General features: G+C 71.8%; 47 protein-coding genes and 3 pseudogenes (2 of these 50 running past the window's edge). 33 read left to right on the top strand and 17 right to left on the bottom strand.

The window, feature by feature from the left end; all coding sequences use genetic code 11:
• Positions 1-929, top strand: the 3' portion of a protein-coding gene (locus tag IF83_RS0107420) for a LacI family DNA-binding transcriptional regulator (protein ID WP_030543252.1). The gene continues 85 nt to the left of window position 1, outside the view; 929 of the gene's 1014 nt are visible here — the last part of the coding sequence; its start codon lies off the left edge, out of view; it ends in the stop codon at positions 927-929.
• An 861-nt stretch (positions 930-1790) separates the two neighbouring features.
• Positions 1791-10031 (top strand): type I polyketide synthase, encoded by an 8241-nt coding sequence (locus IF83_RS0107425; protein ID WP_244176915.1) that lies wholly within the window; start codon positions 1791-1793, stop codon positions 10029-10031.
• 178 nt (positions 10032-10209) lie between these two features.
• Here the strand turns inward: IF83_RS0107425 and IF83_RS0107430 are convergent, their stop codons facing one another.
• Positions 10210-11349, bottom strand: a complete 1140-nt coding sequence (locus tag IF83_RS0107430) for a PucR family transcriptional regulator (RefSeq protein ID WP_030543254.1) — start codon at positions 11347-11349, stop codon at positions 10210-10212.
• 86 nt (positions 11350-11435) lie between these two features.
• Here IF83_RS0107430 and IF83_RS0107435 point away from each other — a divergent pair, with 86 nt between their 5' ends.
• From IF83_RS0107435 to IF83_RS0107450, 4 genes are all read left to right on the top strand, one after another.
• Positions 11436-12497 carry a ferredoxin reductase gene (locus tag IF83_RS0107435; protein ID WP_030543255.1) on the top strand — a complete coding sequence of 354 codons (1062 nt, stop codon included), beginning with the start codon at positions 11436-11438 and terminating at the stop codon, positions 12495-12497.
• A 7-nt stretch (positions 12498-12504) separates the two neighbouring features.
• On the top strand, positions 12505-13623 hold the full coding sequence (locus IF83_RS0107440; protein ID WP_030543256.1) for a fatty acid desaturase family protein: 1119 nt from the start codon (positions 12505-12507) through the stop codon (positions 13621-13623).
• Positions 13624-13728: 105 nt separating this feature from the next.
• The gene (locus tag IF83_RS0107445; protein ID WP_051722529.1) at positions 13729-14130 is read left to right on the top strand and encodes a hypothetical protein; all 402 of its coding nucleotides are present in this window, start codon (positions 13729-13731) and stop codon (positions 14128-14130) included.
• A 425-nt stretch (positions 14131-14555) separates the two neighbouring features.
• On the top strand, positions 14556-14993 hold the full coding sequence (locus IF83_RS0107450; RefSeq protein ID WP_078843252.1) for a DUF3995 domain-containing protein: 438 nt from the start codon (positions 14556-14558) through the stop codon (positions 14991-14993).
• Between the two features lie 237 nt (positions 14994-15230).
• Here the strand turns inward: IF83_RS0107450 and IF83_RS0107455 are convergent, their stop codons facing one another.
• The gene (locus IF83_RS0107455; RefSeq protein WP_037679004.1) at positions 15231-15656 is read right to left on the bottom strand and encodes a hypothetical protein; all 426 of its coding nucleotides are present in this window, start codon (positions 15654-15656) and stop codon (positions 15231-15233) included.
• A gap of 715 nt (positions 15657-16371) precedes the next feature.
• Between IF83_RS0107455 and IF83_RS29960 the strand changes: the two are divergent.
• A pseudogene (locus tag IF83_RS29960) lies at positions 16372-17048 on the top strand (DUF429 domain-containing protein).
• A 392-nt stretch (positions 17049-17440) separates the two neighbouring features.
• On the opposite strand, the gene IF83_RS0107465 reads toward IF83_RS29960, so the two are convergent.
• Entirely contained in the window at positions 17441-17995 is a 555-nt protein-coding gene (locus IF83_RS0107465; protein ID WP_030543260.1) for an SUKH-4 family immunity protein, read from the bottom strand.
• 254 nt (positions 17996-18249) lie between these two features.
• Here IF83_RS0107465 and IF83_RS0107470 point away from each other — a divergent pair, with 254 nt between their 5' ends.
• The 3 genes from IF83_RS0107470 to IF83_RS0107480 all read left to right on the top strand — a co-directional run bounded on the left by IF83_RS0107470 (position 18250) and on the right by IF83_RS0107480 (position 21357).
• A complete protein-coding gene (locus tag IF83_RS0107470) occupies positions 18250-18756 on the top strand; it encodes a hypothetical protein (RefSeq protein WP_158711009.1) in 507 nt (168 codons plus the stop codon).
• A 175-nt stretch (positions 18757-18931) separates the two neighbouring features.
• Positions 18932-20083, top strand: a complete 1152-nt coding sequence (locus tag IF83_RS0107475) for a PLP-dependent cysteine synthase family protein (protein ID WP_030543262.1) — start codon at positions 18932-18934, stop codon at positions 20081-20083.
• Positions 20080-21357 carry an MFS transporter gene (locus IF83_RS0107480; RefSeq protein ID WP_037679007.1) on the top strand — a complete coding sequence of 426 codons (1278 nt, stop codon included), beginning with the start codon at positions 20080-20082 and terminating at the stop codon, positions 21355-21357. The genes IF83_RS0107475 and IF83_RS0107480 overlap by 4 nt, the downstream gene beginning before the upstream one ends.
• A 37-nt stretch (positions 21358-21394) precedes the next feature.
• Here IF83_RS0107480 and IF83_RS0107485 read toward each other — a convergent pair whose 3' ends face one another.
• Both IF83_RS0107485 and tnpA read right to left on the bottom strand, forming a co-directional pair.
• Positions 21395-22723: an MFS transporter gene (locus IF83_RS0107485; protein ID WP_030543264.1), complete on the bottom strand. Its 1329-nt coding sequence runs from the start codon at positions 22721-22723 to the stop codon at positions 21395-21397.
• Positions 22724-23541: 818 nt separating this feature from the next.
• Positions 23542-23958, bottom strand: coding sequence for an IS200/IS605 family transposase (gene tnpA / locus IF83_RS0107495; protein ID WP_030543266.1), 417 nt, complete (start codon positions 23956-23958; stop codon positions 23542-23544).
• Between the two features lie 25 nt (positions 23959-23983).
• Between tnpA and IF83_RS0107500 the strand changes: the two genes are divergently transcribed.
• The 5 genes from IF83_RS0107500 (at position 23984) to IF83_RS0107525 (ending at position 31356) form a co-directional block, all read left to right on the top strand.
• On the top strand, positions 23984-25192 hold the full coding sequence (locus IF83_RS0107500; protein WP_037679010.1) for an RNA-guided endonuclease InsQ/TnpB family protein: 1209 nt from the start codon (positions 23984-23986) through the stop codon (positions 25190-25192).
• A 167-nt stretch (positions 25193-25359) separates the two neighbouring features.
• Positions 25360-27303 (top strand): hypothetical protein, encoded by a 1944-nt coding sequence (locus IF83_RS34240; RefSeq protein WP_051722531.1) that lies wholly within the window; start codon positions 25360-25362, stop codon positions 27301-27303.
• A complete protein-coding gene (locus tag IF83_RS0107510; protein ID WP_030543269.1) occupies positions 27300-28163 on the top strand; it encodes an immunity 49 family protein in 864 nt (287 codons plus the stop codon). The genes IF83_RS34240 and IF83_RS0107510 overlap by 4 nt, the downstream gene beginning before the upstream one ends.
• A 178-nt stretch (positions 28164-28341) precedes the next feature.
• Positions 28342-29754 carry a DUF6177 family protein gene (locus IF83_RS0107520; RefSeq protein WP_030543270.1) on the top strand — a complete coding sequence of 471 codons (1413 nt, stop codon included), beginning with the start codon at positions 28342-28344 and terminating at the stop codon, positions 29752-29754.
• Positions 29755-29850: 96 nt separating this feature from the next.
• Positions 29851-31356: a P-loop NTPase family protein gene (locus IF83_RS0107525; RefSeq protein WP_030543271.1), complete on the top strand. Its 1506-nt coding sequence runs from the start codon at positions 29851-29853 to the stop codon at positions 31354-31356.
• Positions 31357-31552: 196 nt separating this feature from the next.
• On the opposite strand, the gene IF83_RS0107530 is transcribed toward IF83_RS0107525, so the two are convergent.
• The 3 genes and pseudogenes from IF83_RS0107530 to IF83_RS32985 all read right to left on the bottom strand — a co-directional run.
• Positions 31553-31762: an ATP-binding cassette domain-containing protein gene (locus IF83_RS0107530; RefSeq protein ID WP_051722532.1), complete on the bottom strand. Its 210-nt coding sequence runs from the start codon at positions 31760-31762 to the stop codon at positions 31553-31555.
• A 230-nt stretch (positions 31763-31992) separates the two neighbouring features.
• Positions 31993-32595 carry a hypothetical protein gene (locus IF83_RS31075; protein WP_051722533.1) on the bottom strand — a complete coding sequence of 201 codons (603 nt, stop codon included), beginning with the start codon at positions 32593-32595 and terminating at the stop codon, positions 31993-31995.
• Positions 32595-32822, bottom strand: a pseudogene (locus IF83_RS32985) (M23 family metallopeptidase); the annotation flags it as partial. The gene IF83_RS31075 and the pseudogene IF83_RS32985, both read right to left, overlap by 1 nt.
• A 550-nt stretch (positions 32823-33372) precedes the next feature.
• Here IF83_RS32985 and IF83_RS31085 point away from each other — a divergent pair.
• The 6 genes from IF83_RS31085 to IF83_RS0107570 all read left to right on the top strand — a co-directional run bounded on the left by IF83_RS31085 (position 33373) and on the right by IF83_RS0107570 (position 38321).
• Complete coding sequence (locus IF83_RS31085; RefSeq protein ID WP_244176922.1) at positions 33373-34215, top strand: hypothetical protein; 843 nt, start codon at positions 33373-33375, stop codon at positions 34213-34215.
• A gap of 296 nt (positions 34216-34511) precedes the next feature.
• Positions 34512-35084, top strand: a complete 573-nt coding sequence (locus tag IF83_RS0107550) for a GNAT family N-acetyltransferase (protein WP_037679014.1) — start codon at positions 34512-34514, stop codon at positions 35082-35084.
• A gap of 335 nt (positions 35085-35419) precedes the next feature.
• On the top strand, positions 35420-35728 hold the full coding sequence (locus IF83_RS0107555) for an IS3 family transposase (RefSeq protein ID WP_037679105.1): 309 nt from the start codon (positions 35420-35422) through the stop codon (positions 35726-35728).
• Positions 35725-36660, top strand: a complete 936-nt coding sequence (locus tag IF83_RS32990) for an IS3 family transposase (RefSeq protein ID WP_107046717.1) — start codon at positions 35725-35727, stop codon at positions 36658-36660. Before IF83_RS0107555 ends, IF83_RS32990 begins: the two co-directional genes overlap by 4 nt.
• 99 nt (positions 36661-36759) lie before the next feature.
• Entirely contained in the window at positions 36760-37416 is a 657-nt protein-coding gene (locus IF83_RS0107565; protein WP_030543279.1) for a CatB-related O-acetyltransferase, read from the top strand.
• Complete coding sequence (locus IF83_RS0107570) at positions 37413-38321, top strand: Vgb family protein (protein WP_030543280.1); 909 nt, start codon at positions 37413-37415, stop codon at positions 38319-38321. The genes IF83_RS0107565 and IF83_RS0107570 overlap by 4 nt, the downstream gene beginning before the upstream one ends.
• A gap of 699 nt (positions 38322-39020) precedes the next feature.
• Here the strand turns inward: IF83_RS0107570 and IF83_RS0107575 are convergent.
• Both IF83_RS0107575 and IF83_RS0107580 read right to left on the bottom strand, forming a co-directional pair.
• A complete protein-coding gene (locus tag IF83_RS0107575) occupies positions 39021-39713 on the bottom strand; it encodes a restriction endonuclease (RefSeq protein ID WP_051722549.1) in 693 nt (230 codons plus the stop codon).
• Positions 39714-39797: 84 nt separating this feature from the next.
• Positions 39798-40490 (bottom strand): annotated as a pseudogene (locus tag IF83_RS0107580) (helix-turn-helix domain-containing protein); the annotation flags it as partial.
• Here IF83_RS0107580 and IF83_RS0107585 point away from each other — a divergent pair.
• Positions 40480-41025 carry a maleylpyruvate isomerase N-terminal domain-containing protein gene (locus tag IF83_RS0107585; RefSeq protein ID WP_051722534.1) on the top strand — a complete coding sequence of 182 codons (546 nt, stop codon included), beginning with the start codon at positions 40480-40482 and terminating at the stop codon, positions 41023-41025. The pseudogene IF83_RS0107580 and the gene IF83_RS0107585 overlap by 11 nt on opposite strands.
• A gap of 272 nt (positions 41026-41297) precedes the next feature.
• Here the strand turns inward: IF83_RS0107585 and IF83_RS0107590 are convergent, their stop codons facing one another.
• Positions 41298-41777: a diadenosine tetraphosphate hydrolase gene (locus IF83_RS0107590; protein WP_030543283.1), complete on the bottom strand. Its 480-nt coding sequence runs from the start codon at positions 41775-41777 to the stop codon at positions 41298-41300.
• A 388-nt stretch (positions 41778-42165) separates the two neighbouring features.
• Here IF83_RS0107590 and IF83_RS0107595 point away from each other — a divergent pair, with 388 nt between their 5' ends.
• Both IF83_RS0107595 and IF83_RS0107600 read left to right on the top strand, forming a co-directional pair.
• A complete protein-coding gene (locus IF83_RS0107595) occupies positions 42166-42678 on the top strand; it encodes a DUF6232 family protein (RefSeq protein ID WP_030543284.1) in 513 nt (170 codons plus the stop codon).
• On the top strand, positions 42675-43025 hold the full coding sequence (locus tag IF83_RS0107600; RefSeq protein ID WP_030543285.1) for a hypothetical protein: 351 nt from the start codon (positions 42675-42677) through the stop codon (positions 43023-43025). Before IF83_RS0107595 ends, IF83_RS0107600 begins: the two co-directional genes overlap by 4 nt.
• 30 nt (positions 43026-43055) lie before the next feature.
• Here IF83_RS0107600 and IF83_RS35615 read toward each other — a convergent pair whose 3' ends face one another.
• Positions 43056-43703, bottom strand: coding sequence for a DUF5959 family protein (locus IF83_RS35615; RefSeq protein WP_394297303.1), 648 nt, complete (start codon positions 43701-43703; stop codon positions 43056-43058).
• A 391-nt stretch (positions 43704-44094) separates the two neighbouring features.
• On the opposite strand from IF83_RS35615, the gene IF83_RS0107610 reads away from it, so the two are divergent.
• The 3 genes from IF83_RS0107610 to IF83_RS0107620 are packed head-to-tail and all read left to right on the top strand — an operon-like array spanning position 44095 to position 46956.
• Positions 44095-45000 (top strand): CPBP family intramembrane glutamic endopeptidase, encoded by a 906-nt coding sequence (locus IF83_RS0107610; RefSeq protein WP_030543287.1) that lies wholly within the window; start codon positions 44095-44097, stop codon positions 44998-45000.
• Between the two features lie 29 nt (positions 45001-45029).
• A complete protein-coding gene (locus tag IF83_RS0107615) occupies positions 45030-46259 on the top strand; it encodes a sensor histidine kinase (protein WP_030543288.1) in 1230 nt (409 codons plus the stop codon).
• Between the two features lie 4 nt (positions 46260-46263).
• Positions 46264-46956 carry a response regulator gene (locus IF83_RS0107620; protein ID WP_030543289.1) on the top strand — a complete coding sequence of 231 codons (693 nt, stop codon included), beginning with the start codon at positions 46264-46266 and terminating at the stop codon, positions 46954-46956.
• 138 nt (positions 46957-47094) lie between these two features.
• Here IF83_RS0107620 and IF83_RS0107625 read toward each other — a convergent pair whose 3' ends face one another.
• The 3 genes from IF83_RS0107625 to IF83_RS0107635 form a co-directional block, all read right to left on the bottom strand.
• Positions 47095-47544 carry a hypothetical protein gene (locus tag IF83_RS0107625; RefSeq protein WP_051722535.1) on the bottom strand — a complete coding sequence of 150 codons (450 nt, stop codon included), beginning with the start codon at positions 47542-47544 and terminating at the stop codon, positions 47095-47097.
• 2 nt (positions 47545-47546) lie between these two features.
• Positions 47547-48068 carry an HAD domain-containing protein gene (locus IF83_RS0107630; RefSeq protein WP_030543291.1) on the bottom strand — a complete coding sequence of 174 codons (522 nt, stop codon included), beginning with the start codon at positions 48066-48068 and terminating at the stop codon, positions 47547-47549.
• A gap of 301 nt (positions 48069-48369) precedes the next feature.
• A complete protein-coding gene (locus IF83_RS0107635) occupies positions 48370-48771 on the bottom strand; it encodes a hypothetical protein (protein WP_030543292.1) in 402 nt (133 codons plus the stop codon).
• On the opposite strand from IF83_RS0107635, the gene IF83_RS35620 reads away from it, so the two are divergent.
• On the top strand, positions 48770-49150 hold the full coding sequence (locus IF83_RS35620) for a hypothetical protein (protein ID WP_030543293.1): 381 nt from the start codon (positions 48770-48772) through the stop codon (positions 49148-49150). The genes IF83_RS0107635 and IF83_RS35620 overlap by 2 nt on opposite strands.
• A 50-nt stretch (positions 49151-49200) precedes the next feature.
• On the opposite strand, the gene IF83_RS0107645 is transcribed toward IF83_RS35620, so the two are convergent.
• Positions 49201-50109: an alpha/beta fold hydrolase gene (locus IF83_RS0107645; protein ID WP_030543294.1), complete on the bottom strand. Its 909-nt coding sequence runs from the start codon at positions 50107-50109 to the stop codon at positions 49201-49203.
• Between the two features lie 418 nt (positions 50110-50527).
• Here IF83_RS0107645 and IF83_RS31785 point away from each other — a divergent pair, with 418 nt between their 5' ends.
• Positions 50528-50926, top strand: coding sequence for a hypothetical protein (locus tag IF83_RS31785; RefSeq protein ID WP_078843256.1), 399 nt, complete (start codon positions 50528-50530; stop codon positions 50924-50926).
• Between the two features lie 824 nt (positions 50927-51750).
• Here the strand turns inward: IF83_RS31785 and IF83_RS0107655 are convergent.
• The gene (locus tag IF83_RS0107655; RefSeq protein ID WP_051722536.1) at positions 51751-52419 is read right to left on the bottom strand and encodes a TVP38/TMEM64 family protein; all 669 of its coding nucleotides are present in this window, start codon (positions 52417-52419) and stop codon (positions 51751-51753) included.
• A 267-nt stretch (positions 52420-52686) separates the two neighbouring features.
• Here IF83_RS0107655 and IF83_RS0107660 point away from each other — a divergent pair, with 267 nt between their 5' ends.
• The 4 genes from IF83_RS0107660 to IF83_RS0107675 form a co-directional block, all read left to right on the top strand.
• On the top strand, positions 52687-55200 hold the full coding sequence (locus IF83_RS0107660) for a SpoIIE family protein phosphatase (RefSeq protein WP_051722537.1): 2514 nt from the start codon (positions 52687-52689) through the stop codon (positions 55198-55200).
• Positions 55201-55277: 77 nt separating this feature from the next.
• Positions 55278-56414, top strand: a complete 1137-nt coding sequence (locus IF83_RS0107665; protein WP_030543297.1) for a substrate-binding domain-containing protein — start codon at positions 55278-55280, stop codon at positions 56412-56414.
• A gap of 45 nt (positions 56415-56459) precedes the next feature.
• Complete coding sequence (locus IF83_RS0107670; protein ID WP_030543298.1) at positions 56460-57233, top strand: ATP-binding cassette domain-containing protein; 774 nt, start codon at positions 56460-56462, stop codon at positions 57231-57233.
• Positions 57230-57671, top strand: the start of a protein-coding gene (locus IF83_RS0107675; protein WP_394297304.1) for a sugar ABC transporter permease. Its footprint extends 833 nt past the window's final position; only the first 442 of its 1275 coding nucleotides appear in the window; the start codon lies at positions 57230-57232; its stop codon lies beyond the right edge, outside the window. The genes IF83_RS0107670 and IF83_RS0107675 overlap by 4 nt, the downstream gene beginning before the upstream one ends.

Here is a 57671-nt window from a genome sequence, read left to right on the forward strand (position 1 = left end):
ACGGCCGCGGTGACGTGGCGCCGCACACCCGCGCCCGGGTGCAGGAACTGCTCCACCAGCACGACTACCTCGCGCCCGTGTTCCGTCACACCGAGGCCGTCGAGAGCCCGACCATCGAGGTGCAGTTCCAGGGGGGCCTCAAGTCGTACGTGGCCGAGACCCTGGAGGGCATCGTCGACGCCGCGGCCGAACTGGGGGCCTCGGTGGTGGTCAGCAAGGCGTCCAGCGCCCCGCACTGGGCCCGGGACCTGGTCTCCGCCGGGCGCCGCGCCGTTATCGCGGTCACCAGCGTGTACACCGCGGCGCATCTGAACGAACTGGCCCGGTCCGGGCTGCCGCTGGTCGTGCTCGACCCGCTGCACCTGCCGGACAGCCGGGTCCACAGCGTCGGGGCGACCAACTTCGCGGGCGGCCTGGCCGCGACCCGGTACCTGCTCTCCCTCGGCCACCGCCGCATCGCCTATCTCGGCGGACCCGCCATGGCCGTGTGCAACCAGGCACGCATGCACGGCTACCGCGCCGCGCTGGAGGCGGAAGGCGCACAGGTGCCCGAGGCCTACGTCCGGCCCGGAGAATTCACCTACGAGACCGGGTTGCTCGGCGCCACGGAGCTCCTGGGCCTGGACGAGCGGCCGACGGCGATCTTCGCGGGCAACGACGAGATCGCCCTGGGCGTGATCGAGACCGCCCGCGCCCGGGGCCTGCGCATCCCCGAGGACCTGAGCGTGGTCGGCTTCGACGACACCAGCCTCGCCCGGATGGCCTCACCACCGCTGACCACCGTGCGCCAGCCGCTGCGGGAAATGGGCGGTGCCGCCCTGCGCACGGCCCTCCGGCTGGCAGGCGGTGAGAAGGCCGAGTCCCACCACGTCGAACTCGCCACCGAACTCGTGGTACGCGCCTCCACGGCGCCGCCCCGGGGGCGGTAGCGGGCCGGCTGCGGAACGCGCGGTGTGACCGGCCGTCCCTGATGTGTCGACGCGGCCCGGATACGTTGATGTCCCTCGGGCGCAGGCGCAGGCCAGCCCGCCCCATGCCGGGGGAACTGTCTCAAGCCTGCACACAGCACCGGGAGAAGTCGAGAGCGTTCGGTGCCACTGCCCGGCCCCTTGCCCGAAGAGGCCCGACCGGCTGTCGGCGGTCGGCAGTCGCGGCGGGACCGCCTCCGGTGTGCGGCGTGACGGGTGCAGTGCACTGTCGTTGGGGCTGTTGGTGGAACGGCCGATCGGGTTGCGGGGGCACCGCTGCAACAGAGGGCCGGATGAGGCGGCACCGAAGCTCCCGCAACTGCCCTTGACGGCGTAGTCGGTCCTGCCGTGGCCGGGAGCACCGGCACCGCTCCCCATACGACAGGGACCACCGTGCTCCCCGCCGACGCCCCGTCCCGGGATCTGCGCAGGCCAGGAGGGGGACGGAGCGCTGGACTCGCGCTGGTGAACCGGGTCGGGGACGGGTGATGCCCCTTGGCGTTTGGCCGCAGGCGGGGCACTCCCACAAGGTCCGCGCCATACGCGGCCGTTCAGCGCTCTGCCCAGCACTCACCGTTAGGCCCTCCAGAGGTTCTTCAAGGGCGGAGCGGGGTGAACTTTCTGGCTCCATGAGGCCGCGGCCGCTGATCGTGATGGCGCCGTCGGGGAGTTGGCCGGCCTCGTTCCGGTGAGTGAGCCACGTCATGTGTGTCACAACGTCCCGCGCCACTCGCTCGGGACGGCGATCGCGGAACCCGTCGGTCCGTCCCGGCATCCTCAACCACGAGTTCACAAGGGCGAGTTGAACGGGTGGGTATGGACATGGACATCATCAGGCCGTTACCGGTGTCGCTCCGGGAGCATGCCCGGCGGCTCGGGGACAAGGTCGCCTTCGCGGACCGCCGAAGGAAGCTCACCTACCGGAACCTGGACGTCAGGACCGGGCGGCTGGCCGGTCACCTGGCGGGGCTCGGCGTGGCGCGGGGCGAGCGGGTGGCGATCCTGCTCGGCAACCGGGTCGAGACGGTCGAGAGCCTGCTCGCCGTCGTCCGGGCGAGCGGGGTGGGCGTGCCGCTGGATCCCGGCGTCTCCGGGCCGGAGCTGATCCGTCTGCTGGACGACTGCGGTGCGCGCGTACTCGTCACCGACGAGGCGCGGCTCGCCCGTCGGCGGGAGCTGCTGTCCCGTCCCGGTCTGACCGTGGTGGTGGCCGGCGGCGGCGAGGAGCACGGGGACTCCGGCACGCCGTCGGGCCGGGTCGGGACGGCGGACGGTGCAGTGCGCTACGAGGAGCTGGCGGGCACCGGGCCGGGGCTGCCGGCCCGGGACGACCTCGGGCTGGACGAGGTGGCCTGGCTGCTGTACACATCGGGGTCCTCCGGCACGCCCAAGGGAGTCCTGTCCACCCAGCGCAACCGCCTCGCGCCGGTCGCCTCCGGTCTCGTCGGCGTCCTCGGTCTGTCGCAACGGGACCGGCTCCTGTGGCCGTTGCCGCTCCACCACGCCATGAGCCAGGTGATCTGCGTCCTCGGTGTGACGGCGACCGGGGCGAGCGCCCTGCTCCTGCCCCGGTTCTCGGTGGCCGGGGTGATCGGTGAACTGCGCCGCACCGAGGATCCCTTCACGCTCCTCGGCGGGGTGCCGACGACGTACTCGGCACTGCTCGACACGGTCCGCGGTGAACGGGAGCGGGGCGGGGACGGCCACGGCCTCGGGACGTCCGCGCTGCGCGGTTGCATCAGCGCGGGTGCTTCGGCCGGGCCGGAGTTCCGGAGGTCCTTCGAGACCGTGTGCCGCGCTCCCTACCTGGAGCACTACGGCAGCACCGAGGCCGGCCCGGTGACCATGGCGGCGCCGGGCGACACGGCGCCGGCCGCGTCGTGCGGCCGGGTGCTGTCCGGCACCCGGGTACGGGTCGGGGGCGGCGCGGACGGACAAGACACCGGGGAGGGCGAGTTGTGGGTGAGCGGGCCCGGGGTCATGGCCGGCTACCACAACAGGCCGGAGGAGACCGCCGCGGTGCTGCACGACGGCTGGTTCCGCACCGGTGACCTGGCGCGGATCGGGCCATCGGGCGACATCGTGATCACCGGCCGGAAGAGTGAGCTGATCGTGCGGGGCGGGGTGAACATCCATCCGTCCGAGGTGGAGGCGGTGCTGCGGCGGCTGCCCCGCGTGGCGGACGCCGCTGTGGCCGGGCGCCCGCACCCCGTGTTCGGCGAGGTGCCGGTCGGTTACCTGGTTGCCGAGCCGGGCGGTGGCGCACTGGACAGGGGGGCGCTCCTCGCCGCCTGCCGGGCGGAACTGTCCGCCGTCAAGGTGCCCGTCGCACTGTACGAGGTGGACGGCATTCCCCGTACCTCCTCCGGGAAGGTGCGGCGCCCCGCCCTGGCCGGCCTGCCCGCGCGCGAGCTGGTCGCGGGGACCGCAGGGGAGCCTGCGGAGGACCTGCTGGACCTGGTGCGACGCGAGGCGGCCGCCGTGCTCGGTTGCGCGGCGGAGGCGGTGGAGCCGGCGACGACACTGCGCGACCTGGGCATGGACTCGCTGGCCGCGACGGTGCTGCGGGAGCGCTTGGCGGCGGCGACCGGGCTGCCGCTGTCCGAGGCCGTCGCCTTCGACTTCCCCACGGCTGCCGCCCTCGCCGCCCATCTGCGTTCACGGAACGCCGGATCACCGCCGGGCCCGGCGGTCGCGCACGGTGGCGCGGCCGGGCGGGAGGACGATCCCGTGGTGATCGTCGGGATGGCGTGCCGCGCACCCGGCGGGGTGACGTCCCCCGAGGAGCTGTGGCGGCTGGTGGCCGACGGGACGGACGCCATCGGGCCGTTCCCCACCGACCGGGGCTGGGACATCCGGGCGCTGTACGACCCGGACCCGGGGCGGCCCGGCCGGACGTATGTGCGTGAGGGCGGCTTCCTGTCCGGTGTGGACCGCTTCGACCCTGGTTTCTTCGGCATCTCCCCGCGCGAGGCGCCGGCGATGGATCCGCAGCACCGGCTGCTCCTGGAGGTGGCGTGGGAGGCGTTCGAGCACGCCGGTGTCGTACCCCGCACGCTGCGCGGCTCGTCGACCGGCGTGTACGTCGGTCTGATGTACAGCGACTACGCCCGGCGCCTGACGCGGGTGCCCGAGCACGTCGAGGGCTACCTCGGCCTCGGCAGCGCCGGGAGCGTCGCGTCGGGACGCATCGCCTACACCTTCGGTCTGGAGGGTCCGGCCCTCACGGTCGACACGGCGTGCTCGTCGTCCCTGGTCGCACTGCACCTGGCGGCCCAGGCACTGCGCCGGGGCGAGTGCTCGTTCGCGCTGGCCGGCGGCGCCACGGTGATGTCGGGGCCCTCCTCGTTCGTGGAGTTCAGCCGGCAGCGGGCGCTGGCCCCGGACGGCCGCTGCAAGGCGTTCGCCGCGTCGGCCGACGGCACGGGGTGGGCCGAGGGCGCCGGGATGCTGCTGCTGAGCCGGTTGTCCGATGCGCGCCGCGCCGGGCTGCCGGTGCTGGCCGTGGTGCGCGGCTCGGCGGTGAACCAGGACGGGGCGAGCAACGGGCTGACGGCACCGCACGGCCCGGCGCAGCAACGGGTGATCCAGCAGGCCCTGGCGGACGCCGGGCTGTCCCCGGGGGAGGTCGACGCGGTGGAGGCACACGGCACCGGCACACGGCTCGGCGATGTCATCGAGGCGGAGGCGTTCCTGGCGACGTACGGGAGCCGGGAGCGCGAACGCCCGCTCCTGCTGGGATCGGTGAAGTCGAACATCGGTCACACCCAGGCCGCCGCCGGCGTGACGGGGGTGATCAAGACGGTGCAGGCGATGACCCACGGCATGCTGCCGCGCACGCTGCACGCGGACGAGCCGACCGGCCGGGTCGACTGGTCGTCGGGGCGGCTGGAACTGCTGCGCCGGGCGGTGCCCTGGCCGAGGACGGGGCGTCCGCGCCGGGCGGCGGTGTCCTCCTTCGGCATCAGCGGCACCAACGCGCACGTGGTGCTGGAGGAACCACCGACGGATCCCACGACGGATCCCACGACGCCGCCGCGGGTGTCCGGCACGCACGAGGGGCCCGTGAGCGCCCCCTTCGACAGCCGTGCGGTGCGCGAACCCGTGCCCGTCGCCGTGTCGGCGAAGAGCGGGTCCGGACTGCGGGACCAGGCACGGCGGTTGTACGAGCGGGTGTCCCGCGATCCGGACGCGACCCCGTCGGACATCGGGTACTCACTCGCCACCACCCGGTCCGTCTTCGAGCACCGGGCCGTGGTGGTGGCCCGGGACCGTGCCGGGCTGCTCACCTCCCTGCGGGCGGTGGCGGAGGACGGAGACGGACCGGGCGTCCGCACGGGCACGGCCCGCGGGCAGGCAGCGACGGCCTTCCTCTTCACCGGGCAGGGCAGTCAACGCCTCGGTATGGGGCGTCAGTTGTACGACTCCCGGGACCGGTACGCGACTTTCGCGCGGTCGTTCGACGACATCTGTTCCCTGTTCGATCCGCTGCTGCCGGTGCCGCTGCGGGATGTCGTGTTCGCCGGTCCCGGTACCGGCACGGGCGGCCTGGTGCACACCACCCGGTTCGCGCAGCCCGCGCTCTTCGCCCTGGAGACGTCCCTGTTCCGCCAGTTCGAGGCCTGGGGCGTCCGTCCGGACCTGGTCGCCGGGCACTCGGTGGGCGAGGTGACCGCGGCGCATGTCTCCGGGGTCCTGTCCCTCCCTGACGCCTGCACGCTGGTGGAGGCCCGGGGCAGGCTGATGGACGCGCTGCCGCCGGGTGGCGCGATGGCCGCCGTGTCCGCCGGTGAGGACGAGGTCGCCGAGGTGACCGCCCGGCTCGCCGGCCCGGGGCGCGTGGTGGAGATCGCCGCCGTCAACGGGCCCGGCTCGGTGGTCGTCTCGGGTGACGAGGCCGCGGTGCGGGAGACCGTCGCGCACTTCCGGGAGCGGGGCCGCTCCACGACGTCGCTGCGGGTGAGCCACGCCTTCCACTCCGCGCGGACGGAACCGATGCTGGACGGCTTCGCGGAGGTCCTGCGGGGGTTGTCCTTCGGCACGCCGCGACTCGGTCTCATCACCGCCGTGCCGGGACGGCCGGCCACCGAAGAGGAGCTGGCCACCCCGGAGTTCTGGGCCGGCCATGTCCGCCGCCCGGTCCGGTTCGCCGATTCGGTGGCGTACCTCCGGGAGCGGGGCGCGGCACACTTCGTCGAGCTGGGCCCGCAGGGGGTACTGGCCGGGCTGGTGCGCGAGTGCCTCGCCGCGGACCCCGCGCCGCTGGTCGTACCGGTGCTGCGCGGGGCGGCGCGGCCCGAGGCGGACACGCTGACCGACACCGTCGCCGCGCTGTACGCCCACGGCGTACCGGTCGACTGGGAGGCCTTCTTCGCGGGGCGCGACGGACGGCGCGTCGCGCTGCCCACGTACGCCTTCCGGCGCCGGCGGTACTGGCTGGACGCCTCGCCGTCGAACCCGTCGAACCCGTCGAACCCGTCGAACCCGTCGAACCCGTCGGCCGGCGGACCGGACAGTGCGGAGCATCCGTTCCTGTCGTCGCGCACGGCGACCGCGGAGGACGACGGGCTGCTGCTGGGCGGAATCCTCTCCGTGCCCGGCCGGCCCTGGCTCGCCGATCACGAGGTGGCGGAGTCGGTCCTGCTGCCGGCGACCGCCTTCGTGGAGATGGCCCTGCACGCGGGTGCGTCGGTGGGCGCGCCCGTCCTGGACGAACTCGTCCTCACCGCGCCCGCGCCACTGCCCCGGGACGGCGCGGTCGAGTTGCAGGTGAAGGTGTCGGGACCGGACGGGGCGGGACGCCGGACCGTGCTCTTCCACACCCGGCCGCACCTGTCGGCCGGCGACCACCCCTGGCAGCGGCACGCCTCCGGAACCCTCGCGCCCGCGCACCCCTCGCCGGACCACTCACCGGCTGTCACCGGGGCCGGGGCGCCCTGGCCACCGCCGGGTGCGGTGCCCCTGGCCGCCGGCAGCCCGGACGCCGATCCGTACGAACTGCTCACGGGGACCGGGCTGGGCTACGGGCCCGCCTTCCGGGGCCTGCGCGGGGCCTGGCGTAGCGGGGAGGAACTGTACGCCGAGGTGGCGCTGCCCGAGGCCGCCCGCGCCCCGGCCGCGGGGGACGACGGCCCGGGGTTCCTGCTGCATCCCGCGCTGCTGGACGCGGCCCTGCACGTCCTGGCGCTCGACGGCCGCACGGCGCGCCCCGACGCCGCCGGCGGAGTCGGGGTGTCCTTGCCGTTCGCCTTCGACGGGGTCCGCCTGCACCGTGCCGGGGCGCACGTGCTGCGGGTCCGGATCGTTCCCGGTCCGGACGGGCGGGCCGCGGTGGAGCTGTCCGACGAGGCGGGCGCGCCGGTGGCGTCGGTGCGCGCGCTGACGCTGCGGCCCCTTCCGGCTCCGCCCCCCACGGCGTCCGTCACCGGGGGCCCGCACCGGATGACGTGGGTGCCGCTGCCGGCGGCGCCCGTGCCTGCGCCGGTGCCCCGGTGGGGCGTCCTGGGGGCGTCGGGTACGGGGCAGGTGGATGTGCTCGCTCCCCCGGGATCGGGGATTCCCGTGTACGCGGGCCCGGCGGCGGTCGGGGGTTCGCCGGCCGTGGTGGTCGCACCGATCGGGCCGCCTCCGGAGGGGGCGGGTGGCGCGGAGGATCCGGCCGCGGGGTCGCGGTGGGCGGCGCAGCGGGCACTGGAGCTGGTACGGGAGTGGCTCGCCGACCCACGTCTGGCGGGCTCGCGTCTGGTCCTCGTCACCTCCGGTGCCGTCGACCCGGTCGGGGACGGCCCCTTCGAGGACGGCCCGGCCGGGGGCGCCGGCCCCGGGGAGCGGGTGCCGGCCCACGCGGCGGTGTGGGGGCTGGTCCGTTCGGCCGAGAGGGAGAATCCGGGCCGTTTCGCCCTGGTCGACGTGGACGATCACGCGGACTCCTGGCGTGCGCTGCCCTCGCTGCTGGCGGCTCCGGCGCCGGAGACGGCCGTTCGGCGGGGAACGGCCTACGCGCCGCGGCTCGTCCGGGTGGACGGGACGCCGGAGGAAGGGCGGCTCCCGCGGCTGGATCCCGACGGCACCGTACTGGTCACCGGTGGCACCGGTTCCCTGGGCATGCTGGTGGCCCGCCACTTGGTCACCGCCCATGGTGTACGGCATCTGCTGCTCGCCGGCCGGCGCGGGCCGGACGCGCCGGGAGTGAGGGAACTCGCCGCCGAGCTGGGCGAGGCGGGTGCGCGGGTCGTCGTCCGGGCGGTCGATGTCGCGGACCGCACGGCGCTCGCCGCCCTGCTGGACTCCGTACCCGCGGCCCATCCGCTGACCGGGGTGGTGCACACCGCGGCGGTGCTGGACGACGGCATCGTCCCGGCGCTGACGGCGGACCGCCTGGACCGGGTGCTGCGGCCCAAGGCGGACGCCGCCCTCGCCCTGCACGAACTGACCCGGGGATGTGATCTGGCGATGTTCGTGCTGTTCTCCTCGGTGGCGGGCACCTTCGGCTCGGCCGGGCAGGCCACCTACGCGGCGGCCAACTGCGTGGTGGACGCGCTGGCCCGGCACCGCGGCCGGCTCGGTCTGCCCGGCACGTCGATCGCCTGGGGGCCCTGGCAGCAGAGTGACGGGATGACTGCCCACCTCGGCGACACCGACCGGCGGCGAATGGCCCGCTCCGGCTTCACCCCGCTGAGCGCCGAGGAGGGACTGGCGCTCTTCGACGCCGCCGTGGCGGGCCGGGACCCGGTGGTGGTGGCGGCCCGCTTCGACACGGCTGTGCTGGGCGCGGGCGAACCGGCCGAGCGTCCTCGCCGGGCGCCCGGAGCGGGCGGGGACCGCTTCCCGCGACTGCTGGCGGCTGCTTCCCCCGAGGAGCGCGGCGCGTTGCTGCTCGAGGAGGTACGAGCCCGGGCGGCCTCGGTACTGGGGCACCCGGAGGGGGCCGGCGCGATCGACGGGGACGGCCTGCTGGCGGAGCTGGGGCTCGATTCGCTGGCGGCGGTCGACCTGCGCAACCTGCTCGCCGCGTCGACGGGGCTGACGCTGCCGTCCACTCTGCTGTTCGACTTCCCGACGCCGCGTGCGGTCGCCGCCGAACTGGCGGAACGGTACACGCGGGAGACGGCTCCCGGCCCCTCCTCCGGCGCCGGGGAACGCCCCGGATCCGTCGGCCGCGGCGGCGACTCCGCCGGCTCCGCGACCACCGGCGAGGCTTCCGGGAGGCGGTCGGAAACGGCCTGTCCAGAGGGTCCGGTCGCGGCGACGGACAGAGTTCCGGATTCCCTGGGCGAGCTCTTCCGGACCGCCTGTGCCCGGGGCCGTACCTGGGACGGCATGGCGCTGCTCACCATCGCCGCGCGGCTGCGCCCGGTCTTCGACGACGCCGGGGCCGCCGGTGCGGCGCTCACACCCGTCACGCTGGCGCCGGGCGGTGCGGGCGCGGCCCGGCTGATCTGCTTCCCCGCCCTCAGCGCGCTCTCCGGCCCCCAGGAGTACGCGCGCCTCGGTGCCGGACTGCGGGACCTTCGGCCGGTCTCGGCGGTGCGGTATCCGGGGTTCGGGGCGGGGGAGGAGCTGCCGGGCACACTGGACGCCTTCGTCACCGCGCAGACCGCCGCCGTCCGTGCGCTCGCGGGCGGCGGAGCGCCCGTGCTGCTCGGCCGCTCGGCCGGGGGCTGGGTGGCGCAGGCCGTGGCCGAGCGGCTGGCCGCCGAGGGCTCCGCCCCGGCCGCCGTCGTCCTGGTGGACACCTATCCGAGCGGGACGGACGACCGTGAGCAGGCGCTCTCCGCGATGACGTCGGACATGCTGCGGCGGGCGGCCGAGTTCTCCGCGGCCGATGTGGACCGGCTCACCGCCATGGCCGGTTACGTCGAGCTCTTCACCGGCTGGAAGCCGGCGCGGCTCGCCGCCCCCACACTGTTCGTCCGGGCCCGGGATCCGCTGCCCGGCGTGGAGGCCGCCCCGCCCTGGGGTCTGCCGCACACCGAAGTGACCGTCCCGGGGGACCACTTCACCGTCCTGGAGGAACACGCACGCACGACCGCACTCACCGTCCACCGCTGGCTCGGCTCCTGAGCCGTCTCCCGCGGCGGTCCCCGGGCGACCGCCGCGGGCCGGACGGCGTCACCGCCGAGGTGGTCGCCGGCCTGCTGCGGGAGGGAAGGTGTTCCGGCGGCCCTGCCCCCGGACCTCCGACTTGTATGCCGAACCAGTTGCCCGGGTGCGGCCGGCTGGTGGTGACCACCAGTACGCGTCAGCTGGTCCGAAGACCGACCGCCAGCGTCAGTTCAAGGACCCGCTGTGGCGAGGCGAGGTCCGGAAACAGCTCCCGCAGCTGCGACATCCGGTACCGGACTGTCTGGGGATGGACGAACAACTCCGCCGCCACCTCCTCCCGCCTGCCCTGGTGCAGCAGCCACGCCCGCAACGTCTTCTCCAGCCGCCGTGCGGTCGCGACAGGCAAGGTCCGCAACGGTGCGAGGGCTCGGGTACGCAGGTCTGTGAACGCGTCCATGTCGGCACTCAGCACCAGCTCCGGCAGGTGCTCCTCGGTGTCGCGAATATCGGAGGAGAGGGACCGGGCGCGGACGGCTCGTGCGTACGAGGCGGACGCACGAGTCCATGGCCGGGCCGGGCCGACCACGGCGGCGCGGTCGGTCAGCTGCCGCAGGAGATGTGATCGGTCGGCATCGGGGACGAGCAGCACACCGGCGGCATCCGGCAGATCGTCGAGGACGAGGGTGCTCGGGTCGAGCGCGCGGTAGGCGGGCCGGGCCTGGGCGGCGGGCAGCAGGACCGCGGTCAGCGAGACCGGAGGCTGCCACCCGGCCCGTTGAGCGGAGGCCAGCAGCACGTCCGGGCTCGCGCCGGCGAGGAGGTTGCGGGCCAGGTGTTCCAGGTGGCGCTCGTGGGCCCTGCCCCGGGCGGCCAGTTCGTCGGCGTGGCCCGCGGCGCTCGCGGCGGAGAGCTCGTCGATGTAGGCGAAGGTCAGTTCGGCGAACTTGGCGACCTCGGCGGCGGGCAGACCTGCGGGTACGGCACCCGCGGCCAGGCATCGCCAGGCCACGCGGGCGCCGACGCGGTAGGCGCTGAGCAGGGCGTCCATCGAACGGCCGGAGCGCACCTCGCCGCGGCCCAGCTCGTAGGCCGCGTCACCGGCGTCGCCGCCTGTGGCCTTCCCGCTCGCGAGGTCCAGGTAGTGACCCAGGGCGGTGCGGACGGCTCGGCGGATGGTGCCGCCCATGCGGCCCGAAAGGGCGTTGGCGTACGGAGGGACCTCGTCGATGATCGCCTTGACGACCTCGTCGGCGGTGGTCTTCAGCGCGGCCCGAAGTGCGGTGACCGTCGTTTCATCCAGGGCCAGTTCGCCGGCCCTCCGGATTGCATGGCTCACGTTCTGTTCCCTGCGAACAATCTAGCCGACCAGATTTACGTCCTGCGGTCAGGACTTTACGCCTTGAGGCACAGCAAGCTGGAGGCATGACGAGTACAGCCCTCCGCAGCAGGGCGTGGAAACTGCTCGAGATGGTCACGACGCCGCTGCTGCCATCGGACTACCTCGACCTGGTCAGCCCGCTGCGTACGGGCGCTGACCTGCGTGGGCGCATCGAGGCCGTGCACCCCGAGACGCGCGACGCCGCGACGGTCGTGATCAGGCCGGGACGGGGCTGGCGCGGCCACACAGCCGGTCAGTACGTGCGGATCGGGGTCGACGTCGACGGGGTACGCCTGTGGCGTGCCTACTCCATCACCTCGCCGGCGAACCGCCGGGACGGCCGCGTCACGATCACCGTGAAGGCGATCCCGGACGGCAAGGTCAGCAACCACCTGGTCCGCAGGGCGAAACCGGGCACGCTGATCCAGCTCGACCAGGCGGCCGGTGACTTCGTGCTGCCGCAGGCCAAGCCCGCCAAGGTGCTCTACCTGACGGCCGGCAGCGGCATCACGCCCGTGATGGGCATGCTGCGCGACACCGAGCTCGACGACGTCGTCATGGTCCACTGCGCACCACAGCCGCAAGACGTGATCTTCCGCAACGAACTGCACGGCCTGGCCGCGGACAAGAAGCTGCGGCTCACCGAGGTGCACACCGACACGGACGGCATGCTCGACATCACCCGTCTCGACGAACTCGTGCCCGACTGGACCGAGCGCGAGACCTGGGCTTGCGGGCCCGCGGGCCTGCTCGACGCCGCCGAAGAACACTGGACCGAACACGGCGTCCGAGAGCGCCTGCACACCGAACGCTTCCGCCCCAGCACCGCCGTCGCCGGCGACGGCGGCGGCGGCGAGGTCACGTTCAGCGCCACCGGCAAGACCGTCGACGCGGACGGCACCACGCCGTTGCTGGACATCGGCGAAGAGGCCGGCGTACTCATGCCCTCCGGGTGCCGCATGGGCATCTGCTTCGGCTGCGTCACGCCGCTCAAGGCGGGCGCCATCCGCGACCTGCGCACCGGCGAGATCACCGAGGCCGAGCCGGGCGTCCTCATCCAGACCTGCGTGTCCGCTGCGGCGGGCCCCTGCGACATCGAACGGTAGGAGCACCTTGACCGCCATCGACCCCACCGCCCACCTGACCGCGGAGCAGATCGAGGAGTTGGGCCGCGAGCTGGATGCGATCCGCGACGAGGTGATCGCCGACCGCGGCGAAAAGGACGCCGCCTACATCCGTAGGGTCATCTCGGTGCAGCGCAAGCTCGAGCTGGCCAGCAGGGGCGTGCTCCTGTTCTCGATCTTCCCGCCCGCGTGGCTGCTCGGCACCGCCGGGCTGTCCGTGGCGAAGATCATGGACAACATGGAGATCGGCCACAACATCCTGCACGGCCAGTGGGACTGGATGCGGGACCCGAAGATCCACTCCACCACCTGGGAGTGGGATCACGTCTCGCCGTCCGAGCAGTGGAAGCACTCGCACAACGAGCTGCACCACACGTACACCAACGTGATCGGCAAGGACAACGACCTCGGCTACGGCATCATGCGCGTCGACGAGGACCAGAGGTGGCACCCGTTCCACCTCGGCCAGCCGCTGTGGAACTTCATCAACGCCTGCTTCTTCGAGTACGGCATCGCGGCGTACGACCTCGAGCTCGGCAAGAACCTGCACAAGCGCCGCCGCAAGAACCCGGAGTTCCGCGCGCGGGCCAGGGCCGTGGGCCGCAAGATCCGCAAGCAGGTGCTCAAGGACTACGTGATCCACCCGCTGCTGTCGGGCCCGTCGTTCCTCACCACGCTCGCCGCCACGTTCACCGCGAACGTGGTCCGCAACCTCTGGACCCACTCGGTGATCATGTGCGGGCACTTCCCCGAGGGTGTGCAGGTCTTCGAACGCCGATCGATCAAGGGCGAGACGCGCGGCCAGTGGTACCTGCGCCAGATGATGGGCTCGGCGAACATCAGCGGCAGCAAGGCCATGCACTTCATGACCGGCAACCTGTCGCACCAGATCGAGCACCACCTGTTCCCGGACCTGCCGAGCAACCGGTACGCCGAGGTCGCGGTGAAGGTGCGCGCGCTCTTCGAGAAGTACGAGCTGGAATACGTCACCGGCCCGCTGCCCAAGCAGGTGTTCTCCGCATGGCACAAGGTCTTCCGGCTCTCGCTGCCGAACAAGAAGCCCAAGGTCAAAACGCCGGACCGTGAGCAGGAGCTCGTCGCCGCCTGATTCCCGGGATCGGTTCTTCTTGTGTTCCTTCTTGCTCTCGTCTGTTTCCCGCCGTGTTTCTCCAGGAGCCGGCCCGTCGTCCCCTGGAACACCTGAGCCGATGCGATGGAAGCAGGCTGCGATGTCCTCACCGGGCGCGCGCACCGCCACTCCCTGGGCTGCTCCTCGCCGGTGACCGACGGCACTTGGCTCTGGCGCCTGGACTTGCCGCACTATGTGGAAACGCACCACGGCCTGCTGCCCGAGGCGTTCATCGAGCACGCGCGTGGCTTGAGCTACCGGATGCCGGCCCTCATCACTGCGGAGTTCGCTCCCCACTACAACGAGACCCTGCCGCTCGTCGGCTGGGCCTCAACCGTCCCGTGGCAGGCGACTGCCGCCGTGTTCGAGCCCGAACCGCGGCCGGGCGTCGGCAAGGCCGAGTTCGACGCGGCCATGCCGGCCCAGCAGTGGAACCGGCCGCACGGCAGCTGGGCGAAGCCCCGCGAACCCAGGAAGAGACAGTGAGGAGGAGTTGAGACGTCAGGCGGTGTCTCGGTCAAGGCTCCGTCGGCATCGTCAATTCTCGTCGTGGTCCTCGCGGCATTCAGCGGCTTGGAGCGGCCCGGCTGGGGGTCAACGGGTCGTAGTGGCGCGGCTCGTGGACCTCACGGCTTGTTCGGCTCGGGTTGTTTGCCAGGGGGAGGCGCCGCGCAGCCCCGTCAGACACATCTCTGACGGGGCTGCGATCCACCGGCTCGAACTCTACGCCTCAGCCTGCTGGTTGCCGACCGTGGACTGCGTGAAGGCGCTCGGAGGGTCCCTTGCACCGTCCGACGCTCCTGGGCAAAGATCGGCGTGCGGCGGAGTTACGGGCGACGGCAAACGGGGGTTCCGAGTTGAGGTCCAGTGCGTCTCGGTGGTTTGCATATCTCGCTGCCGGTTGGGCGGCCATGTTCGCCGGTTTGCATTTCTTCTGGGCGCTCGGCGGTGAAGTGGGGCTGGACGTCTCGGCGGGTGAGCGTCTTGCCTCCGAGCGGCCTGGCTGGTTTGTGGCCGGAGGACTCTGGGGTGTTGGTCTGTTGTGCCTGGCCGGTGCCGTGGTGGCGCTCGGGCTGCGGCGGCGCGGTGTGCACGGGCGCCGGTGGCGTGCGCTCCGGTGGCTCGGCGTTGCGATCGGCGTGCTGCTGCTGAGCCGGGGGCTTCTTGTCGAGGCGCTGCTCATCGCAGGAGCGTCCGCCGTCGGCGAGATCAGTGCAGCACAGAAGTTCTGGACCCTCGCTGTGTGGAACCCCTGGTTCATTCTCGGTGGCTTGCTGTTCGGGCTGGCGGCGCACGGCTTCGGCAAGGCCCTTGCGGGACGGCCGGAGAGAGCCGCAGCCATTGGCTGAGCAGGCGACACTGAGCTGGTTCGACGTCAACCGATGTGGCTGAGCGTATGGTTGACCGTCGTCAGTGGACCCGAGCGCCTTGATCGTCTCCGCGCCCAAGCCCGGGGTGTCCCTGCAAGTCCAGGAATTGTGGGCGAGGCCCCGCACCTTGGTAGCCGAGCCGGAGAACGACCACCGGCTGCGAGCGCAGCGGACGCGGCGCCGGCCGGCCCGAGTACACGGCCCCGCTCAGATCGTTCATGACCTGCTCCTCTTCTTGGTCCGGTGTTGGATGGCGGCCAGGAGCACGGCGTAGGCCAGGTAGAGGAGCGCCAGGGCGGGGAGTGCGACCAGGGCGGGGTTCACCCAGGCGGGGATCAGGTCGTATCCCGCGTTGCACTTGTTGTGCAGCGGGAACCACCGGGTGTACTCCGCGAAGTTCGTCCTGCGATATGTCCAGTCGAAGGCCTGGCCGGCTTTACTGCAGGCCTCCTCCGGGTCCAGTGACGTGATGGGGACGAGGGAGCCGATGAGGTAGGTGACGCCGGCTCCCATCAGGAGGAGCACCGCACTCCAGCTGAGCCAGGCGGGGTTACGCCGCCACGTGCCCAGGATCAGCGGACGGCTCCAGAACCACCCTGCGGTCGTGAGGGCGCAGCAGATGAGGACGGGGATGGCGGACATGGGGCAACTCTGCCAACTCCGCCGGTTCTTCGTGGCCTGCCGGGCCAGCCACCCGCTGTGCGGCCTGCTCGGCACGGACGAGACCGTCTCGGCCACCTCTCCCGCTCCCACGGGCCGAAAGACGACAGCCGGACCCGGCCGGTTCCTGATCGGATCCCAGGGCGGCGACGCGTTCACGACCGGCCGCTTCGACCGGCACGGCGCCGCAACCGCCCGCCGGGCCGGCCACGGGGCACTGCTCGTCGATGACAGGAACGGAGGCATCCGCGGCCCGAGCCCGAGAACTACCTGCCGTCGAGAGCACGCTTCCGGCGGCTCGCACCCGGGAACACCCGCGCCGACCGGTAGGCGCTGACGGGCTACTCCACGTCCTGCCCCGCGATGGACCGCGGTTAGGAGGACCGCGGTGTTCTGGCGAGAGGGAACCTCGCGGGCCTTTCTCTGCCGGGCCGCTACCGCCCGCGTGACGCCGGACGGGACTGAGGCAGAGTAGGAAATGTGCAGGCCGTGACGGACGCCGCATCGCAGGACTCCGCCGTACGAGGTGGGGGACAATGCGGGCGGCCCTCCCGGCCCTGAGCGGTGGGCTGGCAGCGAGCGCAGGCGCGTGTCCCCGGCAGGGTGCCGGCATACCGGAGTGGCGGCGGACGGCGGTGTCCGGGACCGTGGGTGCCGCTGCGCCCGGCTCGGGCACTGCACGCGGAGGTGGAGTGGAATGGACGTCCTCGGGGTCGACGCCTGTGGAAAGCAGGGGTGGGCCGGGATCAGGCTCACGGACGGCACGTACGCGGGCAGCCTGGTGGATCCGCGGCTCGACAGGCTGATCGAGCGCGCCGCCGGGGTGGCCGCGGTCGCGGTGGACATGCCGTTGGGCCTGGTCGAGAAGGGCTGGCGTGCCGCAGATCTCGCGGCCCGGGCGCTGCTCGGGGAACGGCGCAGCAGCGTCTTCCCATAGCGCCGAGAGCGGCGTGGCAGGAGGAGGATTACCGGCCGGCCGCCGACCGGTGCCAGGAGCTCACCGGTAACCGGCTGAACCGGCAGGCGTGGTCACTGCGGCCGAAGCTGCTGGAGGCGCGGGCGTGTTGGCTCGCTGATGAGCGGATTCACGAGGTGCACCCCGAGGTGTCCTTCTACGCCCTGGCCGGCGGCGTGCCTCCCGCGTACGCCAAGAAGACCTGGCGCGGCCAGAACCTCCGCCGCTCCCTTCTGGCGGAAGCCGGCCTCGTGCTCCCGGACGAGCTCGGTGATGCGGACCGCGTGCCGGTGGACGACGTGCTCGACGCCGCTGCCGCCGCTTGGTCGGCGCACCGGATCGCGACCGGGACGGCGAGCCGGGTTCCCGAGACGCCCGAGACGGATGCGGAAGGGCACCCCGTCGAGATCCGGTACTGATCAGTCCGGCACGACAAGTACCGCATGCCGTCACTCCCGCCTCGGCCACCACAGCCCGACCGTCTGCGAGGACACCTCCGGACGACACCGACGCACGCCGACCCGAGCCGCATGACCCGTGCGCGGGACCCGGGGGCGGCCCCTCTGCATCACGGACGACGGTCACCTTTCAGCGGTTCGGAACGCCCCGTACGGATCCCTGCGGCCGCTCGGGCAGCGCGACGCGGCCATGGCGCGCCGGGGGCTTCGGCTCGGCTTGGCGTCCCTGATGCTCCCCGGGACCGGGGCCCGGAACCGGGGGGACGGGGAAAGCCGCATCTCAACGAGGTCCGGCACCAGCTCCTCGGACAGGGGCTACGCCCTCCGTGCCTGTGGCGGTCCCGTCGATCGCTTCACCAGATGCCGTCGATGACTTCTTCGAACGCGAGATTCCATTGGGAGTCAGCGTCTTCGAACGGCAGCGGATCGAAATCGGTGATCTCGATGCGGAGGGCGTCCACGCGTTCCTCGGTATCGGCGTCGTCGTTCGTCTCAAGCTCGTGCTGGAGAGCCTGGAACTTGGTCAGGGCGTGGACGAGGGACTCGACGTCCCGGTGAATCCGGGTACGCACCAGCTCGGGGCCGCCGTCGCCCAGGGCGTACACCGCTCCGGTGTCCGGGGCGAGCGCGAGTGTGGTGTGGGCGAAGAGACCCAGTACGAGCCAGTCCTGGCACTCCTTGGGCACCGCCACCTGGTGGCCGTACCACTCGCTGAGGTTGATGGACTCGCCTGCGCCGAGGCCGGCCCTGGACATGAACCACTCGGTGTCCGGCAGCCCAACGTTGCCGAGGAAGAGGGCTGTACGGCCGTTCACTTGATTGTGCGCCGCGCCGTAGCGGGGGAAGTAGGTGACACCGGACAGTCCAAAGGCGGTGCGCACCTCGTCCGGTGTCACGGCGAAGTTCATGGTGAGATCTCCCGGATCGAAGGTTCCGACAGCGTCCCCGCGCTGTCGCTCCGTGCACAGCCGGCCGAGACCCTGGACGCCACCCTCGGCATCGCCCTCGACGACGACGGCGCCCGGACGGGCTTCACCGGGTGCCGCACCTACCCGCTCCGAACCCTCCCACGCGCGGAGCGCAACCGGGCGGGCCGCTGCTTCGCCGACACCCCAAAAGGCGCGTCCGTAACAAAGGGCATTCGGTCGCATACCGTCTGTGTGTGATCGGACTGCGGATCGGCCCATCGGCCGCCGTGCGAGCGGGCCGGATGGGCCTGCTGCTCGGCCTGGTCGTGCTGATCGCGGCTCACCTCGCGGGACATGTCCACGGACCCGCCTTCACCGGGGCGCTCGCCCAGGCCGGCGCATCGTCCTGTGCCCATCTCACCGCCTGGGAGTCCGGCTTTTCCCCCGAGTACGGGCATGAGCGCGGGCATGAGCACGGGCACGGGCATGTGCGTGATGACGAGCACAAGCACGAGCATCACCACGCGGACGATCACGTGGATCACGCGGTCGACCGTCCGCGCGCCGTCCTCCAGTCGCATGCCGTGACCGTGCACAGCCCCGACGCGTCCGGGCTGTCCCGGTCCGCATCCTGGCTCTCAGCCGGGGACGACCGGCAGTACTACCCCTCCACCGGCACTGCCTTCGAGGGCTCCCGGGGCGGTCCCCGCGCCCCCGACGGCCGGTCCGCTCTCGCGCTCCACTGCGTCTGGCGTCAGTAGCCGCAGCCGGCACCCCCTGCTCACACCCCGCGCTCCGTCCAGGGCGGCGGCGGGCCGTGGCCGGGCGTGTCCGCGCGCCACTGCATCCCTGAGCACCAACGCCAACGCAGCACCAACGCCAGCGCCACCCGGTCCGCCCTCACGAGCGCCGGGGCGCGAAGGAGCCGTACCCACCATGGATCTCTCCCTGCTCGAACCCTTCTCCCCGCTCTCTCCCGGGGCGCTCGCCCCCGCGCCCCGGACGGCCCGTCACCCCGCCCAACTGGTCGGCGGCACGCCGGTCCTGTGGGTCGGGGAGCCTTTCGCCCCGCCCGGGCTCGGCTTCCACGCGAAGCTGGAGGGCGCCAACCCCGGCGGCATCAAGGACCGTCCCGGCCTGCACATGGTCCGTGAGGCCCGCCGACGGGGCGAGCTCGCCCCGGGCGCGCCGATCGTCGAGTCCTCCAGCGGCACGCTCGGCCTGGGCCTGGCACTGGCCGGGCTGACCTACGGCCACCCCGTCACCGTCGTCTCGGACCGCGGCATGGAACCGGCCGTGGCCCGACTGCTCACCGCCTTCGGGGCGCGCGTCGAGCAGGTCGCCGCGCCGCACCCCGAGGGCGGCTGGCAGGAGGCCCGGCGCGAGCGCGTCGCCGAGCTTCTCGCCCGCACCCCGGACGGGTACTGCCCGGACCAGTACCACAATCCCGACAATGCGGCCGCCTACCGCCCGCTGGCCACCGAGCTGATCGCCCAGCTCGGCCGGGTGGACGTCCTGGTGGCGGCGGTCGGAACCGGCGGGCACTCGGCCGGTACCGCCCGGGTGCTGCGCGAGTACGTCCCCGGCCTCAGGCTCATCGGCGTCGACTCGGTGGGCTCCACGATCTTCGGCCAGCCCGCCGGGCCACGCCTGATGCGCGGTCTGGGCTCCAGCATCCATCCGTCCAACGTCGACTACCCGGCCTTCGACGAGGTCCACTGGGTCGCCCCGGCGGAGGCCGTCTGGGCCTGCCGCCAACTGGCCCGGCGCCACTACGCCTCCGGCGGCTGGAGCGTGGGCGCGGTCGCCCTGGTCGCCGGCTGGGTGGCCCGCACCTTCCCGCCCGGCACCCGGATCGCCGGGATCTTTCCCGACGGCCCGCACCGCTATCTGGAGACGGTCTACAACGACGCCTGGTGCGACGAGCAGGGCCTCCTCGGCCGGGAGCGGTCCGAGCGGCCGGAGGGGCCCGACGAGATCGCCGGCCCCGGCGAGCGCGTGGTGACCGGCTGGACCCGTTGCCGCCAGGTCCGCGACCCGCTGGGCCGCGACCGCGAGCGCGACCTCGCGAAGGCGGACGTCCGATGAGGCGCCTGCGCGCCCAGGTGGCCTCCTTCGACCCGTCCGTCAGACTGCTGATGGCCAATCAGTTCGGCATCAACCTCGGCTTCTACATGCTGATGCCGTATCTCGCCGACCACCTCTCCCACGGCCTCGGGCTCGCGGCCTGGACGGTCGGCCTGGTCCTGGGCGTGCGCAACCTCTCCCAGCAGGGCATGTTCCTCATCGGCGGCACCCTCGCCGACCGCTACGGCTGCAAACCGCTGATCCTGGCCGGGTGCGCGCTGCGTACGGTCGCCTTCGGCCTGCTGGGGCTGGCGGACTCGCTGCCCGCACTCGTCGCGGCCTCGGCGGCGACGGGCTTGGCGGGCGCGCTGTTCAACCCGGCCGTGCGCGCCTACCTCGCCGAGGCGGCGGGCGAGGAGCGGCGGGTGGAGGCGTTCGCCGCCTTCAACGTCTTCTACCAGGCCGGCATCCTCCTCGGTCCACTCGCCGGACTGGCCCTGCTGGCCTGGGACTTCCGCGTGGTCTGCGCGGTCGCCGCCCTCGTCTTCGGGGTCCTCGCACTCCTGCAGTGGCGTGCGCTTCCGGCCCGCGCGCCACGCGAGCGCGGCGCCGAGCCGGCCTGGCGGGCTGTCGCATCCGACTGGCGCACCGTCGCCGCCAACCGTCCCTTCCTCCTCTTCGCCGCCGCGATGACCGGCTCCTACGTGCTCGCCTTCCAGGTCTACCTCGCCCTTCCGCTCCGGGCCCGGGAACTCTTCGGCGAGCGGGCCGGACTGGTGACCGGGGCGGTCTTCGCCGTCTCCGCCCTGGCCGCGCTGTCCGGGCAGCTCAGGCTGACCGCGTGGGCGAAGCGGCGACTCTCCGGACCGCGGGCCGTCGCCTGCGGCCTGGCGGTGATGGGCGCGGCCTTCGTGCCGCTGATGCCGGGCGCGCCCCCGGGCGGCCTCGGCCGTGCGACGGGCATCCTCTCCCTCACCGCCTGCGCCACCCTGCTGGCCTGGGGCGGGGCGCTGCTCTACCCCTTCGAGATGGACACCGTCGTCCGGCTGTCCGGGGAGCGGCTCGTCGCGACGTACTACGGCGCCTACAACACCGCCTCCGGTATCGCGATCTCGGTGGGCAACCTGGCCGTGGGCGCACTCTTCGACGCGGGGGTGCGGTGGCTGCCCTGGGCGGTACTGGCGGCGACCGGGTTCCTGTGCGCGGGACTGGTCGTGCGGCTGCACAGGGCGGGGCATCTCGCCGCTCCGCGACCCTTGACCACCGTGACCACCGGGGCCACAGGGGTGGCCTGACCGCTGGTGTCGCCCGACCGCCGGCGCCCCGCCGGACCTACCGGTGGGCGTGCAGGCCGTCGTTGAGGTCCCCGTGGCGGTGCCGCCGGCCCGCCCGAACCCGCCGGGCACCCTGCAGATGGGGGTGCCCGGCGGGAAGGTCCCTGTGGACATGCGCCGGGCGCGACGGCCAGAGCCGCACCGCCAGCAGCGAGGCGGCCAGCGCGATCCCGCCCAGGGCCGCGACCGCCCACGGGAGCCCGGCCGCCGCTCCCAGCCATCCGGCCAGCGGATACGTCACCAGCCAGCAGCCGTGGGAGAGGGAGAACTGGGCGGCGAACGCCGCCGTTCGTTCCTCCGGCGGTGCCGAACGGCGGATGAGCCTCCCGGTCGGAGTGAGCACCATCGAGCAGGCCGCGCCGAACGCCGCCCACACGGCGAGCAGCGCGGGCCGGCGCCAGCTTCCGCCCTGCGCGGTGGTGACGGCCCAGAGCCCGGCGAAGATCACGGCAAGTGCCAGCGCGCCCGGCAGCATCACGGCCCGGTCCGGCAGCCTGTCCAGAACCCGGGGCAGGACCAGGGCCACGGTCATCGACCCGGCACCGTACGCGCCCAGCACGACCGGCAGGGCCGTCTCCGGGAGTCCCAGGTGGTCACGGACGTAGACGATGGAGTTGACCGTCACCATGGCGCCGGCCGCCGCGACCGCCAGGTTCAGGGCGAGCAGCGCCCGCAGCCGCGGGACGGTGAGGAAGAGGCGGGAGCCCGCGGTCGCCCGGGCGGAGGCGCCGCCGGTGCGCGGCGCCGGGCGGGCGGACGGTGCGGGCACGGCCGCGGAGACCACCAGCGCGGCCGAGACGAGGAAGCCCAGCATGGTGCCGGTGAACAGCCAGTTGTACGTGATCAGCGACAGCAGCGCGGCCGCGAGCGCGGGAGAGAACAGGCTCTCCAGGTCGTACGCCAGCCGCGACAGGGACAGGGCGCGCGTGTAGTCGCGCTCCTCGGGCAGCACGTCGGGGATGACGGCCTGGAACACCGGTGTGAACACGGCCGAGGCGGACTGGAGCAGGAAGACCAGGGCGTACACCTGCCACACCTGGTCGACGAACGGCAGGAACAGCGCCACCCCGGCCCGGACGAGGTCCGCGGTCACCATGAGAGCCCGGCGCGGCAGCCGGCCCGCCAGCGCACCGGCGGCCGGGGCGATCGCCACGTATGCCGTCATCTTGAGGGCGAGCGCGGTGCCGAGTACGGAGCCGGCCTCGGCACCGGCGAGGTCGTAGGCCAGCAGAGCGAGCGCGACGGTGGCCAGCCCGGTGCCGGCCAGAGCGACGACCTGGGCTGTGAAGAGACGGCGGTAGGTGCGGTCGCGGAGGACGGCGAGCATGGGGGCGGCTCCCCGGGCTGTCGGCGGGTACGGCGGTGCCCAGAGTGTAGCCATCATGTGCGCACCTGCGCATATGATGGCTGAATGTGTTATCCCCGGCCGATGGCTCCAGGCCGGCCGCCTCGTATCCCTCCTCGGGACCGGCGGGACCTCCCCCTCCACGGCGTGCAGCGCGGAGCCGGTGAGCACGCGGTGCGCCCGCTCGCCGGCCTCGGCCACCGGGGGGCGGACCGAGTACGTCGTCCAGCCACCCCAGGTCGGGGCCACCGTCTGACGGCCGGGCTGCTCGGTGGCGTTGGATCTCGGTGGTGTTGGATGACGAAAAGCGTCACACCGAGGTCGTCAGGCCGACACCGGACTGGCGACGGCCCGCGCTGGGGATTTCCCCCGCCCCGGTCTTGGGGGGTGCCGGATCGCGCCCCATGGGCGGTCGAAACTAGCGTCCGGTCATGACTTCGACTCTTCGGAAATGCCTGGCCATGGCACTCGGTGTCGCTACGGTTCTGCTCACAGCCGAGATGGCCCCCGCTGTCGTCCGGCCCGCCGCTCCCTCCCCTGTGGAGCAATTACGCCGGGACACCGAGGCCATCCACGCCCTCGGAGTCAGCGGTGTGCAGGCCCGCGTGATCGCGCCCGGCGGCAGGCAGTCGGTCGCCACCAGCGGCACCGCCGACCTCAACACCGGCCGCCCGGTCCCTTCCAACGGCTACCGGGACTATTCGCAGTGCACCGGGCTTCAGCCCGGTGGTGAAGCGAATCTGAGAGCTGCTCTGACCTCAGCTGTGTGCACGGATCCGCACTGTTCACCTCGGCCCAGGTCAGAGCGGCCGGTTCTGCTGCTCGATGTACTGCTTCACGATGCTGAGCGGTGCGCCGCCGACGGAACCGGCGAAGTACGAGCCGGACCAGAGGCGTTGTGCCCGCCAGTAGTGGCGGACGAGGTCGGGGAACTCCTGGCGCAGCCGCCGGGAAGAGACGCCCTTGATGCTGTTGACCAGTTTGGACACGGCGACCTTCGGCGGGAAGTTCACGAGCAGGTGGACGTGGTTGTTCTCGCCGTTGAACTCGACCAGCTCGGCCTCGAAGTCCTCGCACACGGCTCGCATGATCTCCTCGCACCGCGTCAGGTGTCGATCGGCGAAGACCTTGTGCCGGTACTTCGTCACGAAAACCAAGTGGACATGCATGCGGAAGACACAGTGACGACCAGTACGAACGTTCTCATCGATATCCATAGACCAATTGTGTAGCGTGATCCGCGTGCAGCTTCGGTACAGCTTCCGCTTGTACCCGAGCGCCGGTCAGCGCAGCGCGCTGGCGAGGGCGTTCGGGTGTGTGCGGGTGGTCTACAACGACGCGCTCCGCGCTCGGGAGGCCGCCCGCAGCGAAGGCATGCCGTTCCCGAGGACCGGGGACCTGTCCAAGCAGCTCATCACCGAGGCGAAGAAGACCCCGGAACGGGCCTGGCTCGGCGAGGTCTCGGCGGTCGTCCTCCAGCAGTCCCTCCGCGACCTGGACGCCGCGTACCGGAACTTCTTCGACGGGCTCAAGGGCAAGCGCCCCCGCATGGGCGCACCCCGGTACAAGTCGAAACGGGACACCCGGCAGTCGGTCCGGTTCACCGCGAACGCCCGCTGGTCGATCACGACCGGCGAGAAGCTGCGCCTGCCGAAGATCGGCGACGTCAAGGTGAAGTGGTCGCGGACGCTACCCTCCGTGCCGTCGACGGTGACGGTGGTCAAGGACAGTGCGGGCAGGTACTTCGCGAGCTTCGTCGTGGAGACCGGCCCGGAGGAAGTCCTTCCCGGGGTCACGCCCGAGCTGGGCATCGATCTCGGGCTCGGGCACTTCGCGGTCCTCTCCGACGGGACGAAGGTCGACAGCCCGCGCTTCCTGCGCCGCGCCGAGAGGCGCCTGAGGAAAGCACAGCGTTCCCTCTCCCGCAAAGAGAAGGGCTCCAGCAACCGGAACAAGGCCCGGATCAAGGTCGCCCGCGCACACGCGAAGGTGGCCGACGCACGCCGCGAGTTCCACCACCAGCTCTCCACCCGGCTGATCCGCGAGAACCAAGCGGTCGCCGTGGAGGACCTGGCGGTGAAGGGACTCGCCCGCACGCGCCTGGCCAAGTCCGTCCACGACGCCGGATGGTCGGCGTTCGTGAACATGCTGGAGTACAAGGCCGCCCGGTACGGGCGCACCTTCGTGAAGATCGGCCGCTTCGAGCCGACCTCCCAGGTGTGCTCGCAGTGCGGCGTCAAGGACGGCCCCAAGCCCCTGCACGTCCGTGTGTGGACGTGCAGGGCGTGCGGGGCGGTCCTGGACCGGGACATCAACGCGGCGGTCAACGTTGCCAAGGCGGCCGGACTGGCCGTGACAGCCTGTCGAGCGCAGGTAAGACCGGGACTCGTCCCGGCACCGCGCAGCGAAGCAGGAACCCACCCGACACCGCAGCCTTCAACGGCGCGGTAGGCGGGAATCGCCGTCCTTCAGGGCGGCGAGGATGTCAATGGACCAAGAGCTTCTTCTGGGACGGCCTGGTCGTCGACAACATCTGGGGCGGCCTCAAGAGCCTGGGCACCCTGTTCGGCACCGAGGGCGCGGACGCGGCCGGGGACGCCTGGGGCCACCTGGGGGACGTGCTCAGCGGCATCGGCCAGTACACCATCGCGCCGTTCGACGCGCTCATGGACTGGGCGATCGGCCCGGACGAGGAGAGCGAGACCGAGGTCCGGCAGAAGCAGGCCGCCAAGGACTTCGCCAAGGGCCTGGTCGCCTGGGACATGTGGGGCGAGAATCCCGCCCGCGCCGCGTCAACCGTCGTCTTCAACGGCCTGACGATCGGCGCCGGATCACTGGCCGCCAAGGGCGCGGCCGACGCCGGTGCCGCCGCCAAGGTCGCCGGCGCCGCCGGCAAGGTCGGCGTGTACCTCGACCCGGTCTCGGCAGTCCTGACGCTGGGCGGCAAAGCGGCCGGCGCAATGCCGAAGCTCTCCGAGGTGACGACGGGAGTCCGCGCCGGCGTCGAGGCCACGGCGGACGCGCAACGCGTGAGCAGCGTGATGGAGCTCCCCAACGGCTCCAAACTCATCGTCGAGGACGGCCGGTTCATCCCCGTCGACAAGCACGGCAACGTCCATACCCAGCCGCCGCGCCAGGAACTGGCCGCCGGCGCGCAGCGGGCCACACCGGAGCGGACACCGGCCCGGGACCGGGAACTCGCCGCTGTCGGCGCGACCTCACGCATCCCGGACGCCACCGCCCACACGGGGCAGAACCTCCCCCCGCGGGCCGGCCACGAGCCTCCGCCCGGCACCGGCACCGGCGCCGCCGGCGGCGCCGGAGACGTCCCCGGCGGCGGCACGGGTCACACCCCCGGCGGGGCCGGGGCCGCGCATGCCGCCGGTCCGGAGGCCTCCGCGTCACGTACGGGCACGGGTGGCAGCGGGCAGGTCGGCAACGGACAAGGCGGCAACGGTGGTGGTGCCCCCGGCTCCGGCGGTCATGGGGGAGGCGGCGCGGACGATCTCGGCCGGGCCGGCCACGACGCGGCCGGCGGACACACGGCCGGCCACGACAGCACCGGAGACGGAACGCCCGGTGGCGGAACGGCCGGCGGGACGGGGTCCGGGCCGGACAGCGGCGTGCCCGGCCGGTCCCCGGTGGGCCAGCGGCCTCCCTACATGCGCGACGGAGCCAACCCGTACGGGCCCCGCGGATCGCTCACGCTGGAGCAGATCGAGGAGATCCAGGTCTACCGCGCCAACAACGAGCCGGGGTACCGCGAGCACTACTACAGGAAAGACGGCACGCGTAAACGTCTGGAGGTCTACGACGAGAGCGGCTTCACCCCGCCTCAGCTCACCCGACTGTCGGACGACGCCCCGTGGATCCGCGCCAAGGACGTTCCGGCACCGCCGAAGCCGCATTTCCTCGATGACGACTACATCAGCGTGGGGGCGGACACCGTCACGAGCAAGGCACGGCTCAGAATTCTGGACGAGGCCGCACAGAACCGCCTCTTCGCCATCCAGTTCGACAACATCGTGGCGGACTGGAAGGCCGAGACCGGCAGGGCCCACGACGCGCAGGGAACCCTCGACTCGGCCGCGCAATGGGGCGAAGCCAAGGGAGCATTCAAGGAGTCCCACACCGCGATGGGCAGCGCGGCCGAGGAATTCGGCGAGTCCGCGGCCCGGCACCACTACGTCGCCGAGCGCTACCCGGACTTCACCGAACAGCCGCTCCTCGGTCCGAAGAACGGCAACGACCAGTTCGACCAGGTCTGGAAGCACGAGGACGGCCGCATCGTCGTCATCGAGGCCAAGAGCAGTCCCGGCACCGAGCTCGGCAGACGCACGCTGCCAGGCGGTCGGCAAGTATCGCAGGGCAGCAGGGAGTATTTCCTCGACATCATGGAGGCCATGAAGAGGCGCGGTGAATTCGAGCTTGTGGAGGCCATGGAAATGGCGCTTGAGCAGGGCAAGTTGGAATACGCCGTCGTCAAGGGTGAGAAAAACGCAGGGACATACACTGGCTACCAGTATCGACGGTTCGACATCAGCAAGGGGACCCTTCCGTGACCGTACACATCGCCCGGCATGAACTGCCGGCAGGACCAGAGGCTGAGCGGTTCGCGGAGCGGGCGACCGAGCACTTGCTCAGGGGCATCGACCGTCTTGAGGAGTCGACGGCGGTGATCGACTCGCTGTTCGGCACGGCGATCATGACGCTGCGCGCCCGTTGCGTCGTTGATCCGCGGGCGGCGGCGGTGGAGACGTGGGAGGCCGCGGTCAACGCGATGCAGCTCGGCTCGGCGCTGTTCGCCGTGACGGGGGTGAGCGAGGGGACCGTCGAGTGCCGTATCAACCGGAAGGTGCGCAGCCTTCCGGCCACCGGTCCGATGTCGACGGCGGATGCGGGGAATTGGCTGACGGCGTTCTGGCTGGCGGTGATCTGCCGGGAGCGGCAGCGGATGACGCAGTTGTGCGAGGTCCCGCTGGAGCGTCTGCGGTCGCCGGAGGGTCAGTACGACGAGTACGTCTACCACTGGGTGGACACGCTGCAGACGTACTGGCTGCGGCGGCCGGGGCTGGTGGAGAAGCTCACCGCCACGTTCGAGGCCTCCGATCGCTCCGTGGCGCGGGTCGCGCCGAAGGATCTGCTGCAGGGCCTTCTCTATCCGCCGATCAACCTCTTCTACCACTTCGTGCGCCGGGACGAGGCGGGCTTCAGTCCCGCCCTGGTGGAGGCGTTGAAGCTGCATCAGGCGTATTGGACGCTGACCGAGGAGCGGGTCACGGACATCGATGGCAGCATCGCCCTGGGCCCTCTCGCCATCGCGTCCCTGGCCTATGACGGGGAGCTGCCCATCGAGGTGGACTCGGAGTATCTGCCCAAGCACCTGCTGCAGCACAGCTGGCTGGGCGAATTCCCCACGTGACGACACACCAGCCCAACACGCCCACGGCACCCCGGGGCGAAGCCATCGCGGGCACTGCGGCCGCCGGGCGGGAGGCTTGGCCGACGACGGTCATGCCGACTGTGGCCTCCTGTCGGCCCGTCCGGACCGCCCCAGCTGCTGCCGCCACCGCTGCCGAAGCCGAGGACACCGCGCGCCCGTGACCAAGGACGTCATCGCCCTCACCCCGAAGATGCCGGACCTGCGCACCCTGCTGGCAGGCCTCCACGCCGGCGGCCCCGACCTGGGGGTGAACACCCTGGCCGACGGAGCCGTCGTCCAGCTCTGCGCCGCCGACGGCCGCCCCCTGGTCTCCGTCGAAGCGCCGCTCCTCATTCAGGTCCCCGGCGAGACGGACCGCCTCCTGGGAGCCGGAGCGGGCAGCGGCCTCCCGGCCGGTCCGGTGTGGTGGACGGAAGCCCGCGCCTCCACCGCCGTCGCCGAGGGCGGCCGGCTGGCGGGCTCCTTCGCCGGCCGCCTCGCCCACGTCCTCGACGGCGCGGTGTGGCCGCCGGAGGCCGCCTGCACCGAGGTCGTACCGCTCAGCTCCGACATCACCGCGATCCCCGTACCGCCCACCTCCGTTCCGGCGGTCGACGTCCTCACCACGCGGGCCGCCGTGGTCATCCAGGACCGTCCCGTGGTCGCCATGACGAGCTGGCTCTCCGATGCCCTCCGCAGCGTGACGGCCGGTGACCGCGCCCTGCAGATCGTCACCCAGCCCACCACACGCCTCACGCTGCCCACCCGCACCGCTCTGCGCGGCCACCCCAACCGCTGGGTCGTCCAGGACCGGGACAACGGCTACTACGACGGCCTCTCCGGCGCCCGGCTCCACTGGCACGGCGGCATCTTCACCCCCCTCACCGACGCCGACGGCAACACCTCCCTCGCCGAGGCCTTCACACACCCCGCCGACACCGGTGAACGCCAGCTCATCCTCTCCCTGCACACCCGCCGCCCCGCCGACGCAAACCTCGTTCTGGGCACCGCCCTGGAAACCGCCTGGCAGCACCTCACCGGCAGCGCCCCGGCCGGCTGGAGCACCGCCGAACCCGTCAACCTCCCCTGGTCCACCCGCCGCCTGACCGACTTCGCCCGCGGCCGGGCACCCCGCCCCACCTGGCTGATCGTCATCGGCCGCCCCGACCGCCCGGCCCTGGCCACCCTGCGCGTCACCCGCACGCCTGGCGGAGTCGAGGAGGAGGTCACCCTCACCCTCGGCTACGGCAAGGACGAGACTCCACCGCTGGACGCCCTCGAACCGCTGGCCGCGGCACTGGTCACCGAGCACGGCCTGACCACCCTGGTCACCTCACTGCGCACCGCCCGCCGCGACCTGTCCGTCCCCCCGCACTTCGAACCCCCGCCCATCCCTGTCTCCTTCACCCTCGGCCCCGACGAGACCGCGCGCATCGGGGACGCCCACCCTCTCCACGAACCCCTCGACCTCACCCCCACCCAACTCGGCCCCACAGCCCGCCCCGGCCTTCACTACCACCTCGGCGACGGCACCGACCCCCACACCTGGAGCGCTCTCCAGCACCTCACCCAGCGCCTCAAACCGGCCTGACACGTCTCTGAACCCCGTCACGCCAACTCGAGTGCAACTGAATTTGTCGAAGTAGACTTAGCCGAATACCGTCGCAGTGGGGTGTAAGGAGGGCTGGTGAACAAGAGCCTGCCGGTCAAGCCGGACGACGTGGTCGACCGAGACCGGGAGTGGGATCTGCTCGCGGAGTTCCTCACCGATCCGGACCCGGCGATGCGGCTCGGAATCGTGTCCGGACGGCGACGGCACGGGAAGTCGTACCTTCTGCAGGCCCTTTCCGAGCAGGTCGGCGGTTTGTACATCACGGCGATTCGTGAGGAAGGACGGCTGCCCGCCATCCAGCGGTTCAGTGACGCGGTCGCCACCCACGCCGGCCTGAGACCGGGAAGCCTGCGTCTGACCGACTGGCGCGACGTCCTGTCCAACGCGCTTGACGTGACCACGCGTTCACCGCACCCGCTCCTGGTGATCGACGAATTGCCGTATCTGCTCCAGCACTCACCCGAGATCCCGGGACTGCTCCAGCAGCTCTACGACGAGCGCCAGCGGGGCGCCCGGCCCGGTGCCGGACCGGGGCCGCGGCTGATCCTGTGCGGTTCCGCCATGAGCGTCATGCACGAACTGCTCTCCGGGACCAAACCGCTGCGGGGACGCGCCGTGGTCGATCTGCGGCTGGGCGCCTTCGACTACCGGGCCGCCCGGGACTTCTGGCACATCGCCGAGCCACTGACCGCCCTGAAGGTGCACGCGCTCCTCGGCGGGGCCCCCGGCTACCGGCCGGTGGCCGCCCGACCGCACCCGGACGACGGCTTCGCCACCTGGCTCACCCGGACACTGCTCGACCCGGGACGGGCGGTGTACTCGCGCACCGAGACCGAATACCTCCTGCGAGAGGACCCGAGGATCACGCAGCACACGCTGTACTACGACGTCCTCACCGCGATCGCGCAGGGCGCCACCACCCCCAGCAAGATCGGCGCAGCCCTGGAGCGCCCGCGCAACGCCGTCGCCCACCCCCTCGGAGTGCTGGAATCCACCGGATACATCCGGCGGGAGACGGACATGCTCCGCGCCAGGCACCCCGTCATCACCCTCGCCGACCCCGTCATCCGCTTCAACCAACTCATCACCCTCCCGCAGGCCGCCGCCGTGGAGCAGGGCTTCGCCGAGCAGGTCTGGCAGCAGGCCGCCCCGACCTTCAACTCCAAGATCCTCGGACCGCACTTCGAGGACCTGGCCCGCGACTTCACCCGCCGCTACGCCCACACCCTGCTGCCCGGCGGACTCCCCGGCCCGGTCGGCACCACCGAGGTCGCCGACCAAGCCGCCCGGACGAAGCACGAAGTCGACGTCATCGCCCTGGCCGCCGGCGAGCGCCCGCAGGCTCCCCGCGCACGCATCGCGCTGCTGGGCGAGGCCAAGGCGACCGCTGCCCGCCGGGGAACCGGTGACCTGGAGCGCCTGGAACGCATCCGCACCCTGCTCACGGACCAGGGGTACGACACCACTGCCACCACGCTGGCCCTGTACTCACTGCACGGCTTCCACCCCGACCTGGTCGACTTGGCCGACCACCGTGACGACCTCCTCCTGGTCGACCTGCCCACCCTCTACGGCAGCTGACCGGAGCCGCACATCTCCGGACGAGGCAAGCCAGGATGCCTCCCGGAGACCGCAAGGGCCGTCGGCGGAGGTTCGCACTGCACAGTGCTGGAGGGTTGGGGTGGAGCCCCGGGGAGCAGCGGGCCCAGTCCACCGCCCGGGCCCGCAGAGGACCATCTCCGCGTGCGCGGGGAACAGATGGTCGAACAGGACACCCTCACCCTGCGCACGGGACCATCCCCGCTGCGCGGGGAGCCGCATCCTCGTCGTCCAGCTCGGCGAACGACTGCCCCTCAAAGCTGATCCGGCCTCGGGACGGAGGCAGGACTCCCGCCAGGCAGTAGAGCAACGACGACTTCCCGGAACCACTGGCCCCGGTGATCGCCGCGACCTCACCGCGGGCGAGCGCGAGATGCGCGTCGCGCACGGCTGGTGTGGAGCCGTAGGAGAACTCGACACCGCTCGCGGAGAGGATGTGTGACGTGTTGGACGTACTGGTACCGATCGTGTCCCCCGAAGGCCGGAGGGCCCCGGCGGGTCAGACCGGGGGGCCCCAAGGTCGTTCCATGACTGGCGGTGTGTCACCCATCAGTTTGGCTTTCACCCTTGTGCGCCAAGTAGTTGAAATTGACCGAGAGTCCGCCTGCTCATCGCTGGTCATGCCGGACCCTGAGCCCGGGGCGGTGGGGTGCTGCCCGGGCCCAGGACGTCGGCCAGCATCGCGGTGACCGGCTCGCGGGTTTCCTCTTGCACCGCCGGGTCCTTGATGGAGCGCCACAGGGCGTAGGTGCGCCTGGCGGAGAGGCGGGTCTGTGGGTCGGTGGCGCCCGCTGTGGTCAGGTACAGGCCGGTGACGTGGAGGTACCAGCGGGTGGCGGTGCCCGGGTCGTCGGCGAGGTGGGCCAGGTGGGCGCGGACCTCGCGGATGTGGATGGTGTGCGGGTGGGTCTGCCCGTGGGCGCGGGTGATCTCGTCGTCCAGCCTCTCGGCTCGCTCCTGGGCCGAGGTAAGGTCTCCGCGTTCCGCGGCGGCCGTGATGGCGGCCAGTTGGTCCCGTACGGATTCCGGGACGGCGGTGGACGCGGGCCCGGCCGCTGTTTCGGCGGACGCGGGGGCTCCGCCAGGGGCCGGCGCCGGCGGTGCGGGCCGGGTGCCGGTGTCCCAGAAGTGCGGGGTGACGGTGCCCCAGGGGTGGAACGCGGGGCCGTCCGGTTCCGGCGGGGCTGCCTCGTTCCGCTCGGTGTGAAGGGTGTCCGGCATCAGACCTCCAGTCCGTGGTGGCGCAGGTAGGGGATCGGGTCGATATCGGAGCCGTACTCCGGGGTGGTGCGGATCTCGAAGTGCAGGTGCGGGCCAGAGGAGTTGCCCGTGGAACCCGAGCGGGCGATCCGCCGGCCGCCGTCGACGCTCTGTCCCGGGCGCACGTTCAGCTGTGACAGGTGGGTGTACTGGCTGTACATGCCGTCCGGGGGGCGGATGACGACCTGCCCGGGTTCGTCCGGAAACCGGATTCCTGCAGCAACTGCGCCGTCGGCACCGCGGCCGGCAGCCCTTCGAGGGAGCGCGCGGCGGCTTTCCTGGGTCAGCCCCGCGTACTGGGCCGGTACGCCGCCCGGCCCGATCTTCAGAGCTCCGGCCGCGACGAGGGCGGGCTCCTCCTCGTCACTGAAGGCGGCGAGCAGGAACAGCAGGCCGAGGGCGAGGGTCAGGGGCACGGCGGCCGAGGCCGGGCAGAGCACCGCCCCGCGCTTGACGTCCAATCCGCCCCCTCCGCGCGGTGCTTCCGCGCTGACGTGATCCGTTGGTCAGTGGTCACCGGTCGCGTCCGTCCCGTTTACGGCCGTTCGACAGCCCACCGGCTCTCGCGTCACCCAACGCATGCGTACAGCTACGCAGCGACACTAGACTGTCGCGCGCCGCCGGCTCCCGCGGCGAAGGCGAAGCCGCTCCGCACCCGCACTTTCGGGGGACACCGTGCCGAGAAGAACCCACCCTCCCGCCCCACTGCCCGACCAAGCCCGGATCGTCGTACCGGTGATGGGCGCTGTCGGCGGCAGCGGCCGGTCGACCACCGCCGCGCTGCTCGCCGGCGCCCTGGCCGCCCGGGGCTCCACCGTCGTCCTGGACACCGCGCCGCGGCTCACCTCCCCCTGGCCGGCCTGGGTCGTCGAGGCGGGCGCGGGCCTGGCCGCCGTACCGCCCGAGCAGCCCTTCACACGGCGGCAGTTGCTCGCCGCCGCCTCCCGCTGCGCCGCTCCGCCGGGCCGGGGCTGGCACGTCCTGACCGATCACCAGGAGTGGAGCGGTCCGTTGTTGTCCCTGCCGGCGGAACCGGCCGCCTGGTACCAGCTCGCCGCCGCCGGGGGATGGCATGCCGTCGTCGCCGACACCGTCCACCCCGCCGGGCACGACACCCTCGCCTCCCGCCGCGCGGGCCGCCCCGGACTGACCGCGGGCTGGTGCGGGCTGTCCTGCGCGGTGCCGGTGCTGTGCGCCGCGGCCACCGGGCCCGGCGTCCGGGCGCTGCAGACCGCGGTGATGGCCTTCTCCGCCGCGGGGCTGCCACTCCAGCGCGCGGTCGTCGCCTTCGTCGGCACGGGGGAGGGCCGGGCCCCGGCGGCGGTACGGGCCGCGTCCAGGATGCTCCAACCGACGGTGTCCGCCGTGGTGCACGTGCCGTTCGACCCGCACATCCGCGCCTTCGGCATGCGCGAGCCCGAACGCCTCAAGTCCCGTACGGCGGACGCCGGTCAGCGGCTGGCCGAGGCCGTACTCGCCTCCCTCCACGCCACCTGGGGCGCGCCGCTGCCGCCCGCGCCCCGCCCCGCCGCGCTCCCGAGCCCCGCCGCCCGCCTCTCCCACGCGACTGCGGCTTCCTGAGAAAGGTGCAATGTCCGGCTCGGACGAGAGCGGAGGACCAGCGAGCGCTGCCGTCCGGCCCGGTGAAGTGGACGGCGTACCTGCATTCGTCCGGGGGCCGGTACAGGACGAAGCTGGTCGGCGTCCCGAGGGTGCGCCAGTACGGCCGCCGTTTGCTCGCCATGCCGGCACGGTACTGCGGACTCACCGCCCATGCGGCGGGTCCGGCGTCACCGGGGACGTACGCGCCCCCGACCGTCCCCCGTCCCGGATAAACGGATGGTTGGGGGCGAGCGTGACGCGGCAGGATGCTCCGCATGACATTACCCACCCCCGAGCTGCACACCGCCCGCCTGCGACTGCGGCCGTTCACCGACGCCGACGCGGCGCCGCTCTACGCGCTGCACAGCAGCGCCCACGTGCTGCGTTACTGGGACTCCCCGCCGTGGACCGAACCGGCCCGCGCCCAGCGCTTCCTCGCGACCTGCCGGACGATCGAGGAGGAAGGCACGGGAGCGCGGGTGGCCGTCGACCGTGTGTCCGACGGCGCGTTCATTGGCTGGTGCGGCCTGACCGGCTGGAACCCGGACTTCCGCAGCGCGTCCCTGGGCTACGCCTTCAACGCCGCCGCGTGGGGCCACGGCTACGCCACGGAGACCGCGCACGCCGTCCTGCGGTGGGCGTTCGACACCCTCGACCTGAACCGCGTCCAGGCCGAGACCGACACCCGCAACGTGGCGTCCGCCCGGGTCCTGGAGAAGCTCGGCTTCGTCCGCGAAGGCACCCTCCGCGAGGACTGCGTCGTCAACGGCGACGTCTCCGACTCCTGGGTCTTCGGCCTCCTCCGCCGCGAGTGGCACCCGACGGCCACGCCGACGGCCGGCCGCTAGGACCGAGACCTGCCGCCTTTCGGTCCGCAACCCCCACCGAGGTCACCGCTGGCCGCTCCGGCGAGCTCAACGTCTTCGCTTGCCCCACCGATCCCGACCATGCGCACCGCTGGAGCATCCAGTAGCTCTTAGGGTCCGCCTGGAGCGGCAACATTCTCATCGGCTGCGCGGGTGCTGTCGCTTCTCGTGCACATCGAACACGCCGCGGCCCGGGCGCCTCTCGAAGCACTGGACAACTGCTGTCGAAACCGGCGAACCAAGCCGGATGTGGGCTTGATTCGCTTTGACGGACATCAGAGATCAGGGGCTTCGGCCCCGGAAGGATGATGTCCATCATGGAGAGCATGGGGAAGAAGAAGCCTCGCCCTCGCCGCTCGTTCACGCCGGAGTTCAAGGCCGAGATCGTCGAACTGTGCCGACGGGGTGACCGCTCAGTCGGTCAGGTCGCCAAGGACTTCGACCTGACCGAGACCGCGGTGCGGGACTGGGTGAAGCAGGCCGAGGTCGACGCAGGCGAGCGGGACGGGCTGACCAGCGGTGAACGCGAGGAACTGGCCGCGCTGCGGCGGGAGAACCGCAGACTGCGGGAGGACGTGGAGATCCTCAAGCGGGCCACGGCTTTCTTCGCGAAGGAGACCCGGTGACGGTGCACCCGTTCATCGAGGCGGAGAAGCGGGGCGGTCACAACGCCAAGCGAGCGTGTGAGCTGCTCAAGGTCTCCAGAGCCGCCTTCTATGCCCGCCGCGGCGGCACCCCCGGTCCCAGCGCGGTGCGGGACGCCGAGTTGACCGAGCAGATCAAGGCCGTGCACGAGCAGTCCCGTGGAACCTACGGGGCCCCGCGCATCCACGCCGTGCTCCAGCGCGAGGGCCTCGAGTGCGGACGCCGCAGGGTGGCCCGGCTCATGCGCCTGGCCGGACTGGCCGGCCGGCACCGAAGACGCCGGCACCGCACCACCATCCCCGACCCGCATGCGGCCACCCGCCCCGACCTGGTCCTCCGCGACTTCCAGCCCGACCCGACCGCGACCGACACCCGCTGGTGCGGCGACATCACCTACATCGCCACCGAGGAGGGCCGGCTCTACCTGGCCACCGCCATCGACATCGCCTCCCGCCGCGTCGTCGGCTGGGCCACCGCCGACTACCTGCGCACTGAACTGGTCGCCGACGCCCTGCGCGCCGCCTGCCGCACCCGCCGCCCTACCGGTCCGGTGATCTTCCATTCGGATCGCGGCTGCCAGTACACCAGCCGTGAATTCACGCTTCTGGCGACGGAGTTCGGCGTCAGGCTCTCCGTCGGCCGCACCGGGCAGTGCTGGGACAACGCGCTGGCCGAGTCGTTCTTCGCCACCCTGAAGAACGAGCTGATCGACACCCGACCCTGGCGCAGCAGGGCCGCCGCTCGCACCGCGATATTCGAGTGGATCGAGAGCTGGTACAACTTGCAGCGGCTGCACAGCGGTCTTGGCTACCCCACCCCACCGAATACGAGGCCATCCTCGCGGCCTGACCACCACACGGATGGTGTCCGTCAAAGCGGAACAAGCTCACTCCGTCTGCGCCTGAGAACCTGAAGTCCCGCCGCGTCAGGCCGCATCCGAGCCATGCCCCGGCAACGCCCGGCCCCCGACCACGTGCGACATATCGCGCAACCCTTGCAAAGGACCCCAACGTTGTCACCTGACCCGACCACCGTTCACCCGCTGCCCGCCCACGAACGCGTGGTGTTCCTCAACCCGCTGGTCACCTCACCGAATATCGCCGTGGGCGAGTACACCTACTACGACGACCCGGACGGTGCCACGGACTTCGAGCACCGCAACGTCCTCTACGCCTACGGGCCGGAGCGTCTCATCATTGGCAAGTACTGCGCGATCGCCTCGGGGACCACATTCCTGATGGCCGGTGCCGAGCATCCGTCGATGGGGGTGTCCACATACCCGTTCACCATGTTCGGCGGCCGATGGGCCGAGCAGACCCTGGACATCGTCACCGCCATGCCCAGCCGCGGCGACACGGTCGTCGGCAACGACGTCTGGTTCGGCTACCGGGCAACCGTCATGCCCGGCGTACGGATCGGCGACGGCGCCATCATCGCGGCCGGCGCCATGGTCACCGCCGACGTGCCGCCCTACACGATCGTCGGCGGCAACCCGGCCAGGCCGATCCGGCAACGGTTCGACGACGCCGGCATCGAGCGGCTGCAGCGCGCCGCGTGGTGGGACTGGCCCGCCGACCTCGTCACCGAACACGCCCGCACCATCATGGCCGGAACCCCGGCCGACATCGAACGCATCGCCACCGAGCACGGATCGGGGAAGCCCCTTTGAGTCATTCGCCCCAGGTATCCATCGAAGAGCACGCGGTGGCCGACAGGACAGCCGGACCCTACGCCCTCACCACGGGACCGGACGGCGCGCTGTGGTTCACCCTCGTCCACAGCGGCCGGATCGGCCGGCTCGTCCCCGGCGAGGAGCCGACGAGCCACCGGCTCGACCCCGACAGCGGGCCGACCGTCATCACCCCCGGCCCGGACGGCGCCCTGTGGTTCACCCAGTACCGGGCGGACCGGATCGGGCGGATCACCACCGACGGTGTCATCGACGAATTCGGCATTCCCACCCCCGGCTGCGGGCCGTTCGGCATCGCAGCGGGACCCGACGGTGCGCTGTGGTTCACCGAGACCGCCGCCGACCGCATCGGCCGCATCACCGCCACCGGCCACATCACCGAGTTCCCGCTGCCCGTCACCGGCGCGTTTCCCTCAGCGATCACCGCCAGTGACGACGGCGGTATGTGGTTCACCCTCAACCAGGCCAATGCCATCGGGCGGATCGACATGGACGGTGCGGTCACCCTCCATCCCCTGCCGACAGAGGCGGCAGCGCCAGTCGGGATCGCCGCAGGCCGCGACGGAGCGCTGTGGTTCGTCGAAATCGCCGCCGGGCAGATCGGACGGATCACCCCCGACGGGCAGATCACCGAGTTCCCGTTGCCCGACCGCACCGCCCGACCGCACGCCATCACCGTCGACGGCGACGGCACCGCATGGTTCACCGAATGGGGTGGCAACCGCGTCGGCACCCTCACCCCGGACGGGTCCCTCACCGTCCACGACCTGCCCACCCCTCACTCCGAACCACACGGCATCACCCCCGGCCCCGACGGAGCCCTGTGGACCGCACTGGAGATCGGCGCACTCGCCCGCATCGCCCCAGCGGACAGCAATACCTGACCAAGCTGCCCACTCACTCCCTGACTTCGTTCACGAGTCGTCACTCATGAGCAATGCCACACACCCCATCAGTCCTCTCGATCAAGGTCACAACCACTCCACCCCAAGACGAAACCCAAAGTCACCACCAACGACACCGGGCCGAACGGATGCGAGGGATACTCAACCCTCCGAGATCATCCCGTGGCGGGTTTCTGGTGCATCTGGGGCAGACACCAGCAGGGCTCAGCGGCGCGCGTCGCCAGGCGCGAGCAGGCTCGTCAGCTCCGAGATCGCGCGTGCGCGGGGAGCAGCCACGGTCGTGCAGTTGCGCGTACAGCGACTCGGGAGCATCCCCGCGTGCGCGGGGAGCAGAGTTCGCGACCTGCGGGTTTGCTGGCGGGGGACGCTGGTTTACTTACTTTCGCCGATCTCCGCGAAAGCCGCGAAACCGGTATATCGTGTGCCTGCTTCTTCATTGGCTCTTCACCCCCGCGGCATTTTTGCACTCGTTCGCCCGGTGCCAGCCCCGGTCTGATGCCGTCCCTGGCCCCTGGCTTTCCGCCCCCGCCGTCCACGAGTCGTGGGGGTTCACGTCCTCCGTTGGCGCGGTGGGACCGTTTTGCTGACGACCGGGACGGTCTCGATCCGTCGGCAGAGCCCCAGCACCGGGTGGGTAACCCCGTCCTCGTAGACGGCTCGACCTTCGTGGCGGCGCGGTCAGTGGACCAGCCGCGCACGCCCAGGCCGCCGCGCCGACTCGTCGGTCCTGCCGCGCCTCGTGGTTCGACCGGGCAGGCGCAGGAACTCATGCAACGGGAGGCCGTGTTCGGCCCAGCGGCGCAGCCGGTCGCGGTCGATCCAGTGGATGTGGTGCCGGTCGCCCCAGGCCTTGGCGTCGCGGGTGAGGGAACCGTTGGTCACGACGACGGCGTGGTCCACGCGGTGGACGGGGCCGGCCGTCCCCTTGACCTGGTACATCACCTGCACTCCCACCTTGCCGCCGACTCTGGTGTGCTTGGCCTGCAGGACGATCCGGCCGCGCTGCCGGTCCTGGCCGATGACGTCGGCGGCCTGGTCGCCCTGCCGGCCGACCTGCCGCGCCTGCCAGCCGTCCCGGATGAGCAGGTCTCGCAGGGCGTGCTCGAATTGCTGGTCGTCCAGGGCGTCGATCTGCGTGAGCGTGAGCCGCAGGGTCGCGAGCCGCGCCGCCCGCTCCCGCCGTGCCCGCAGGGAGCGTGAGAGGCGCCAGGCCCCGTAGGCGCAGGCGCCTGCGGTGAGGGCGGCGAGGACGGGCCAGTGGTCAACCACCGTGTCCCGTACGGCGATCGCCACGTCGGTGAGGACGGCTGCCCCGGCCAGGGCGACCAGTGCGGCCGCGGCGTACTCCCCGGCGCCTCGCGGCTTCCGCAGCCCACCGCTCGGGGGCGCCGGCGAACGGCCCGGTCGGGGGCCGGCGAATCCCAGTTGTGGTCCCACCCCGCCCCCGTCCCCGTCCTACGGCCGGTTTCCCGGCGGGCGGGACGGCTCGGGCGTGGTCCGGGGGAAGGCCCGCCGGTAGTGGCCCGGCGGCACCCCGATCTGCTTGAGGAAGTGGTGGCGCAGGTTGTTCGCCGTGCCGAGGCCGCTCAGCTCCGCCACCTTCTCGACCGGCAGGTCCGTCGACTCCAGCAGGTTCTGGGCCCGCGCCAGGCGCTGGTTGAGGAGCCACCGGAGCGGGGTCGTCCCAGTGGCCGCCTGGAGCCGCCGGTGGAGGGTCCGCGGGCTCATCGCCGCGCGCCGTGCCAGGTCGTCGACCGTCAGGGGCCGGTCCAGGTGTTCACGGGCCCAGTCCAGTACGGGTGCCAGGCTCCGCTCGTCGGTCGCGGGCACGGACAGGTCGATGAACTGCGCCTGGCCGCCCGGACGGTGGGCGGGTACCACCATCCGGCGGGCCAGCTGGTTGGCGACGTGCGCGCCCAGGTCACGGCGTACCAGATGGAGGCAGAGGTCGAGTCCGGCGGTCAGCCCGGCGCTGGTGAGCACGTCGCCGTCGTCCACGTACAGCACCGAATCGTCGACGCGCACCTTCGGATAGCGCTCGGCCAGTTGAGCGGTGTGCATCCAGTGGGCGGTGGCGCGTCGCCCGTCGAGCAGCCCCGCCTCGGCGAGTGCGAAGGCGCCGGTGCACAAGGAGACCATGCGGGCGCCGAGCGGAGCCGCCCAGGACTGGGCGCGCCCCGCCCACGGCCTCGACTGGACCTGCCGCCAGACCCTCGACCACCTCGCCCTCGGCCTGACCGGCTACGCCGGCCTGCTCATCGCCCGCTCCGACGACCGCTACATCACCCTCTTCGCCTCACTCGACCCCGAGGCCACCGTCCCCGCCTGTCTGGAGGGCCTGCGCATCGCCGTGTCCTTCCTGACCACGACCGTCCGCGACACGCCAGCCGAAGCACGCGCCTGGCACCCCTGGGGCCACTCCGACGCCGCCGGTTTCGCGGCCATGGGCATCACCGAACTGACCCTCCACACCTACGACATCACCCGCGGCCTCGGCCTGCCCTGGTCCCCGCCCGACGGCCTGAGCGCCGCCGTCCTCGCCCGGCTCTTCCCCGGCGCCCCGTCCGGGCACCGCCCGTCCGACACTCTGCTGTGGTGCACGGGCCGCGCCCCGCTTCCCGGCCTGCCCCGGCGAACGGACTGGCAGTGGGACGGAACCGTGCGCCGCCCACCCGGACCCTGACGGCGGGTACAGCTCGTCGGGACGCGCTCACGGCCGTACGGGCAGCGCTTCTCCGCGCACTTGCCGCCGAGGTGACGGCCGTGCGTGAGCGGGGAGCGGGTGGCAATGCGCACCGTCATCGGGAACAACACCGGACCATCCCCGCATGCGCGGAAGTAGATCACCACGGCGTAGAGCTCGAGCTTTCAGATGCCCCAGGTGAGCATCGGCTGACCCCTACCGATCACCGATCACCGAGCCCGCCGATCTGACGGTCGGCGGGCCCGCGACAGTCACGTCACCGATCGCAGCCGGTCCAGTTCGCTGCCGATCGCATCCCGCAGCACGTCATGCCGCGGACCAAGCCTGTAGCGCCCGTCGCTCCACCGTTCACGTGGATAGCGCCACACCGGGGCACTCACCACATCGGCCGGCTCCCACTCGAAGCGCGGCCAGACATGCGCGTGCAAGAACGGGTCCTTGTTTCCCAGGATCTCCAGGTTGACCCGGCGGAAAGCCGGATCCATCCGCTGGCAGGCACGCTCGACCGCTTCACCGAGCTGTTCCATGTCGGACAGGAACGACATCCGCTTCGCCCTCGGCAGATCGGACAGCCGCTGTACGTCCGGTTCATCCACGAGAAGAACCGAGTAGCCCGGCAGGAACTGAACATCCCCGATCACCGCGAACCCCGCCGTCAACCGTCGCATCACGGTCGGGTTCTCGCCCCTCAGCGCCGCACCGATCCGATCCGTCCGCCAGTCACCGGTCATGGCCGAGAACCTACATTCCGGCGATCAAGGACCGATCCTCGCTCACCCCACGCGACCGGTCGCACCGTACTCGCCGCCACGGCGGGCGCGTCGCCGCTGCCCGGGATCAGTACGGGCGCAGCCCGCCGTGCCGGATCCCTTGACAACGAACCCCCACCTCACCCGTGCAGGAGCAAGGCAAATTGGCCGTATCTCGTCTGCCGTCCCACGACCCCACACAGGCTTAATGATGCTCCCGCGCCACGCGCTGCGCGGGTGGTTGTGACGACAGCACGGGGGGACCATGGATCACACAGGCGGCATTGGCGTACCACCTCCGGGGCCTCCGCCACAGCTTCCGCCCCGGCCCTCGTCTCAGCCGCCGCAGCCGCCTCCTCAGATACCGCCGATGCCGCTGCCGCCCCGCAGGGGAAAGCCGCTGGAACTCCGGGTTCAGCGGCAGATCCTGTGGGTGGGGTCGGCGGCGGTTCCGTTGCGTAATGTCAGCTGGGTCGAAGTGTTCAGGCTGAAGCCCGCCTGGGGCAAAGCCGGCGTCTACTTCCTGCTGTTGGTGGTCCTCGCCTTCTTGGTCTCCGCCCGGCTCGACTCCACGGACGGGGGCGGCGGGGGCGGCGACCCTGCCCCGGGCGTCCTGACCCTGTTCGCGCTGGTCGTTGTCGGCGCCGTCCTGCTCTGGTCGAGGAAGCCGGTGCTGGTCTTCGAGATGAACAGCGGTTCCAGGGTGCTCTTGACCCTGCCGACCATGGATGAACTGCGGGCGATCGCCGGGCAGATCGTGTACGCGATCGACCACCCGGAATACGAGTTCTCCACCGTCCTCGAGCAGCACAACACCACGAACAACTTCGGTTCCGTCGTCAACATGACCGGCGGCAGGGGAAACACGGGGATCAAACTATGAGCGACACATCGAACTACTACGGAGACGTCGTCAACGTGAACGGCGGCGAAAAGGTCATCGGCATCACCCACGGCCCCGTCGTCTACAACGACGGCACCGCTCAGGACACCGAGCTCCAAGCCGCCGTGACGGACCTCACCCGCCTCCTCAGCGACCTGCGCCCGGTGCTCACCCCGGACCAGGCCCAGACCGTGGAGAACGCGCTGCCCGCGCTCACCCCCGACCGGGCCGCCCTGCGTGAGCGCGGCATGATCCTGGCGTCCGTCTCGCAGATCGCGGCGACCGTGGGCGAGGTGGGCAGGCCCGTCGTGGAGGCGCTGGGGCGGCTGCTCGCGCTGCTGGGCTGACGGGCCTGCCCTGGTGGATACGGTCATGGCCTACGCCGTGGGCAAAGCAGCGGACCCAGGCCTTGAGACAGCGGCCGAGTTCCCACCGCGTCCCCGGCTGTAGAGCCTCACCGTCTGCTGTCCCCCGGTGCGAGCAGACTCGTGACCTCGGCGATCGCCTCCGCCGAGGGGTGGAAGTACTCCCGTACGTTCTCTGCGCGAGAACTCCGGCGTCACCCTGACGTCCTTGCCCGCCACACGAATCGTTGGCTGCTCCGAGCCCCTCTGCCTGACCGCTGCCCGGACCTGACTGAGCCGCAAGCGGTTCTCCTCCAGCCACTCGGTGGCGACGTCGAGGGGCACCCGCACCGCGATCTGCGTCGACGGCGACTCCTGCACGGTCACCTCCACCGGATCACCGGGCACCACCTCCAGCCACGCGCTGCGTTCTCCGCTGGGCCACTCCACTGCTTCGTCCTCCGCCAGGATGTCGAGACACCGTTCCCACTCGTTCAGATCCTCCGGCGAGACCACCAGGCCCACCCGGCCGTTGACGAAGCCGCTCACCAGCACGATCTCGGCGGCGTAGAACCGCTCATCACCCATGACAACGGGCGCATCACACGCCACCTCGACGGTGACGCTCTGCGTCCGGTCGGCAAACCGGACCAGCTCAAGCGCTCGCGCTTCGTCGGCCACAGCCACTCCTTGAGCAAGTCGGAGGATCGGACTGCTCACCATCCTCCCCGCCCTCGGTCCCCAGCGCGCCTTGAACCAGGCGGGATATGGGGACACAGCTCCCTGGCGGCGCTGGGCGGTCTGCGTGGGAGGGGAGGGTGGGAACGCCCCCGTATGCGCGGGGAGCAGGCAGCCCAGTCGTGCGCCTCTGGCGGGCGATGCCCCTGCCTCGGCTGCCTCCCGTGGCGGAGCGGGCCCAGTGGGTTCAGCGGGCTGACCGGGCGGGTGCGGGTGGCGCATCCCCCGTGAGAGCTACAGGAGTTGTCCATGCGCGGGTGATTCGCGGACGTCGGCGGATTCATAGCTTGGTCGTCAGGTCGCCGCGGGTGCGACCACTCCAGGGGAGGCCACCATGGGCACGACGTCTGCCGCACCGCACGACACGGGCTTCGGACCGGACGAGGACCGCAACGGACGCGCAGGAAGCGACGGAAGCAACGGACCCGGCGGCCGTCTCGGCCGGATCGCGCGTTCTCCGCTCGGCTGGCTGCTGACGGGGGCGGCCGGCGTCGGCCTGGTCTCGGGTCTGACGGCGACCGGGCCGGGCCCGGTGCCGGTGCTGGGCGCGGCCGCCGCGGTGGCCGTGTACTGGGGGGTCATGCGCCGTGTCGCACGACGTTCCACGCCGGAGATCGCCCGGCCCGGGGCCGGCCGGGAGGCACTGCTGGGCGGCGGGATCGGCCTGGGCTTCATCCTCGTCTCCGCCCTTCTGATCACGGCGTTCGGAGGCTACTCGTTCTCCTGGGCGGGTGACGGCTTCCTGTCGGTCGTCCGGACCGCGGTCGCGGTGCAGATCGGCGCCGCGGTCACCGAGGAGTTGCTGTTCCGCGGTCTTGCCCTGCAGGCTCTGGAGCAGTTGTGGGGGAGCCGGGCCGCCATCGTGATCACCTCGCTGTTCTTCGGTGTGGCCCATCTGGGAACCCCGGGCGCGAACGCGTGGAGCGGAGTGGCGATCGCTCTGGAGGCGGGCGTCCTGCTCGGAGCCGCGTTCCTGTGGCGGCGTAGCATCTGGTTCGTCGTGGGGCTGCACTTCGCCTGGAACACCACGCAGCAGCTGCTCGGCATCCCGGTCTCCGGACACGCCCCCGAGGGTCTGTTCACCGTCGACGTCCACGGCTCCGCCCTTCTGACCGGTGGCAGCTTCGGTCTGGAGGCATCAATCGTGCCCGTCCTCATGGGCGTGGCCATCGCCGTTCCGATGCTCGTCCTCGCCCGCCGGAACGGTGGGCTCAAGACCCGTCGGCGCGCGCGCCGTTGAGACAGGCCGACTGGAGGAAACAGATAGTGATAACCCGTCAGGCGCCCTGGAGCCTCCCGCCGTTCCGGGCGCCGCTCGACTGGTGGCAGGAGCGGGATGCCTTCCTCAAGGACGGCATCCTCGCCCTGGCGCTCACCCTGCTGGCCTTCGTGCCGGCCCTGTCCAACCTCGGTGCGCAGATCGGCGATCTGCCCGAGCGGCCGGTGAGCGTCCCGGCGAACGTGCTGAGCGTCGGGCTGGTTCTGGTCCAGACCCTGCCGCTGGCGGCCCGCCGCAGGTGGCCCGCGGCCTGTCTGGCCGTCGTCGCGGGCGCGTTCGCCGTGCACCAGGCGCTGGGCTTCGCGACGACGTTCGCGAGTCTGGGGCTGTATCTGGCCCTGTACTCCGCCGGGGCCCATCAGATCCGCTTCCGCCGCGGCCTGGCCGTCGCGGCGAGTGCGGGCTACGCCGTGCTGGCCGTCGTCCTGGACCGCCTCGGCTCACCGCTGTCGGTACCGGACTATCTCGCGTTCTATCTGGCTCCCGCCGCGGCCTGGCTTGTGGGGAGTGCGGTGCGCGCGCGGCGGGCGGAAGAGGCCGAGCGGCGGCGGCTGGCCGCCGAGGCGGCCACGGCCGCCGAGCGGGCGCGGATCGCCCGCGAGCTGCACGACGTGGTCACCCACCATGTGACGGCCATGGTGGTGCAGGCCGACGCGGCGCAGTTCCTGCTCACGTCCGCGCCGGAACGCGCCGGCGAGGGACTGACGGCCGTCAGCGACACCGGCCGCCGGGCACTGACGGAACTGCGGTATCTGCTCGGCGTCTTGGAGGCGACCGGCGAGTCGGCGTCCGCGGACCCGGCGCGTGCGGGCCGGGCGCCCGCCCTGGGACGGGTGGGGGACCTGGTCGGGCAGGCGCGCAGGTCGGGTCAGCCGGTCGAGTTCAGGGAGCGGGGCGAGCGGCGGCCGCAGAGCGTGAACGTGGAGCTGGCCGCGTACCGGGTGGTGCAGGAGGCGCTCACCAACGCCATGAAGTACGCGGCCGGCAAGCCGACACGGGTCCTGCTCCGGCACGGTGATGAGCACATCCGGATCGAGGTGACCACCGACGGACCGGTCGCCGCACCGGTCACGCGGAAACCGGGCCCCGCGGGCGGACGAGGGCTCGCCGGGCTGCGTACACGGCTGCGGACGCTCGATGGTGAACTGGAGGCCGGCCCCCGGCCCGAGGGCGGGTTCGCGGTCCAGGCCACGATCCCGTCCCAGCCCCCTCAGGAGTGACCCCGTGAGCGACGCGCCGCCACCGATCCGTGTACTCGTCTGCGACGACCAGGCGCTGGTGCGCACCGGCTACGTCACCATCTTCTCCGCACAGCCCGACATGGAGGTCGCCGGGGAGGCCGAGAACGGCCACGAGGCGGTTCAGGCCGCGCGGCGGCTGCGCCCCGACGTGGTCGTGATGGACATCCGGATGCCCCTGCTCGACGGCATCGAGGCGACGCGGCAACTGGCCGGTCCCGGCACCGAGGACGCGCCGAAGGTCCTGGTCGTCACCACGTTCAACGTCGACGCCCACGTCTACGACGCGTTGCGTGCCGGGGCGAGCGGCTTCCTCCTCAAGGACGCGCCCCCGGCAGAGCTCGTCAACGGCATCCGGACCGTCGCCCGGGGCGAGGCCCTGCTGGCCCCCGCCGTCACCCGCCACCTCATCGGCCACTTCGCCCGGCACCTGCGGCCGGCCGACACCTCCCGGCCGGCCAGGCAGGACATCGTGCGCGCGCTGACCCCCCGCGAGCTGGAAGTGCTCCAGCTGATCGCCGAAGGGCTGTCGAACGCGGAGATCGCCGCGGCGATGTTCATCACGCCCGAGACCGTCAAGACCTATGTGTCGCGCATCCTGGCGAAACTCGGCCTGCGCGACCGCGTCCAGGTCGTCGTCCTCGCCCACCGGGTCGGACTGGTGCCCGGCACGTCGTGAAGCGCCATGCGCGACCGCTACCCGGACCGGCCCGACCTGTGGGCTTCGCTCATCCACAGCGGTCCATAACCTGGCCAGGCGCGTCACCACGGCGGCCGCTGTTTCAGTGCCGATGCGGGCGCTGCGCGGCCGACCACGTCACGTCTTCCTCCGCTCGCGGTACCCGGGTCCGGTCGTGCGGCGGTGTTCTGCGACGGCGAGCAGGGCAAGCGTCACCGCGATCACCGCACAGACCGTCATCGCGGGCGTGAGAAAGCCGGGGACTGCCGCCGGATAGGAACCACCCGCCGCCGTATGACAGTTGAGAGCAGGCGGCAGGTAGGACGCGCTGTAGCCGATCACCTGCCCGAACAGCGACGGGTTCGCGTCCCGGCAGGCTTGGGCGGTGCCGCTCTCGTCGAGGAAAAGTGACGCCAGGCCCCAGAGGTGGGCGAGCGCGGCGAGGGCTCCGGCGAGCGCGGCGCCACCGCCCGCCACGGCCCCCCGGGCGATCGCCGGAAAGCCGTACCCGACGAGACCCAAGGCGGTCACGGCTGCGGTGACGATGCCGAGCAGCAGGGGCAGGGCGGCGGGATACGAAGAGGTCATGGCTACCGCCCCTGTCGCAGCCAGGCGCCGATGGCCGCATAGTCGTCATCGGTCAGCCCCAGCCCGGCATCGACTCGGTGGAGCAGGGCGTGGCCGGGGTGGTGAGCGGCGGCCCAGGCCCGATCGGTGGCAGTGATCTCGTCATCGACCCAGACAAATGACCGTCCCGCCGCCCATTCGACGAGTGCACGGGTCTTCCAGTGCAGTCCGTCGCGCTCGTCTTGTTCATCCATATCGGACGGCTCCGGCCAGGCCACCACGGGCAGTTGCGGAAGGCCGAGCAGGGGAGCGATGCACGCGTTCGCGTCGTCCGTCCACGTCGTGGCCCAGACCACCTCACACGGAAGGCCGGCCAGCCGGGGCCCGTGTGCGGGGTTGATCCTGGCCAGAAGCGGGTTCCCTCCGGCTTCTGGCAGATCCCGACCCGTCGTGTGGTTCCCGTACTGCCGCGGCTCCGCTCCGAACGGGACGAGTGGTCCGTCGACATCGAGGAACAGCAGCGGACGCCGCGCAGAGCCAGTCACAACGGCACACGATAGCGGCGGGCACCACCACCGTGTCCTCCGAGTGTCCTGCAAGTTTGCCAGGGTGGCACGCTGATCGCGTCGGCCGGCCGACGCGCCGCGTGATCGGTGGGTGCCCGTGTCCGCCCGCGAACCGAGGAGAAGCCCTCGTGCCGTCCGAGCCGTCCGCCGCACTCCGCCACCGCACCGTCCAGGCCGGTGACAAAGGGGACTTCGATCAAATATGCGCAATGTACGCGGAGCCAGTGACCATGGATGCCGTCGGAGGCCGCCGCTCGCCGACAGGGCCAACTCGTGCAGGCTAGGCGTCCCGTGTGTCGGCGTACTTGTCCAGTTCGCGCATCGCCTCGGCGTGCGCGCTCATCCGGATACGCAAACTGCCGCTCAGAAAAAGCGCCACGCCGGCGATCGACACCGGCACGGACAATCCGAGCACAGCCAGGGCTTCAGGCCAGTCGCGTTCGTTCTGACACCAATTCCCCCTCAGCAGACCGTCGTTGGCCGTACCGCGTTCGGTCAACAACCGTGACTCGCACTCCACGGGGTAGCGGTCGTCAGGCTCCTCCTGGACCGAGTACGGCGTGAGCAGCAACAGGGCACACCATGTCCACAGGAGCGTCGCCACAGCCAGCAGACCGATACCCCAGGCGCGTATTCGCCCGGCTCTGTCGCGGAAGTCGAGGTCGTACTCACGTGATCGCATGGCGGATGAATCTAGCAGCGGATTCCCGCAGCTCGGCGGGCAGATCGAGCGCAACCACATCCGAGAGGGGACTCTCGGAGGCCAGGTCATTGCCGCGTCCAAGGGCAGCCACGGCGGACGTCCGAAGGTCGTCGACGACGACATGCTCACCTTCGCCGTCGCCCTGAAGGACAGGGGCGTCCCGTCGCTCGCCGGCTGGGCGATTCGGCCGGGCCTGTTGATGTGGTGCCGGGTGCACGGGGAGAGGCGGGCGACGTCCTTGTCGCGGACCACGAAGCCGTTGCGGCGCCAGGTAGCGGGTGTTGAAGAACACCGTGGCGCCGAGCACGACTCCGAGCGCCCGAGCTGGTCCTCCATGCCGTCGAGACAGTGCTGGTAGAGCGGCCGTAGCCGCCGTGGCGACTCCTGGCAGGAGTGGTGGGGCGAGGGTCAATCGACGTTCCTGTCCCATGTCGCAGCTCGGTCCCGCACCAGGTCGAGAACGATCGCAGCGAGGTCGGCAGGCCGGGTCATGGGGACGTTGTGGTTCGAGCTGATGTCGACCAGCCGGCGGCCAGGGACGGCATCGACGACGGCACGCACCTCGTCGCGCCGTGAGGCGTAGAAGCCATCCTCGGCCAGCACGATCGTCATCGGACAGGTGAGGCGGCCGTACACATCGATGGCTGGGAAGACTTCTGCACCGAGCTCCGGAGCAGCGACAGTCGCGACCTCCTCGATGGCCGGCTGCCGTACCCACCAGTGACCGCGGCGCGTGAAGGAGCGCCGCGTGACCTCCGCGACCAGTCCGGGCCGTGCTCCCGCGTTGAGCCAGTCCTCTCCGGCCTCCCGCACGCACTGCTCGACATAGGCGTTCATCGCCTCGTCGTCGGCTCTCCAGCCGTAACGGAACGTGGTCCGCAAACGGTCCGCTGCCTCGGTAGTACGCACGCCGGCATGCTCGGCGAGTGACGCGTTACGGTCATCGAGTACCACGCCGTCCACAACGCAGAGAGCGGCCGGTTCCACAAGTCCACTGGCAGCGGCGGCCGTCACCGCGTACCCGCCGGTGGAATGGCCCACCAGCACGGGGCGGTCCCAGTCCAGCGCGGTGACGACGCTGCCGATGTCTCGCCAGTACTGCTCGGGTCCGGCAGAGTTGAGCCGGGACTGCCCATGGCCACGCAGGTCGAGAGCAACCGGATGGCACTCACTCACCAAGTGGGACGCCACGTCCATCCAGGCCGCGGCGTTGTGTCCGCTGCCGTGGACAAGAAGTACGCCCGCACCGTGACCGCCGAAGTCCACACCGGAGAGGGCCCCGTCCTCGACGGGGAGTTCGATCTCTGTTCCGGTCACCACTGCACCCTGTCTGCGAGAAGACAGCCAGTGCAAGCGCTTTTCCCCAGGGGGTCGGGGCGGGACGAGGATTCGTTGCGACCGCGCCGGGGAGCGGACAACGCAACTGCGGCAGTGGCTCCGGCGTTCATTGCGGCAGCCTCGTCCGGGACAAGATCCGGACAAGGCCCGGACCAGCCCGGACGGCCGGCGAACTGTCCCGGACAGCCTGCTCTCATTGCCGCACCTGTTGATGGTCAGCAGTCTGTGTGGTGCCTGGCCGGCCACACGGTCGCCGCGGCACAGCCCGCTGCGTCGATGCATCACTCGCAACACAGCGGGGTGCTCCTGAAGTACAACCGTCGATCCGCGATGTGTGGATGACGTCCGTTTCGTCCTGCTCGGCGGACGCTCGGCAGGACTGTGAAGGAGGAAGATCTTGCGCCTGTTCAAGGGTTTCGGAGTGGCCATGGCTGCGACTGCGGCAGCCTTCGCGATGGTTTCGCCGGCGTCGGCGTCCGCCCGGCAAGCAGTCACCCTCTCCAGCTCCGACGGCTACTACAGCGGCTCGGTGGTCATCGGCAGCCAGGCCGTAAAGGCCAATGGATTCATCGAGGACACAGGGTTTTACAAAGGTTCCAGTGCCCTCTACATCAACGTGACCACCTCGACCGGCAAATACAACATTTCGTTCGCCACGGTCAACAACGGCGCGTCGTACACCTTCGCGACGCGCAAGAAGACATTCCCCGGCACGTTCATCAGTGCGAAGGCGACCATGTGTTCCTGGAACAGCAGCGGCGTGTGGGCGTGCGGAGCATCCAAGACGGTTGGCTGACCAAGTTCATGGACTGCGGACAGCCGGGACCGAGTAGGGACCGCGCAGAGAGTGCGGTTCGGCGTCACGTAACACTCTGCTGAGCTGGTTGCTCGCGGGTGCCGGGTGGCGACCGATTCGGCGACGCGAGCCCACGGCGTTCCGGCCAGAAGTCGGTCCGACGGCTCCTGACCAGCTCTGGCTGGAAGGGCCGTGGCCCAACAGAGTGGTGGTGCCTCTCCAGTTGACCGGAGGCACCATCACTTGTCAGCCGGGGGTGAGACGTTCGCTTCGGCGGTCAGAGCGCGGAAACCGTCTGGCGGGCGGCGTCACTCCCCGTCCCGAGTCGCTTGCGGCGAGGGGGCAGGGCCGGACGCCGTCGCCGCCGTGCCGCCGGCCAGACGCCGCCTGACCTCCCGGGCGGTGGCGGCCAGCCGCTCAGCTTCGGCCTCCAGCCGCTCCCGCCCTCCACCTGGATCAGACCCTCCGCCAGCAGCCTGTCCAGCGCCCCGCCGACCGCGAAGCCGCTGTCGGTCCTTGCTGTAACAAGCCCAAGGGCTCCGCAACCGTCACACATAGCCCAAGACCAGCAGCCCAGGCGGGGAGAAAAGAGAAGAACGGCTCGGGCTCCCGTACCGGCGCTCAGGCCCCGTCGTCACACAACTCCAGCCTGGGATGCTGCCCGCCGGGAGATCGCGGGCCGCTGACCCCGAGCGCGGTCGGCCTCGTCGGGCAGCGGCACGGCTTGGGGACGTCGGGCCGTTCGTTCGCTGCCGGCTACCGGGCCCTGGGGCCGGGGGCGCGGCCGGGCGGCGGACCTGTCCCTCCTTCCCGGCCGGGAAGGATCAGGCCGGTTCGACGGCCTCGCGGGGCGGCATTCCCCGCGGGGCCCGGCGCAGCGAGACGAGGGTGACAGCGGTCAGCGCGATCATCACCGCCGTCGAGACCAGGAAGGCGGGTGAGGTCGGGGAGGACGCCGAGGCGCCGGCGGTCACGTACGCGGCGGTGCCCGGCAGCACGCCGGCCGCCGTCGCGGCGGTGAACGGCCAGAGGCGCATTCCGGAGAAGGCCGCGGCGAAGTTGACCGCTTGGAACGGCATGCCCGGCACCAGGCGCAGGAGCAGCATGCTCCCGAAGCCCTGATCGGTGAGCCGGCGGTCCAGGGCGGCGAGGACCCTCTTCTTCAGCAGTGGCCGAAGCGCGTCCCGTCCGAGGCCCCGTCCGAGGCCGAAGGCCAGCGCCGCGCCCAGGGTCGTCCCGGCCACGGCCAGCAGCAGTCCCTGGGGAACGCCGAAGAGGACCCCGGCCGCCGCGTTGAGCACCGGCTTGGGGAAGAAGGCGAGGGTCGCCAGGGCGAAGACGACGACGAACGCCGGCGCGGCCCACGCCGACAACGGTCCGGAGGAAAAGCCCTGGAGGAGGAGCTCTCGCGGGCTCCAGACGAACAGGGAGCTCGCCGCGGCCGCCAGCAGTGTGACGAGGAAAGCCAGGCGGACGAGCGGGGGTATGGACACTCGGTGAGTGTACCGACCGCCATGTCCGGTGTTTTTCCGTCGGTGGACGAGGGCGCCCGTGCCGGGAACGCGTCGGGTCAATCCGGCACCGGCAGTACACGGTCCCCACCGGACGGACGCGGCGGTTGTTCCCGGCCCCGGGTCCGCGGCCGGCAGGCGGCGACGGGCCCGCGGTGCGTCCGCGTCCGCGTTTCCCGGCAGGGTGCGGAGGGCGGTTTCTCCCTACTCTGGAGGCGGGCCGCACCCGGCCGGTTCGGAGGCGACGAGATGAGGGAGAACGCGGGGACGGCGTTCGGGTTCGCGGGCGTGGCGATGGCGGCCGTCTACGTGCGCGACCCGGAGGGCACCGGCAGGCTGCGGCTGATCGAGACCCTCGGCCGGACCAGTGCACCGTACGAGGTGCCCGAGACCCTGTCACCGGACGACCGCTCCCCGGTGACGGATGCCTACCGCACCGGCCGCCCCGTGTGGCCGGCCACGGGTGAGACGGCCCCGGACGCGACGGCCACCGCCGCCGGGACGCCGGCGGCGCCGGCGGTGTCGGCGGGCGCCCTGCCGCTGGGCGCCGAGGACGAGCGGCTGGGCTGCCTGCTCGTCGTCGACGACGGCCCGCACGGCTTCGGCACCACACGCCGCCATCTGCTGGAGATGTACGCCGGCCAGCTCACGACCCGGCTCGAGGCGGCCGGCCGGCCCCGCACCACTCCTGCCCCCGGCGGCGCACGGGAGCCGACCCCGGCCGATGCGGTACTGCGCCGGATTCGCCCGGGTGCCTGCGCTCTGGCCCTGGACACCGGCCGTATCGAGACGGACAGCCGGCTGCCCGAGCTGTTCGGCATCGCGCCGGAGGACTTCGACGGACGCGTCGAGACCCTGCTCTGGCGTACCGTCCCCGACGACCTGCCGGCCCTGATGTCCCTCATCGAACCGGACGAGCGCGCCACCGGCCCCCGTGACCTGGAGTTCCGGGTCCGGCTGGGCACCGGAGAACTGCGCTGGCTCTCGCTCAGCTGCCGGCTGGGTCTCGACCCGGCGGGGCGGCCGGACCGGCTGCTCGGTGTCGTCGCCGAGGCCTCTCGTCTGCGGCCCCGGGCCCACGAGGTCTCCCGGGTCCAGCGGCTGGCCACCGCCCTCGCCGACACCACGAACCCCCGTGACCTCGTCGGCGCCCTGCTCGATGCGCTGGGCGCCGACCGGGTGGCGCTCGCCGAACTCGTGAGCGACCGGCTGATGGTCACCGTCCTCGATCCCCCGGATCCGGGCGTCTGGCCGCGGGCATGGCGGTCGGCCTGGCGCGCGGAGTGGCGCGACGCACCCTCCGGCTCCCTCCCCACGGTGGAGGGCACCCTGCGCGAGGGGAACGTACACCTGTGGCCGCCGGGCGCGGCCGTCCCGCCGGATCTGGTGGGGCTGGGCCCGGGAGGGCTGGCGCTGCTGCCGCTGCCGGCCGAGGGCCGGACGCTCGGCGCCTGCGTGATCGGCTGGAACGCGGCACAGGAGTTCGGCCTGCAGGAGAGTTCCCTGCTGACCGCCACCGCGTCCCTGGCGGGGCAGGCCCTGATGCGGGCCCGCGCGTTCGACGCCGAGCGCGAGCTGGTCACGGTGCTCCAACGCAGTCTGCTGCCCCGCACGCTGCCCGCCCTGTCCGGCGGCGTGGCCGTCGTCCGCTACCTCCCCGCCGCCGCGGGCTTGGAGGTGGGAGGCGACTGGTACGACGTGATCCCGCTGTCGGACCGGCAGGTGGCCTTCGTCATCGGCGACGTGGAGGGGCACAGCGCCGCGGCAGCCACCGTCATGGGCCAAATGCGTACGGCGATCAGGGCGTACGCCGTGGAGGGCCACACCCCCGACGTGGTCGTCTCGCACGCCAACCGGCTGCTGACGGGGATGGAGACCGACCTGTTCGCCACCGTCTGCTATGCCGCCCTGGACATGGAGGAGGGCAACGCCTGGTTCGTACGGGCCGGGCACCTGCCGCCCGTGCTGCGCGATCCGGACGGCGGGACGAGGGAGCTGGAGGTCGAGGGCGGCCCGCCCCTGGGCGTGGACGCCGAGGCGGCGTTCCCGTTGACCACGGCCGCCATCGCGCCCGGCTCCGTCCTGGCACTGATGACGGACGGCCTGGTGGAGTCGCCGGAGACCGGGGCGGAGGAGGGGATGCGCCGCGTCCGTGACACCCTGGCGGCCGCCGACCCCTCCGACCCCGAGGGCATGGCGGCGGCCCTGCTCGGCGGTGGTGCGCGGCGCGACGACGACCTGGCGCTGCTCCTGCTGCGCTACGACGGGATGGCGGTCCGGCCGCGCCGGGCGGGCTGGGCGGTCTGGCGGCTGCCCGACGCGGCCGCGCACGCGCGCCGCTTCACCACCCGGACGCTGCGCGCGTGGGACGCGGTCGAGGAGGCCGACACCGTTCTCCTGGTGGTCAGCGAGCTGGTGACCAACGCCCTGGTGCACACCACGGGAGAGGTCCGGCTGGACCTCGCGCTGACCGGGAACCGGCTGCGGGTCGCGGTCAGCGACTCCTCACCGCGGACGCCGGTCAAGGCGGCCAGCATGGACTGGGAGGCGACCGGGGGCAGGGGCATCCTCATGGTCGAAGCGGTGTCGGAGTCCTGGGGTTCGGTGCCGCTCAGCGGCGGCAAGCAGGTGTGGAGCGAGATCGCCGTGCCGCCGCGGGAGCCCGAACCGCCCGGCTCGGAGGAGGCGCCCGAGAAGGTGCCGGAGGAGGAGCCCACCCAGGGGAACCGGACCGGTCGAGAGGGCACTCCGGGTGCAAAATGAGACAAAGTAGGAAAATATCTGAAAATATCGTCCAGTCGCTGATGTGAGGTGGGCCGGGCGGCCCGGGAGGTGCCGGGATGAAGCCACACCGGGGCCGGGCCGGGGCCGCGCCGGCCGCCGCGGCACTCGTGTTCGTCACCCTCCTCGCCCTCACCCTCGCCACCGCCGCCTGCGGGAAGGCCGCCCAGTCCGGAGGACGGCCGGACGGGGGCACCGCCACACCCCGAACGGGGGGCTTCACCATCGGACTCCTCCTCCCGGCCAACCAGGCGGACCGCTGGGAGCGGTTCGACCAGCCGCTGATCGAGGGCAGGGTCCGCGAACTGTGTCCCACCTGCACGGTGCGCTACTCCCCGAGCGGGCCGGACGCCGCCGCTCAGCAGCAACAGCTCCGGGCGTTGCTGACCAGCGGGATCGACGTGCTGATCCTCGGCTCCGTCGACTCCAGGGCGGCACGTCCCACGGTGCGCGGTGCGGCGGCGGCCAAGGTGCCCGTCGTCGCCTACGACCAACTGGCCAGGGGCCCGGTCTCCGGATACGTCTCCTACGACGGCAAGGAGATCGGCAGGCTGCAGGCCACGGCACTGCTGCGGGCACTGGGCTCCGACGCCTCCCGGCTCCGCGTCGTCATGCTCAACGGCTCGCCGACCGACCCGAACGCGGCCGACCTGAAGGAAGGGGCCCTCTCCGTCCTCGAGGGCCGGGTGAAGATCGCCAAGCAGTACGAAGTGCTCAACTGGGACCCCGTGAACGCCTACGCCGACATGACCGCCGCCATCGCCGACATCGGGCCCGACCGGATCCACGGTGTCTACGCCGCCAACGACGGCCTCGCCTCGGGAGCCATCGCCGCCCTGAGGTCGGCGAACGTCCACCCCCTGCCCCCGATCACCGGCCAGGACGCGGACCTCGCGGCCGTGCAGCGCATCGTCACCGGCGAGCAGTTCATGACCGTCTACAAACCCTTCACCCCCGAAGCCCGCGCCGCCGCCGAGATGGCCGTCGCGCTGGGACGGGGGGAGAGCATCGGGGACATCGCCACCGGGACGGTCCGCAACGGCTCCGGCCGGGACATCCCCTCCGTCGTCCTCCAGCCCGTCCCCCTGACCGCCGGCACCATCGACACCGTGATCAGGAGCGGCAAGTACACCACCGACCAGATCTGCACCCCGGACATCCGCTCCGCCTGCGAGGAGGCCGGTCTCCTTGGCTAGGGCCGGGTCCGGAGCGCAGGCGCTCAAGGCAAGGGAAGATCTCACGTGCCGACACCCCCTGTGCTGGCGCTGCGCGGCATCTCCAAACGGTTCGGCGCCGTGCAGGCGCTGCTGGACGTCGAACTCGAAGTCCACGCCGGAGAGGTCGTCGCCCTGGTCGGCGGCAACGGCGCGGGCAAGTCCACACTCCTCAAGGTGATCACCGGCGCCGGGCCGGCCGACGAGGGCGTCATCGCGTGGCAGGGCCGAACCGTCCGGATCGCCCGGCCCCGGGACGCCCGCGAACTGGGCATCGCCGCCGCCTACCAGGACCTCGCCCTGTGCGAGAACATCGACGTGGTCGGGAACCTCTTCCTCGGGCGGGAGATCAGCCGGCTGGGATTCCTGGACGAGGTGGAGATGGAGCAGCGGGCCCGGGAACTGCTCGGCACCCTCTCCCTCCGCATTCCCGACCTGCGCGTACCCGTCGCCTCGCTGCCCGCCGGCCAGCGCAGGGGCATCGTGATCTGCCGCTGCCTCCTCGGCGACCCCCGGCTGATCCTGCTGGACGAGCCCACCGCGGCCATGAGCGTCCAGCAGTCCGTACAGGTCCTCGATCTCATCGAGCGCCTGCGGGAGCGGGGGATCGGTGTCCTGCTCATCAGCCGCAACCTCGGCGACGTCAAGGCCGTCGCGGACCGCGCGGCGGTCCTGCGGCTGGGACACAACAACGGCTTCTTCGACGTCCCGACCACCTCCCAGGAGCAGATCGTCTCCTCCATCACCGGCGCCACGGACAACGCCGTCGTTCAGCGCGCGACACCGGAGTGGCAGCTGTGACGTCCACGAAACCGCACCCGGCCGAGCCGCCCGAGCCGCCCGGGCCCACCGAGCCACCCGGCTCCCGCGGCCGGGAGGCGCGGCGCCGGCTGAGGAGCCACCTCGACGTCACGCGGCGGCGGATGCGCGAAGGGCAGCTCGGCTCCGCCCCCGTCGTCGTCGCCCTCGCCGTGATCTGGGCCGTCTTCGGGATCCTGGACCCCGACTTCCTCAGCCCGCGCAACCTGTCCAACCTCAGCATCGACATCGTCGGCGCCGGCCTCGTGGCCGTCGGCGTGGTGTTCGTGCTGCTCCTGGCCGAGATCGACCTCTCCGTCGCCTCGGTCGGTGCCCTGTCCGCGGCCCTGTTCGCCGCGCTCAACGTGCGGCACGGCGTTCCGGAAGCGGCCGCCGTCCTCCTCGCGCTCGCCGTCGGCGCGGCGGTCGGCGCCGTCCACG

It is taken from the genome of Streptomyces albus subsp. albus (genome assembly GCF_000719865.1).
GTDB classification, from domain to species: domain Bacteria; phylum Actinomycetota; class Actinomycetes; order Streptomycetales; family Streptomycetaceae; genus Streptomyces; species Streptomyces albus_E.

Coding starts and splice junctions, on each gene's coding strand:
- IF83_RS0107425 (WP_244176915.1), top strand. CDS start 1,791: ATGGACATCATCAGGCCGTTACCGGTGTCGCTCCGGGAGCATGCCCGG.
- IF83_RS0107435 (WP_030543255.1), top strand. CDS start 11,436: ATGACGAGTACAGCCCTCCGCAGCAGGGCGTGGAAACTGCTCGAGATG.
- IF83_RS0107445 (WP_051722529.1), top strand. CDS start 13,729: ATGGAAGCAGGCTGCGATGTCCTCACCGGGCGCGCGCACCGCCACTCC.
- IF83_RS0107450 (WP_078843252.1), top strand. CDS start 14,556: ATGTTCGCCGGTTTGCATTTCTTCTGGGCGCTCGGCGGTGAAGTGGGG.
- IF83_RS0107455 (WP_037679004.1), bottom strand. CDS start 15,656: ATGTCCGCCATCCCCGTCCTCATCTGCTGCGCCCTCACGACCGCAGGG.
- IF83_RS0107465 (WP_030543260.1), bottom strand. CDS start 17,995: ATGAACTTCGCCGTGACACCGGACGAGGTGCGCACCGCCTTTGGACTG.
- IF83_RS0107475 (WP_030543262.1), top strand. CDS start 18,932: ATGGATCTCTCCCTGCTCGAACCCTTCTCCCCGCTCTCTCCCGGGGCG.
- IF83_RS0107480 (WP_037679007.1), top strand. CDS start 20,080: ATGAGGCGCCTGCGCGCCCAGGTGGCCTCCTTCGACCCGTCCGTCAGA.
- IF83_RS0107485 (WP_030543264.1), bottom strand. CDS start 22,723: ATGCTCGCCGTCCTCCGCGACCGCACCTACCGCCGTCTCTTCACAGCC.
- tnpA (WP_030543266.1), bottom strand. CDS start 23,958: ATGGATATCGATGAGAACGTTCGTACTGGTCGTCACTGTGTCTTCCGC.
- IF83_RS31075 (WP_051722533.1), bottom strand. CDS start 32,595: ATGCCGGACACCCTTCACACCGAGCGGAACGAGGCAGCCCCGCCGGAA.
- IF83_RS31085 (WP_244176922.1), top strand. CDS start 33,373: ATGGGCGCTGTCGGCGGCAGCGGCCGGTCGACCACCGCCGCGCTGCTC.
- IF83_RS0107550 (WP_037679014.1), top strand. CDS start 34,512: ATGACATTACCCACCCCCGAGCTGCACACCGCCCGCCTGCGACTGCGG.
- IF83_RS0107555 (WP_037679105.1), top strand. CDS start 35,420: ATGGAGAGCATGGGGAAGAAGAAGCCTCGCCCTCGCCGCTCGTTCACG.
- IF83_RS0107585 (WP_051722534.1), top strand. CDS start 40,480: ATGCGGGCGCCGAGCGGAGCCGCCCAGGACTGGGCGCGCCCCGCCCAC.
- IF83_RS0107590 (WP_030543283.1), bottom strand. CDS start 41,777: ATGACCGGTGACTGGCGGACGGATCGGATCGGTGCGGCGCTGAGGGGC.
- IF83_RS0107595 (WP_030543284.1), top strand. CDS start 42,166: ATGCCGCTGCCGCCCCGCAGGGGAAAGCCGCTGGAACTCCGGGTTCAG.
- IF83_RS0107600 (WP_030543285.1), top strand. CDS start 42,675: ATGAGCGACACATCGAACTACTACGGAGACGTCGTCAACGTGAACGGC.
- IF83_RS0107610 (WP_030543287.1), top strand. CDS start 44,095: ATGGGCACGACGTCTGCCGCACCGCACGACACGGGCTTCGGACCGGAC.
- IF83_RS0107625 (WP_051722535.1), bottom strand. CDS start 47,544: ATGACCTCTTCGTATCCCGCCGCCCTGCCCCTGCTGCTCGGCATCGTC.
- IF83_RS35620 (WP_030543293.1), top strand. CDS start 48,770: ATGGCGGATGAATCTAGCAGCGGATTCCCGCAGCTCGGCGGGCAGATC.
- IF83_RS0107635 (WP_030543292.1), bottom strand. CDS start 48,771: ATGCGATCACGTGAGTACGACCTCGACTTCCGCGACAGAGCCGGGCGA.
- IF83_RS0107660 (WP_051722537.1), top strand. CDS start 52,687: ATGAGGGAGAACGCGGGGACGGCGTTCGGGTTCGCGGGCGTGGCGATG.
- IF83_RS0107665 (WP_030543297.1), top strand. CDS start 55,278: ATGAAGCCACACCGGGGCCGGGCCGGGGCCGCGCCGGCCGCCGCGGCA.